Annotated in this window: 55 protein-coding genes, 4 tRNA genes and 2 pseudogenes (2 of these 61 only partly in view); 47 read left to right on the top strand and 14 right to left on the bottom strand. The window is 60.3% G+C overall.

What is annotated here, in order from left to right; translation table 11 throughout:
- The 4 genes from fabA to ACXX83_RS17930 all read right to left on the bottom strand — a co-directional run.
- Positions 1-132, bottom strand: the start of a protein-coding gene (gene fabA, locus ACXX83_RS17945; protein ID WP_003227150.1) for a 3-hydroxyacyl-[acyl-carrier-protein] dehydratase FabA. The gene continues 384 nt to the left of window position 1, outside the view; only the first 132 of its 516 coding nucleotides appear in the window; the start codon lies at positions 130-132; its stop codon lies off the left edge, out of view.
- Positions 133-379: 247 nt separating this feature from the next.
- Positions 380-2,281 carry an ATP-binding protein gene (locus ACXX83_RS17940; protein WP_458549212.1) on the bottom strand — a complete coding sequence of 634 codons (1,902 nt, stop codon included), beginning with the start codon at positions 2,279-2,281 and terminating at the stop codon, positions 380-382.
- Positions 2,278-3,210, bottom strand: a complete 933-nt coding sequence (locus ACXX83_RS17935) for an ABC transporter substrate-binding protein (RefSeq protein WP_458549211.1) — start codon at positions 3,208-3,210, stop codon at positions 2,278-2,280. The genes ACXX83_RS17940 and ACXX83_RS17935 overlap by 4 nt, the downstream gene beginning before the upstream one ends.
- Position 3,211: 1 nt before the next feature.
- Positions 3,212-5,335, bottom strand: a complete 2,124-nt coding sequence (locus ACXX83_RS17930) for a TonB-dependent receptor plug domain-containing protein (RefSeq protein ID WP_458549210.1) — start codon at positions 5,333-5,335, stop codon at positions 3,212-3,214.
- Between the two features lie 195 nt (positions 5,336-5,530).
- On the opposite strand from ACXX83_RS17930, the gene ACXX83_RS17925 reads away from it, so the two are divergent.
- The 11 genes from ACXX83_RS17925 to pyrF all read left to right on the top strand — a co-directional run bounded on the left by ACXX83_RS17925 (position 5,531) and on the right by pyrF (position 15,154).
- Positions 5,531-6,556: an NAD(P)H-dependent glycerol-3-phosphate dehydrogenase gene (locus tag ACXX83_RS17925; protein WP_033047849.1), complete on the top strand. Its 1,026-nt coding sequence runs from the start codon at positions 5,531-5,533 to the stop codon at positions 6,554-6,556.
- 31 nt (positions 6,557-6,587) lie between these two features.
- A complete protein-coding gene (locus tag ACXX83_RS17920; protein ID WP_007974561.1) occupies positions 6,588-6,935 on the top strand; it encodes a DUF4389 domain-containing protein in 348 nt (115 codons plus the stop codon).
- A complete protein-coding gene (gene sixA / locus ACXX83_RS17915; protein WP_458549209.1) occupies positions 6,932-7,387 on the top strand; it encodes a phosphohistidine phosphatase SixA in 456 nt (151 codons plus the stop codon). Before ACXX83_RS17920 ends, sixA begins: the two co-directional genes overlap by 4 nt.
- Positions 7,388-7,585: 198 nt before the next feature.
- Positions 7,586-9,253, top strand: coding sequence for an AMP-binding protein (locus tag ACXX83_RS17910; RefSeq protein WP_217836120.1), 1,668 nt, complete (start codon positions 7,586-7,588; stop codon positions 9,251-9,253).
- A gap of 32 nt (positions 9,254-9,285) precedes the next feature.
- Positions 9,286-9,729 carry a hotdog fold thioesterase gene (locus ACXX83_RS17905; RefSeq protein ID WP_015096431.1) on the top strand — a complete coding sequence of 148 codons (444 nt, stop codon included), beginning with the start codon at positions 9,286-9,288 and terminating at the stop codon, positions 9,727-9,729.
- A gap of 126 nt (positions 9,730-9,855) precedes the next feature.
- Positions 9,856-10,662: an alpha/beta fold hydrolase gene (locus ACXX83_RS17900; protein WP_158248441.1), complete on the top strand. Its 807-nt coding sequence runs from the start codon at positions 9,856-9,858 to the stop codon at positions 10,660-10,662.
- Positions 10,659-11,513, top strand: a complete 855-nt coding sequence (locus ACXX83_RS17895; protein WP_015096429.1) for an alpha/beta hydrolase — start codon at positions 10,659-10,661, stop codon at positions 11,511-11,513. Before ACXX83_RS17900 ends, ACXX83_RS17895 begins: the two co-directional genes overlap by 4 nt.
- 50 nt (positions 11,514-11,563) lie before the next feature.
- Positions 11,564-12,223, top strand: coding sequence for a glutathione S-transferase family protein (locus tag ACXX83_RS17890; RefSeq protein ID WP_217836117.1), 660 nt, complete (start codon positions 11,564-11,566; stop codon positions 12,221-12,223).
- 8 nt (positions 12,224-12,231) lie between these two features.
- A complete protein-coding gene (locus tag ACXX83_RS17885) occupies positions 12,232-13,038 on the top strand; it encodes a DUF4892 domain-containing protein (RefSeq protein ID WP_458549208.1) in 807 nt (268 codons plus the stop codon).
- A gap of 69 nt (positions 13,039-13,107) precedes the next feature.
- Positions 13,108-14,163 carry an AI-2E family transporter gene (locus tag ACXX83_RS17880; protein WP_126047040.1) on the top strand — a complete coding sequence of 352 codons (1,056 nt, stop codon included), beginning with the start codon at positions 13,108-13,110 and terminating at the stop codon, positions 14,161-14,163.
- Positions 14,164-14,455: 292 nt separating this feature from the next.
- Entirely contained in the window at positions 14,456-15,154 is a 699-nt protein-coding gene (gene pyrF / locus ACXX83_RS17875) for an orotidine-5'-phosphate decarboxylase (protein WP_217836115.1), read from the top strand.
- Between the two features lie 86 nt (positions 15,155-15,240).
- On the opposite strand, the gene ACXX83_RS17870 is transcribed toward pyrF, so the two are convergent.
- Entirely contained in the window at positions 15,241-16,245 is a 1,005-nt protein-coding gene (locus ACXX83_RS17870) for an NADP-dependent oxidoreductase (protein ID WP_217836114.1), read from the bottom strand.
- Positions 16,246-16,481: 236 nt separating this feature from the next.
- Here ACXX83_RS17870 and ACXX83_RS17865 point away from each other — a divergent pair, with 236 nt between their 5' ends.
- From ACXX83_RS17865 to ACXX83_RS17850, 4 genes and pseudogenes are all read left to right on the top strand, one after another.
- Complete coding sequence (locus ACXX83_RS17865) at positions 16,482-17,243, top strand: SDR family oxidoreductase (RefSeq protein ID WP_015096425.1); 762 nt, start codon at positions 16,482-16,484, stop codon at positions 17,241-17,243.
- A 263-nt stretch (positions 17,244-17,506) separates the two neighbouring features.
- Complete coding sequence (locus ACXX83_RS17860) at positions 17,507-18,892, top strand: aminotransferase-like domain-containing protein (protein ID WP_458549207.1); 1,386 nt, start codon at positions 17,507-17,509, stop codon at positions 18,890-18,892.
- A 108-nt stretch (positions 18,893-19,000) separates the two neighbouring features.
- Positions 19,001-20,104: pseudogene (locus tag ACXX83_RS17855) on the top strand (HAMP domain-containing protein); the annotation flags it as partial.
- Complete coding sequence (locus tag ACXX83_RS17850; RefSeq protein ID WP_437179763.1) at positions 20,084-20,965, top strand: methyl-accepting chemotaxis protein; 882 nt, start codon at positions 20,084-20,086, stop codon at positions 20,963-20,965. The pseudogene ACXX83_RS17855 and the gene ACXX83_RS17850, both read left to right, overlap by 21 nt.
- 154 nt (positions 20,966-21,119) lie before the next feature.
- Here ACXX83_RS17850 and ACXX83_RS17845 read toward each other — a convergent pair whose 3' ends face one another.
- A complete protein-coding gene (locus tag ACXX83_RS17845) occupies positions 21,120-21,878 on the bottom strand; it encodes a hypothetical protein (RefSeq protein ID WP_217836111.1) in 759 nt (252 codons plus the stop codon).
- A 383-nt stretch (positions 21,879-22,261) separates the two neighbouring features.
- On the opposite strand from ACXX83_RS17845, the gene ACXX83_RS17840 reads away from it, so the two are divergent.
- From ACXX83_RS17840 to ACXX83_RS17825, 4 genes are all read left to right on the top strand, one after another.
- Positions 22,262-22,337 (top strand) — tRNA-Glu (locus ACXX83_RS17840).
- 2 nt (positions 22,338-22,339) lie between these two features.
- Positions 22,340-22,415: transfer RNA gene (locus ACXX83_RS17835), tRNA-Gly, on the top strand.
- A gap of 104 nt (positions 22,416-22,519) precedes the next feature.
- Positions 22,520-22,595: transfer RNA gene (locus ACXX83_RS17830), tRNA-Glu, on the top strand.
- A gap of 3 nt (positions 22,596-22,598) precedes the next feature.
- Positions 22,599-22,674 (top strand) — tRNA-Gly (locus ACXX83_RS17825).
- A 58-nt stretch (positions 22,675-22,732) separates the two neighbouring features.
- Here ACXX83_RS17825 and ACXX83_RS17820 read toward each other — a convergent pair.
- Positions 22,733-23,602: an AraC family transcriptional regulator gene (locus ACXX83_RS17820; RefSeq protein WP_458549206.1), complete on the bottom strand. Its 870-nt coding sequence runs from the start codon at positions 23,600-23,602 to the stop codon at positions 22,733-22,735.
- 405 nt (positions 23,603-24,007) lie between these two features.
- Here ACXX83_RS17820 and ACXX83_RS17815 point away from each other — a divergent pair, with 405 nt between their 5' ends.
- The 13 genes and pseudogenes from ACXX83_RS17815 to ACXX83_RS17755 all read left to right on the top strand — a co-directional run.
- Positions 24,008-24,199, top strand: a complete 192-nt coding sequence (locus ACXX83_RS17815; protein ID WP_217836109.1) for a Flp family type IVb pilin — start codon at positions 24,008-24,010, stop codon at positions 24,197-24,199.
- 156 nt (positions 24,200-24,355) lie between these two features.
- Positions 24,356-24,547, top strand: a complete 192-nt coding sequence (locus ACXX83_RS17810; RefSeq protein WP_225923709.1) for a Flp family type IVb pilin — start codon at positions 24,356-24,358, stop codon at positions 24,545-24,547.
- A gap of 30 nt (positions 24,548-24,577) precedes the next feature.
- Positions 24,578-25,108, top strand: coding sequence for an A24 family peptidase (locus tag ACXX83_RS17805; protein WP_458549205.1), 531 nt, complete (start codon positions 24,578-24,580; stop codon positions 25,106-25,108).
- 2 nt (positions 25,109-25,110) lie between these two features.
- Complete coding sequence (locus ACXX83_RS17800) at positions 25,111-26,439, top strand: DUF8689 domain-containing protein (RefSeq protein WP_458549204.1); 1,329 nt, start codon at positions 25,111-25,113, stop codon at positions 26,437-26,439.
- A 15-nt stretch (positions 26,440-26,454) separates the two neighbouring features.
- On the top strand, positions 26,455-27,270 hold the full coding sequence (cpaB, locus tag ACXX83_RS17795) for a Flp pilus assembly protein CpaB (protein ID WP_217836106.1): 816 nt from the start codon (positions 26,455-26,457) through the stop codon (positions 27,268-27,270).
- A 75-nt stretch (positions 27,271-27,345) separates the two neighbouring features.
- The gene (locus ACXX83_RS17790) at positions 27,346-28,689 is read left to right on the top strand and encodes a TadE/TadG family type IV pilus assembly protein (protein WP_458549203.1); all 1,344 of its coding nucleotides are present in this window, start codon (positions 27,346-27,348) and stop codon (positions 28,687-28,689) included.
- An 8-nt stretch (positions 28,690-28,697) separates the two neighbouring features.
- Positions 28,698-29,177, top strand: a complete 480-nt coding sequence (locus tag ACXX83_RS17785; protein ID WP_217836104.1) for a TadE/TadG family type IV pilus assembly protein — start codon at positions 28,698-28,700, stop codon at positions 29,175-29,177.
- Entirely contained in the window at positions 29,177-29,671 is a 495-nt protein-coding gene (locus ACXX83_RS17780) for a TadE/TadG family type IV pilus assembly protein (RefSeq protein ID WP_217836103.1), read from the top strand. Before ACXX83_RS17785 ends, ACXX83_RS17780 begins: the two co-directional genes overlap by 1 nt.
- On the top strand, positions 29,665-30,885 hold the full coding sequence (locus ACXX83_RS17775) for an AAA family ATPase (protein ID WP_458549202.1): 1,221 nt from the start codon (positions 29,665-29,667) through the stop codon (positions 30,883-30,885). Before ACXX83_RS17780 ends, ACXX83_RS17775 begins: the two co-directional genes overlap by 7 nt.
- A 3-nt stretch (positions 30,886-30,888) precedes the next feature.
- Entirely contained in the window at positions 30,889-32,331 is a 1,443-nt protein-coding gene (locus ACXX83_RS17770; RefSeq protein WP_458549201.1) for a TadA family conjugal transfer-associated ATPase, read from the top strand.
- Positions 32,328-33,314: a type II secretion system F family protein gene (locus ACXX83_RS17765; protein ID WP_217836100.1), complete on the top strand. Its 987-nt coding sequence runs from the start codon at positions 32,328-32,330 to the stop codon at positions 33,312-33,314. Before ACXX83_RS17770 ends, ACXX83_RS17765 begins: the two co-directional genes overlap by 4 nt.
- 29 nt (positions 33,315-33,343) lie before the next feature.
- Entirely contained in the window at positions 33,344-34,309 is a 966-nt protein-coding gene (locus ACXX83_RS17760) for a type II secretion system F family protein (protein WP_217836099.1), read from the top strand.
- Between the two features lie 3 nt (positions 34,310-34,312).
- A pseudogene (locus ACXX83_RS17755) lies at positions 34,313-34,540 on the top strand (type II secretion system F family protein); the annotation flags it as partial.
- Positions 34,541-34,843: 303 nt separating this feature from the next.
- Here the strand turns inward: ACXX83_RS17755 and ACXX83_RS17750 are convergent.
- The 4 genes from ACXX83_RS17750 to ACXX83_RS17735 form a co-directional block, all read right to left on the bottom strand.
- Entirely contained in the window at positions 34,844-35,119 is a 276-nt protein-coding gene (locus ACXX83_RS17750) for a DUF3613 domain-containing protein (protein WP_217836098.1), read from the bottom strand.
- Between the two features lie 18 nt (positions 35,120-35,137).
- Positions 35,138-35,851 (bottom strand): tetratricopeptide repeat protein, encoded by a 714-nt coding sequence (locus tag ACXX83_RS17745; RefSeq protein ID WP_217836097.1) that lies wholly within the window; start codon positions 35,849-35,851, stop codon positions 35,138-35,140.
- Between the two features lie 119 nt (positions 35,852-35,970).
- Positions 35,971-37,194, bottom strand: a complete 1,224-nt coding sequence (locus tag ACXX83_RS17740; protein WP_217836096.1) for a type II and III secretion system protein family protein — start codon at positions 37,192-37,194, stop codon at positions 35,971-35,973.
- 657 nt (positions 37,195-37,851) lie between these two features.
- Positions 37,852-38,478, bottom strand: a complete 627-nt coding sequence (locus ACXX83_RS17735; protein ID WP_458549200.1) for an alanyl-tRNA editing protein — start codon at positions 38,476-38,478, stop codon at positions 37,852-37,854.
- 89 nt (positions 38,479-38,567) lie between these two features.
- Here ACXX83_RS17735 and ACXX83_RS17730 point away from each other — a divergent pair, with 89 nt between their 5' ends.
- Positions 38,568-39,566 carry a LysR family transcriptional regulator gene (locus tag ACXX83_RS17730; RefSeq protein ID WP_458549199.1) on the top strand — a complete coding sequence of 333 codons (999 nt, stop codon included), beginning with the start codon at positions 38,568-38,570 and terminating at the stop codon, positions 39,564-39,566.
- Positions 39,567-39,655: 89 nt separating this feature from the next.
- Here the strand turns inward: ACXX83_RS17730 and ACXX83_RS17725 are convergent, their stop codons facing one another.
- The gene (locus ACXX83_RS17725) at positions 39,656-40,063 is read right to left on the bottom strand and encodes a PA2817 family protein (RefSeq protein WP_217836094.1); all 408 of its coding nucleotides are present in this window, start codon (positions 40,061-40,063) and stop codon (positions 39,656-39,658) included.
- A 74-nt stretch (positions 40,064-40,137) separates the two neighbouring features.
- Positions 40,138-42,585: an acyl-CoA dehydrogenase gene (locus tag ACXX83_RS17720; RefSeq protein WP_458549198.1), complete on the bottom strand. Its 2,448-nt coding sequence runs from the start codon at positions 42,583-42,585 to the stop codon at positions 40,138-40,140.
- Between the two features lie 225 nt (positions 42,586-42,810).
- Between ACXX83_RS17720 and ACXX83_RS17715 the strand changes: the two genes are divergently transcribed.
- The 4 genes from ACXX83_RS17715 (at position 42,811) to ACXX83_RS17700 (ending at position 45,978) form a co-directional block, all read left to right on the top strand.
- Positions 42,811-43,470, top strand: a complete 660-nt coding sequence (locus ACXX83_RS17715) for a transglutaminase-like domain-containing protein (protein ID WP_458549197.1) — start codon at positions 42,811-42,813, stop codon at positions 43,468-43,470.
- 43 nt (positions 43,471-43,513) lie between these two features.
- On the top strand, positions 43,514-44,137 hold the full coding sequence (locus ACXX83_RS17710; protein WP_458549196.1) for a glutathione S-transferase family protein: 624 nt from the start codon (positions 43,514-43,516) through the stop codon (positions 44,135-44,137).
- A 132-nt stretch (positions 44,138-44,269) separates the two neighbouring features.
- Positions 44,270-45,202, top strand: coding sequence for an ABC transporter ATP-binding protein (locus tag ACXX83_RS17705; RefSeq protein ID WP_015096400.1), 933 nt, complete (start codon positions 44,270-44,272; stop codon positions 45,200-45,202).
- Positions 45,199-45,978: an ABC transporter permease gene (locus ACXX83_RS17700; RefSeq protein WP_217836089.1), complete on the top strand. Its 780-nt coding sequence runs from the start codon at positions 45,199-45,201 to the stop codon at positions 45,976-45,978. Before ACXX83_RS17705 ends, ACXX83_RS17700 begins: the two co-directional genes overlap by 4 nt.
- A 146-nt stretch (positions 45,979-46,124) precedes the next feature.
- Here ACXX83_RS17700 and ACXX83_RS17695 read toward each other — a convergent pair whose 3' ends face one another.
- Complete coding sequence (locus ACXX83_RS17695) at positions 46,125-46,640, bottom strand: DUF2062 domain-containing protein (RefSeq protein ID WP_015096398.1); 516 nt, start codon at positions 46,638-46,640, stop codon at positions 46,125-46,127.
- Positions 46,641-46,775: 135 nt separating this feature from the next.
- Between ACXX83_RS17695 and ACXX83_RS17690 the strand changes: the two genes are divergently transcribed.
- From ACXX83_RS17690 to ACXX83_RS17645, 10 genes are all read left to right on the top strand, one after another.
- Entirely contained in the window at positions 46,776-49,010 is a 2,235-nt protein-coding gene (locus ACXX83_RS17690; RefSeq protein ID WP_458549195.1) for a DNA internalization-related competence protein ComEC/Rec2, read from the top strand.
- A gap of 98 nt (positions 49,011-49,108) precedes the next feature.
- Positions 49,109-49,744, top strand: a complete 636-nt coding sequence (gene pocA, locus ACXX83_RS17685) for a flagellar polar localization protein PocA (protein WP_033047600.1) — start codon at positions 49,109-49,111, stop codon at positions 49,742-49,744.
- On the top strand, positions 49,741-50,169 hold the full coding sequence (gene pocB / locus ACXX83_RS17680) for a flagellar polar localization protein PocB (protein ID WP_007972252.1): 429 nt from the start codon (positions 49,741-49,743) through the stop codon (positions 50,167-50,169). The genes pocA and pocB overlap by 4 nt, the downstream gene beginning before the upstream one ends.
- Positions 50,169-51,179 carry a tetraacyldisaccharide 4'-kinase gene (lpxK, locus tag ACXX83_RS17675; protein WP_458549194.1) on the top strand — a complete coding sequence of 337 codons (1,011 nt, stop codon included), beginning with the start codon at positions 50,169-50,171 and terminating at the stop codon, positions 51,177-51,179. Before pocB ends, lpxK begins: the two co-directional genes overlap by 1 nt.
- Positions 51,180-51,203: 24 nt before the next feature.
- Complete coding sequence (locus tag ACXX83_RS17670) at positions 51,204-51,389, top strand: Trm112 family protein (protein WP_003179363.1); 186 nt, start codon at positions 51,204-51,206, stop codon at positions 51,387-51,389.
- Positions 51,386-52,150, top strand: coding sequence for a 3-deoxy-manno-octulosonate cytidylyltransferase (kdsB, locus tag ACXX83_RS17665; protein WP_015096394.1), 765 nt, complete (start codon positions 51,386-51,388; stop codon positions 52,148-52,150). Before ACXX83_RS17670 ends, kdsB begins: the two co-directional genes overlap by 4 nt.
- Positions 52,150-52,614 (top strand): low molecular weight protein-tyrosine-phosphatase, encoded by a 465-nt coding sequence (locus tag ACXX83_RS17660; protein ID WP_015096393.1) that lies wholly within the window; start codon positions 52,150-52,152, stop codon positions 52,612-52,614. Before kdsB ends, ACXX83_RS17660 begins: the two co-directional genes overlap by 1 nt.
- Positions 52,611-53,630 (top strand): UDP-N-acetylmuramate dehydrogenase, encoded by a 1,020-nt coding sequence (gene murB, locus ACXX83_RS17655; RefSeq protein ID WP_458374101.1) that lies wholly within the window; start codon positions 52,611-52,613, stop codon positions 53,628-53,630. The genes ACXX83_RS17660 and murB overlap by 4 nt, the downstream gene beginning before the upstream one ends.
- Positions 53,631-53,871: 241 nt before the next feature.
- The gene (locus ACXX83_RS17650; RefSeq protein ID WP_015096391.1) at positions 53,872-54,342 is read left to right on the top strand and encodes a (2Fe-2S)-binding protein; all 471 of its coding nucleotides are present in this window, start codon (positions 53,872-53,874) and stop codon (positions 54,340-54,342) included.
- A protein-coding gene (locus tag ACXX83_RS17645; RefSeq protein WP_458549193.1) for a xanthine dehydrogenase family protein molybdopterin-binding subunit crosses the window boundary here: on the top strand, positions 54,339-55,771 show its 5' portion. It continues 898 nt past the right edge of the window; only the first 1,433 of its 2,331 coding nucleotides appear in the window; the start codon lies at positions 54,339-54,341; its stop codon lies beyond the right edge, outside the window. Before ACXX83_RS17650 ends, ACXX83_RS17645 begins: the two co-directional genes overlap by 4 nt.

Genomic DNA, 55,771 nt, shown 5'->3' with positions numbered 1-55,771 from the left:
TTCGCTGATCAGGGTGATGCGATCAACCATCAGCATGTTCGGGGCGGGCAGTTGCGCGTTACCAGGGCCGAACAGCTCACCGCGACTGCAGCGCAGCAGGTCTTCCCGGGTAAAGGCGTTTTGTTTGGTCATGCGAGCTCCTCAATAGTCCCATGCGGCAGGTGGGGCAAATCTTCCCGGCCGATCGAAGCGTTCATGCCTCGAACCGGCAGCCTACTCATAGACTATTGCGTTGTGGTGAAAGTCACAGCACCAAGGACATGAATGTACACTTGTGCACTGAAATTATTATTCAAGCCCCTTTTCGGGCCTGTCGAGGTGCCTAAGACTGCCGCACTTTCGCCTTTCACGCCAGTCGCAGATGGTCGAAAGACCGGTACTACTGCACCCACCGTTGCAGAATTTGCTGCAGATCAGTCCGTTTGAATGGCTTGGCCAGGTAATCGTTCATCCCTGCCGACAGACAGGCCTCGCGATCGCCCTGCAAGGCGTTGGCGGTCAGGGCGATGATCGGCAGGTCGGTGCATCCGGGTAACTGGCGAATTTGCCGGGTGGCTTCATAGCCATCGATGATCGGCAAGCGGCAGTCCATCAGGATCGCTTCGAAAATCAGGCTCTCGGCACTGCGTACCGCCTGCGCGCCGTCGGCGGCGACACTGACCTTGAAGCCCAGGCTGCGCAACATGGCTTCGATGACCGTCTGGTTGACCGGGTTGTCTTCGACCAGCAGCACATTGCGCCCTTCGCCGTCGCTGTTGCCGGTTTGCGCGCGGGGGAGCAACAGTGGCTGCGTCTGCTGGTGCAGGGCCAGGGGAATTTCCAGGGTGAACACCGAACCGCGGCCTTCCTCGCTCTGCGCGCGCAAGGTGCCGCCCATGCGCTCGGCGAGGGTGCGGGCAATCGGCAGGCCCAGTCCGGTGCCGCCGTAGCGCCTTGAAATGGAGCTGTCGGCCTGCTGGAAAGCGTTGAACATCAATTCCAGGCTTTCGGCCGGGATGCCAATGCCGCTGTCGCGCACGGTGCAGGTGAACCACAGCAGTTCGTGATCCAGCGACTGCCATTGCGCCTCCAGGGTGACGCGGCCCTGCTCGGTGAACTTCAGCGCGTTGCCGACCAGGTTGACCAGTATTTGCCGGATACGCGTCGGGTCGCCCTTGACCTGCAGGCCGCGCATGTCGTCGGGGATCATCAGTTGCAGGTCGAGACCGCGTTGCGCGGCGCTGTGCTGGAACGACTGGGCGCAACTGCCTATCAGGTCGGCGAGGTTGAAGGGGATGTGCTCCAGTTCCAGCTCCGAACGTTCGATCCGCGAGAAATCCAGGATGTCGTTGATGACCTTGAGCAAGTGCTCGGTGGACTCCGAGGCCAGCGCTGCGTACTCCACCTGTTCCTCGGTCATGTCGGTGGTTTCCAGCAATTGCAGCATGCCCAGTACGCCATTCATCGGCGTACGCAGTTCATGGCTCATCATGGCGAGGAAGTCGGATTTGGCGTTGTTGGCTTTTTCCGCCTCTTCGCGGGTCTGGATCAACTGCGCCATGGCCTGATGCTGTTCGCGGCTGGCCTGTTCGAGGCCGCTGGCGAGGTTGTTGATGTGTTGCGAGAGCGCCCCCAGCTCGGTGTCATCGACAATCGGCAGCGGTTTTTTGTAATCGCCGGCCTGGATCGCCTTGACGGCATTGCCGATATCCCGGATCGGTTGCGACAGGCTACTCGCCAGGCGTCGGGCCACGAGGAAGGTAAACAGCAGGGCAAACAGCGCCAGAATGGCAGCCTTGAGCACGATTTCCTGCTGGCGCCGGCTGAAGGCATCGTTGGACAGCCCGACGATCACCCGGCCGAGGTAGTCCTCGGTGGGGGCGGCAGTGGCGGTTTTGCTGCTCTGGAAAAAGTCATTGTGCAAAGCGATTCGCTGAAGCCGTATGGGGGCCTGGAACACTTCGAGCTGTTGCGCGCGATTGTGGTGTTCGTTCGGTTGTTCGACATACACCAGAACCCGGTTGGCGCTGTCCTGGATTTCCAGAAAGCTCACATTGGGCGTGGCCAGCGTCGCCTTGAGCAAGCTTTCAAGCACTTCGCTGTTGCCCGAAATCACCCCGTACTCGGTGGCGGGGGCCAGTTGGTTGGCGATCAGCTGTCCGGTATGGGAGATTTCCTGACGCAGATCCTGGATACGCACGAAGGTGAAGAAGCTGATCAGCAACAAGGTCAGCAGCAGGGCAGGGCCGAGGCTGATGAGTTGGGTGCGGGTGTTGATGTCCCAGCGACGGCGCAGGTTCATGGACGGCGTTCTCCTTCAGCCAGCAATGTGGCGACAGACGCTTCGTTTATCTCTTCGATCCCCAGGGAGCGCGCCACCTGGGGATTGCTCGCGACCTTGAATCGATGGGGATAGTGCGAGCGTGGCCAGGTGGCCGGTGGCCGGTCGAGCAATTCGTCGAGGACCGCCAGCCAGTCACTCTGGTCGCTGTAGGTGCTGGCCAGGCTCCCGGCCTTGACGAAGCTCGCGTTGGGGCCGATCAGTGCCATTTGCCGCGAGTAGCTGCTCAGCAGCAGGTTCTTTGCGGTTTGCGGGTTGTACAGGTCGGCGTCGTCCAGTCCCAGCAACACGTCGCTGTTCTTGAGCAAGGTCTGTAACGGGCGGCTGTCGTGAATGTTGTCCCAGCGCTGGGTGACCACCTCAAGGTCCAGGGGGAGGGCGGCCTGACGCAGCTCATCCAGCAGGAATTCACTGTGGTTGTCGTAGAGCACGCCGATGCGTTTGGCTTGGGGCAACAGGGTGCGGGTCAGGCGTAACTGGCGGTCCGGCCGTGGATCGCTCCACAGCAGGCAAAGGCGCGCCGGCAGCGAGCTGTTCAAACGTTGCCGGGCTTGCAGGCGGCTGATACGCAGCACCAGTGTCGCCGGGCCCTGGACGTCCTGCAGGCGCCAGTCGAGGCTGGGCAGGTCGAGGAGAATCAAGCGGATATTTTCCGGCAGTTGTTCCGGTACCGGCAAACTGGCCAGCGCCTGGAATCGCACGTTGTCGTTCGGTCGCAACTCGCTCAGGGCCTGGGTAAATGCCCGCACGCCGGGGCTGTCCTCGGTCCCTGTGAGCAAAATCTCGGCCGCGTTGCTCGCCAGGCTGCCCAGCATGCCGGTGAACAACAGGCAAAGCACCGCCAGTAACCGGCCCAAGGTCGGTGTTCTCCAGGCCGGGCGATACGGCATCTTAAAGTTCCAGCTCAGCACTGAAGTACATCACATGGCGCTGGTCATAATGGTTATCGCTGAAGGTGGTCGGCTGATTGTCCAGGCGTTGCTGGAGCACCCCGGCCAGCTCCAGGCTGGCCTTGCCCAAGGCGATACGTTTGGCGATGCGCGCATCGACCCGTTCGAAGCGGTAGCCGTTGAGGGCGTCGTCGCCATAATAGAAAAGCGCACTGTTCCAGCCCTGGCCCCAATCGCGCAGCCATCCGGCCGAACCACTGTTGCTTGCAGTCTGCCTGGCATCCAGCGGATTGCTGGCGTCGGCATCGACGTAGGCAAAGGTCAGTCGCAGCCGATCGAAGCTGCCGACACGCCAGTCGAGCTGGGTTTCGGCTCCCGAAAAACGCTCCTTGTTGGCGTTGCTGGCGATGTACTGATTGTTGCGCAGCGGTTCACTGATCATGCCGGTGATTTCGTCGTGGAACAGCTTCACGTCGAGTGCCAGCCCCGCTTCAGGGAAGTAGCCGTTGTAGCCCAGCTCCCGGGAGCGCATGTGCTCTTGATCGAGGTCGCCGGGGCCACGGGTCTTGACGAAGTAACGGGCGCTGGACTGGCCAAAGGCACCGGGCCTGAGGTTGGTGACCTGATAACTCCAGTTGACGTTGTTCTCGAACATGTCCGGCGAACGGATGGCCTCGGAGTACACCGCACGCAAGCCGTGGCGCGGGTTGATCAGGTAGTTGACCGCCACGCGGGGTGTCAGTGAGCTGCCGATCAATCGGGCATCTTCGAACATGGCACCGCCTTGCAGCAGCCAGTGTTCGCTGGCACGCCACTCGATCTGGCCAAACACCCGCCAGGTCCTGTCATCGAGTGTGCCATTGAAGTAAGTCTCGGAATCCGCCCGGTCGTAACGATAGTTCATCCCGCTGACCAGCCGCAGGTTATCGGCAAGGCTCAGGGTGTCCTGCAGTTCAAGGTCGTAGCGCGTTTCCCGGGTGCTCTGGTCGATGTCACCGCAAACGGTCTGGTTCGCACCGTTGCGCCATTGATCGAGTACCTGGTTGGCCAGCGCCTGCTCGGCGGGTGTGCCAGCCGGGGCACCACGGTCGGTGAAGCGTGTGATGTTGCGGGCCAGGCGTTCGGTGTAGTTCGGGTTCAGTTGCCAGAGTTCGGTCAGTTGCGGGCTGAACGAGATTTCTGCGTCGCAGGCGCGCCAGGTTTGCTGGCGATCCCAGTGTTGGGCCGAGCCCTGGATATAAAGGCTGTGATCGGGATTGATGTCCAGGTTCCAGCGCAATGACCCGGCGTAGTCCTTGGCGGTGACGTCGGAGTCGTTGCCGGCGCGGGTAATTCCCGGAAACACCGGCCGGTAGGTATAGGGCCGCTGGTTGGTGCCGTCCTTGGCATTCAATTGCCAATCGAGGCTTTGCCGTTCGTCGAGGCTCTGGCTGACGGCGAGGTTGAAGCGATCGAGGCGACGACTGTCATGGTAATCAGCGCCGGTTCGGTCGGTGTCGAAGCCGTCGTCTTGCTGACCGGACAGGGACAGACGCATGTCTCCATCCTCCCAGCCCAGGCCTTGGCTGGCGTAAAAGTCGTTGATGCCGCGTTGGCCCCGGGTGACCTTCATGCGCGTACCGTGACTGTCGGCCGGCCGCCGGGTAATGATGTTCACCACCGCCATCAGCGCGTTGGCACCGTAGCTGACGGTATTGGGCCCGCGAAAGACTTCGATGCGCTCGATGTCTTCCATGGCCACCGGAATGTCGCTCCAGTCGACGGTGGAAAGGCCGGCGCGATACACCGAGCGCCCGTCGATCAGTACTTGCATGCGTCGCGCTTCAGTTGCATTGGTGCCGTGGTAGTTCACCGCGGCCTGGTTGCCGCTGATGTTGCCGACCATCATCCCCGGCACCAGGCGCAGTAGTTCGCTGATGTCGCGGGCACCGGTGGCGTGGATCAGGGCGCTGTCGATCACCGTCATGCTGCCCGGCACGGCAGCGGGCGACTGCTTCAGGCGCGTGGCCGTGAGCACTTGCGGCAGCGGTTCGCTGTCCAGAAACAGGTCGTCGGCCAGCACCGGCGAGCTGAAAATCAGCGCCAGTACCAGAGGCGAACGCGGTGAAGGAGCACCCGGAGACACAACACATCCCTGTCAGTGATTGATGGCGCGCATGTTAACCGAGCCGAATGACTTTTCCATTCACGATGTCTGCATTTTCCTCGGCTTTATTGGTCTTCTTCCTACGGGTGCAGGTATTTGATGTCGGGGCTGGCCGCCGATGGGCTGCCCCGTATAATGCCGACATCGCCACTGGTATGGATTAACGGATTGCATATGACTGAACAGCGCCCGATTGCGGTCCTGGGAGGCGGAAGTTTTGGAACCGCCGTGGCTAATCTGCTGGCCGAGAACGGGCATCAGGTCCTTCAGTGGATGCGTGACCCCGAACAGGCCGAGGCCATTCGGGTCAATCGCGAAAACCCGCGTTACCTCAAAGGCATCAAGATTCTGCCCGGTGTTACCCCGGTCACCGACTTGCAGGCCACCCTGGATGCCTGCGACCTGTGTTTCGTCGCATTGCCCTCCAGCGCGCTACGCTCGGTGCTGGTGCCGCACGCCGAACGCTTGAGCGGCAAAATGCTGGTGAGCCTGACCAAAGGCATCGAAGCCCACACGTTCAAGTTGATGAGCGAGATCCTTGAAGAGATCGCCCCGCAGGCACGCATCGGCGTTCTGTCCGGCCCCAACCTGGCCCGCGAAATCGCCGAACATGCGCTGACGGCCACGGTGGTCGCCAGTGAAGACGAAGAACTGTGCCAACAGGTCCAGGCCGCGCTGCACGGCCGCACCTTTCGGGTTTATGCCAGCGCCGACCGTTTCGGCGTGGAACTGGGCGGTGCGTTGAAAAACGTCTACGCAATCATCGCCGGCATGGCGGTGGCGCTGGGCATGGGGGAAAACACCAAGAGCATGCTGATCACCCGGGCACTGGCGGAAATGACCCGCTTCGCGGTGAATCAGGGCGCCAACCCGATGACCTTCCTGGGCCTGGCCGGCGTGGGCGACTTGATCGTGACCTGTTCTTCGCCAAAGAGCCGCAACTATCAGGTCGGCTTTGCCCTCGGCCAGGGCCTGAGCCTGGACGAGGCTGTCACGCGCCTGGGCGAAGTCGCCGAAGGGGTCAACACCCTTAAAGTACTCAAGGCCAAGTCCCAGGAGGTTGGCGTGTACATGCCGCTGGTCGCCGGGCTGCACGCGATCCTGTTCGAAGGCCGCACGCTGGAGCAGGTCATCGGTCTGTTAATGCGTGGCGAGCCGAAAACCGACGTCGACTTTATTTCCACCAGTGGTTTCAATTAATCACGCTTGCCAGAAAGGCGGGGAGTTGCGCATGAACGATCCAAAAGTAGAAGCCAAATATGAATCCATCCTGTTACGCGTGTTGTGGATGATCGTCTTCGTGCTGGTGTGGCAAGTCGCGCAGTTCATCCTCGGCGCCGTCGTGCTGGTGCAGTTGATCTATCGTTTGTTCTATGGCGCCCCAAGCGCCAGCCTGATGAACTTCGGCGACAGCCTGAGCCAGTTTCTGGCGCAGATCGGTCGTTTCGGCAGCTTTCACAGCGACCAGAAGCCTTGGCCGTTCGCCGACTGGCCGACGCCGCGTACACCGGAAGGTGAGGCGCCGCATGTCGTGGCACCGGCACCGCATCCGGCTCGAGATGAGGAACCCAAGCTATGAAACTCTGGGTATTGCGTCATGGTGAAGCTGTACCGCACGGCTCCCGCCTCCACGATTCGGAGCGGGAACTGACGGACCACGGTCGTGAGGAGGTGCTGCGCAGCGCCGCGCTACTGATCGGGCAACCGCTGACGGCGATTTACGCAAGTCCCTACCTGCGAGCGCAGCAGACGGCGCAACTGGTGCGCGAAACACTGGGGTTCGAGCCGGAAATCCGCACTGTCGAGTGGTTGACACCGGACACCGAGCCGGACAAGGTCGCCGAGCAAATGGTGGCGGTGAGCGATGTCCTGTTGGTCAGTCACAATCCGCTGGTGGGGAATTTGTTGAGCTATCTGCAACATGGCGCGGGACATCCACCGGAGCGGGTTAGCACCGCGGGCCTGGCCGAACTCGAGAGCAATGAGTTGCTGGTCGGGTCGATGAGGCTCAACAGCATCAAGCATCCTTAGCTCCGCTTTTCTGTGGGAGCGTGGCTTGCCCGCGAAGGCATCGACTCGGTTATGCCTGATAAACCGCGGAGCCTGCATCGCGGGCAAGCCACGTTCCCACAGGTACGTCATAACCCGAAAAGTTTTGTATGAAATAGTCAACCAAGCACTTGCTTGGTTGACTACGCTTGCTCCAGAACAAAAACACAGGAGCGAGTCATGTCTGCTGCTTTTCGTTTGCCGCTGGACGTTTTCTACGAGCGTGAGGCCCGTCATCCTCGCCAGCGCTTCCTGGTCCAGCCTGTCGGCGGCGGCCAGGTCGAGACCCTGACCTGGGCCGATGTCGGTCATCAGGCACGCTGTGCCGCCCACTGGCTGCGAGCGCGGGAACTGCCACAGGGCAGCCATATCGCCCTGATATCGAAGAACTGTGCGCACTGGATCATTGCCGACCTGGCGATCTGGATGGCCGGGCATGTTTCGGTGCCGTTGTACCCCAACCTCACCGCCGAGTCGGTTGCCCAGGTGCTCGAACACTCGGAGGCGGCGCTGGCGTTCATCGGCAAGCTCGACGACTGGCCAGGCATGTCCCGAGGCGTCAGCCCCGACCTGCCGACCATCAGCCTGCCCCTGCATCCGCCAGGTACGTTCGACTTCAGTTGGGCCGACCTGCAAGGCAGCTCGCCGATCCAGGACGATCCAAAACCTGCCGCCGATCAACTGGCGACCATCATTTACACCTCCGGCACCACGGGCATGCCCAAAGGCGTGATGCACAGCTTCGGCACTCTGGGGTTCGCCACCACACGCGGCACTGCGTTGTTTGGCCTCAACGAGTCGGACCGGTTGTTGTCCTACCTGCCGCTGTGCCACGTTGCCGAACGGATGTTCGTCGAACTGGCGTCGATTTATACCGGCCAAACGGTATTTTTCGCCGAGAGCCTCGATACCTTCCTCACCGACCTGCAGCGTGCACGCCCGACCGCCCTGTTTGGCGTGCCGCGTATCTGGACCAAATTCCAGATGGGCGTGTACAGCAAGATCCCGGCAAAACGCCTCGACTTCCTGCTTGGCCTGCCGATCATCGGCAAACGGGTCGGGCATAAAGTCCTCGCCGGCCTGGGGCTGGATGCGTTGCGCATCGCATTGTCCGGTGCGGCTCCGGTGCCGCAGACCTTGTTGCAGTGGTACCGCAAACTGGGACTGGACGTGCTGGAGGTCTACGGCATGACCGAGAGTTGCGGTTACTCCCACATCGGCATGCCGGGTCAGAACAAACCGGGCTGGATCGGCAAGCCGTGCCCTGAAGTTGAAGTGCGGATCGCCGAGACGGGGGAGGTCATGGTGCGCAGTGGCGCGACCATGCTCGGCTATTTCAAGGAACCGGAAAAAACCGCTGACACCATTACCGAGGATGGCTTCCTGCGCACCGGCGACAAGGGCGAGGAAGACGCCGAAGGCAATCTGCGCCTGACCGGGCGCCTGAAGGAAATCTTCAAGACCAGCAAAGGCAAATACGTGGCGCCGGCACCGATTGAAAATCGCCTGGCCGTGCATTCGCGTATCGAACAGGTGTGCGTGGTGGGCGATGGCTTGAGTGCACCGCTGGGTTTGTGCGTGCTGTCGGCGGTCGGCCAACAGGATGCAGGCGGGGCCGCACGCGCCGGCCTGCATTCGAGCCTGGAAAAACTGCTGGAGGAGGTCAACGGCGCGCTCGACAAGCATGAACAACTGCGGCGCCTGGTGGTGGTCAAGGACAGTTGGGCGGTGGAAAACGGCTTTCTCACCCCGACGCTGAAGATCAAGCGCAATGTGATCGAGGCGGCGTACGGTGAGCGTTTTGTAGAATGGAGCGAGCGCAGCGAAGCGGTGCTGTGGCAGGATTGATTCACGAATAAAACCAACAAGGAAACCCTGCGATGAGCCTGTGGCGCACCACTCCTAACATCGAGCAGCTGAACGCAATCCAGAAAAACACCATCGGCGAACTGCTGGACATCCGTTTCGAAGCTTTTGACGATGAGTCCCTGACCGCCAGCATGGTCGTCGATCACCGCACCCATCAGCCTTACGGCTTGCTGCATGGCGGCGCCTCGGTGGTGCTGGCCGAATCGGTCGGCTCGATGGCCAGCTACCTGTGCATCGATGCCAGCAAGTTCTATTGCGTGGGCCTGGAAATCAACGCCAACCATTTGCGCGGCCTGCGCAGTGGTCGGGTGACGGCGGTGGCCAAGCCGATCCACATCGGCCGCACGACCCATGTCTGGGACATTCGGCTGACCAGCGATGAGGGCAAGGCCAGTTGTGTGTCGCGGTTGACCATGGCGGTGGTGCCGCTGGGTGAGAATCCGCCGTTACGTTGACGGTTTGAAATCAAAAGATCGCAGCCTGCGGTAACTCCTACCACCATTCCTGGTAGTTATGGTCATTGCTGCTGGACGCGGTCTTGCGGACAATCAACGCCTGTTCTCGCTTATGGATTTGCAGGTATGTCGCAACAGATCTTTTTCGCCCACGCCAATGGTTTTCCTTCGGGAACCTACGGCAAGTTGTTTGCGGCGCTGGCACCGGAGTTTCAGGTGACGCATCTGGAGCAGCACGCCCACGACCCGCGTTACCCGGCGGACGACAACTGGTACAACCTGGTGGACGAGCTGATCCATCACCTGCAACAACAGGCTGAACCCGTGTGGGGCGTCGGTCACTCCTTCGGTGGGGTGTTGCACCTGCATGCGGCCTTGCGCTGCCCTGAGCTGTACCGCGGGGTGGTGATGCTCGACTCGCCAGTGCTGACCCGAGCCGATCAATGGGTCATACGTGCGGCCAAACGCTTCGGTTTCATCGACCGTCTGACGCCGGCCGGCCGTACCCTGGGTCGCCGTGAAGAGTTCGCTGACCTGGAAAGCGCCCGGAAATACTTTGCCGGTAAAACCCTGTTTCGCGGTTTCGACCCCGAATGCTTCGATGCCTACCTGCAACATGGCTTGCACCAGGTCGGCGACAAGCTGCGCCTGCGGTTCGACCCGGCCACGGAAATCAGCATCTATCGCGGCGTGCCGCACACCAGCCCGGGCAGCACCCGCAAGTTGCAAGTGCCGCTGGCGGTGGTTCGCGGGCACAACAGCCGCGTGGTGATGCGCCATCACGCCAGTTCGGTCGACCGCCTGCCGTTGGGTGAGTCGTTGACCATGCCCGGCGGCCACATGTTTCCGCTCGAGCGTCCCCTTGATACCGCGCAAATGCTCAAAGGCCTGTTCCATCGCTGGGACGGCCGTCGACAACAGGATTGCGCATGAGCCACGCCGTCGAAGAAGTTCGCCTGAGCCTGCCGCACATCGAGTTGGCGGCACACCTGTTCGGTCCTGAAGACGGTTTGCCGGTCATTGCCCTGCATGGCTGGCTGGACAACGCCAACAGCTTTGCCCGTCTGGCCCCCAAGCTCAAAGGCCTGCGCATCATCGCGCTGGACATGGCCGGTCACGGTCATTCCGGGCATCGCCCGCCGGGAGCCGGTTACGCCATGTGGGACTATGCCCACGATGTGCTGCAAGTCGCCGAACAGCTTGGACTGAAGAAGTTTGCGCTGATGGGGCATTCTATGGGCGCCATCGCTTCGCTGATCATCGCCGGGTCGATGCCGGATCGGGTCACCCACCTGGCGTTGATCGACGGCATCATTCCTCCTACAGACAAAGGTGAAAACGCTGCCGAGCGCATGGGCATGGCCCTGCAGGCGCAACTGGATCTGCGGGAGAAACGCAAACCGGTCTACGACACCCTCGACCGTGCCATTGAAGCGCGCATGAAGGGCCTGGTGGCGGTCAGCCGCGAGGCCGCGGAGCTGCTGGCGCAGCGTGGTCTGATGCCGGTATCGGGTGGTTATACCTGGCGCACCGACAATCGCCTCACGCTGCCATCGCCACTGCGCCTGACCACCGAGCAGGCCATGGCCTTCGTCCAGCGGGTCAAATGTCCTGCAACGCTGGTGGTCGCTGCCGACGGCATGCTCGCCAAACACCCCGAGTTGCTGGAGCGTCTACCCTTTAGCCGGGAACAACTGCCAGGCGGCCACCATTTGCACCTGAATGACGAGTCCGGTGCCGATCTTGTCGCAGACTGTTTCAATCGGTTCTTCGCCATTCCTTGACTTGCGTCGGGCAACTGTCGAGGCTTGGCGGGTTGAAAAGGGAGACAACCATGATAGATCTCTACACCGCTGCGACCCCGAATGGCCACAAGGTCTCTATCGTGCTCGAGGAACTCGGCCTGCCCTACAGGGTGCATGCCTTGAGTTTCGACAAGAAGGAGCAGAAGTCCGCGGACTTCCTCAAGATCAACCCCAATGGCCGGATTCCGGCGATTGTCGACCGCGCCAACGGCGATTTCGCTGTGTTCGAGTCCGGCGCCATCCTGATTTACCTCGCAGAACAGACCGGCAAACTGATGCCGAGCGACCCGAAGGGACGTTCGCTGGTGTTGCAGTGGCTGATGTTCCAGATGGGGGGGATCGGCCCGATGCAGGGCCAGGCGAATGTGTTCTTCCGCTACTTTCCGGAAAAACTCCAGGGCGCCATCGACCGCTATCAGCATGAAACCCGTCGCCTCTACGAAGTGCTCGACACGCGTTTGCAAAGCGTGGAGTTCCTGGCCGGCGAGTACAGCATTGCCGACATCGCTACCTTTCCCTGGGTGCGCGGCTACGAGTGGTCGGGCGTCTCGGTGGAGGGCTTGACGGCGTTGCAACGCTGGATGGCAACCCTGGAGGCCCGGCCGGCAGTACAGCGTGGTCTGCAGGTACCGCAACGCGCCGATGAAGCCAGTGTCATCAAGGGCGCCCAGGCCATGCTGATCCGATGAGTATATCCATGCGTTCATTCAGTTTGCTGGTGCTGTGCAGTTTCAGTCCCTTGTTATTCGCCGCCGATGTTCCGGGCAGTCAGGACCTGCCGATAGTGCCGCGCATGGTCGACGCCCAGATCGTCGACTATCGCCCTGCCGCCGAACTGGAGCGGATCTACCCCTTGGGCTCGATCCGCAAGATCAGTGGCCAGTTACGTTTCGACGGTCAGGTCAGTTCTCGCGGCAACGTCACTTCGGTGACCTACGAGTTGCCAGCGGAGCACTCATCCATCGAGGCGTTCACCGCTGCACGCGAGGCATTGCAACAGCAGGACGCCGGGTTGCTCTTTTGGTGCCAGGCGCGCGATTGCGGCGAAAGCAGCCTCTGGGCCAATGAAGTCTTCGGCAACGCCAAGCTGTACGGAGCCGACGATCAACAAGCCTATTTGCTGCTGCGACTTGCCGCGCCACGGGATAACACGCTCGTCGCGCTGTACAGCATCACCCGCGGTAATCGCAAGGCCTACCTGCATGTCGAGCAGTTCGACGCTACGGCACCGCTGGGTGAGTTGCTGCCGACCTCCGCGACTTTGCTGCGTGAACTCAAGAGCACCGGCGAACTGGATTTTTCCACGTTGAGCGGCGCACCTGACGAGACCTGGCTACGCCTGATTTCCCGCGGACTGAATCTGGACACCACCTTGCGGGTCAGCATTTCCGGAGCGAACGCCGAAGCCTGGCGTCAGGCCCTGATTACCCAGGGCGTGCGTGCCGCGCGGATGGAAGCCGGCAGTGCCGAAGGCTCTGGCCTGCACATCGAGCTATTGCGGTAGGCTGTACCGGGCGAGCGTGCACGCTGCGTTCGTCTACTCTTTTGCTGACTGATATTTTCGGGATTTTCGATGATCAATAACGATCGCCTGTTGGTGCAGATCCTGCTCGTCGTGCTGTTCGGCGCGAGCTTCTGGGTGATGGCACCGTTCTGGTCGGCGATGTTCTGGGCCGCAGTCCTGGCATTTGCCAGTTGGCCGCTGATGCGCTTGCTGACCCGTTGGCTCAATGGCCGCGAATCTCTGGCGGCGGCATTGCTGACACTGGGCTGGATGTTGCTGGTCGCGGCACCGCTGGTGTGGCTGGGTTTCAACCTCGCCGATCATGTGCGTGATGCCACCGCATTCATCAAGGATGCGCAGGTCGAGGGGTTGCCCGAAGCACCGGTCTGGCTGGGTTCGATTCCCTTGGTGGGCGAGCGGTTGGTCGGGATCTGGAACAGCATCGATGAGCAGGGCGCGGCGATGATGGTGGCGCTCAAGCCTTATCTGGGGCAGGTGGGTAACTGGTTGCTGGCGCGCAGCGCGCAGATCGGCGGCGGTATTCTCGAACTGACCCTGAGCATGGTCTTCGTGTTCTTTTTCTATCGTGACGGACCGCGTCTGGCGGCGTTTGTGCACACATTGCTGGAACGGCTGATCGGTCAACCGGCCGGCTACTACATTGAACTGGTGGCAGGCACGGTGCAGCGGGTGGTGAACGGTGTGATTGGCACAGCGGCGGCCCAAGCGATCCTGGCGCTGATCGGGTTCCTGATTGCTGGCGTACCGGGTGCGCTGGTACTCGGCATTGTCACCTTCATGCTCAGCCTGATCCCGATGGGGCCGCCGCTGGTGTGGATTCCGGCGACCGCGTGGCTGGCCTGGAAAGGCGAGTACGGGATGGCCATATTTCTCGGCATCTGGGGCACATTCGTCATCAGCGGTGTCGACAACGTGCTCAAGCCGTACCTGATCAGCCGTGGCGGTAACCTGCCGCTGGTCATTGTGCTGCTTGGGGTGTTTGGCGGGTTGATTGCCTTTGGCTTTATCGGCCTGTTCATCGGCCCGACATTGCTGGCGGTGGCCTATAGCCTGTTGATCGACTGGAGCAAGACTCAGGCACGGGTTGAGGATCGCCTGCCCTGAAGGTCCAGGATCCGTAGCCCACTGAGCCGCTGAGGGGCAGTGGGCTTTTTGTTGCGGTACAGGGCCTCATCGCGAGCAGGCTCGCTCCCACAAAGGGTAGGTGTGGCTTACAAATACGTGGTAGACGGATAACTGCAGTCACGGGGGTTCTTCCAGTGTCAACTGCCCGCCCTATGGCCTCGGGGGCTAGTCTTGCCTGAGCCATTTCGACGATTTACCGATCATCGGGTCCCGCAGCGGCGCTGGTTCCGCTACAATGCGCGCCGATTTCGACTTGCCTGAGAGCCCACTCATGTCCGCCTGCCAGACTCCTATCATCGTCGCCCTGGATTTCCCTACCCGTGACGCCGCACTGAAGCTGGCCGATCAGTTGGACCCGAAGCTGTGCCGGGTCAAAGTCGGTAAGGAACTTTTCACCAGCTGCGCTTCGGAAATCGTCGGCACCCTGCGCGACAAGGGTTTCGAAGTGTTCCTGGACCTCAAGTTCCACGACATCCCGAACACCACCGCGATGGCCGTCAAGGCCGCTGCGGAAATGGGCGTGTGGATGGTCAACGTGCATTGCTCCGGCGGCCTGCGCATGATGGCCGCGTGCCGTGAAGTGCTGGACCAGCGCAGAGGTCCCAAACCACTGCTGATCGGCGTGACCGTGTTGACCAGTATGGAGCGTGAAGATCTGGCAGGTATCGGTCTGGACATCGAGCCGCAAGAGCAGGTTCTGCGCCTGGCCGCCCTGGCGGAAAAAGCCGGGATGGACGGCCTCGTGTGCTCGGCCCTGGAAGCCCAGGCGCTGAAATCGGCACATCCGTCGCTGCAACTGGTGACCCCGGGGATTCGTCCGGCGGGCAGTGCCCAGGACGATCAGCGTCGCATCCTGACGCCACGTCAGGCACTGGATGCCGGTTCCGACTATCTGGTGATCGGCCGTCCAATCAGCCAGGCGGCTGATCCGGCGAAGGCGTTGGCCGACGTAGTGGCCGAACTCGCTTAAAAGATCGCAGCCTTCGGCAGCTCCTACATGGGATCGCGTTTTCCTGTAGGAGCTGGCGCAGCCTGCGATCTTTTGATCTATCGCTTTTAAACCTTCAGCACCAGCTTCCCGAAATTCTCGCCGTTGAACAATTTCATCAGCGTCTCCGGGAACGTCTCCAGTCCTTCGACGATGTCTTCCTTGCTCTTGAGTTGCCCCTTGGCCATCCAGCCGGCCATTTCCTGGGCGGCGCTGGCGTATTGGGCGGCGTAGTCCATCACCACAAAACCTTCCATGCGCGCGCGATTGACCAGCAGCGACAGATAATTGGCCGGCCCCTTGACCGCTTCCTTGTTGTTGTACTGGCTGATGGCACCGCAGATCACCACCCGCGCCTTCATGTTCAGGCGGCTCAACACCGCGTCGAGAATGTCGCCCCCCACATTATCGAAATACACGTCGACACCTTTCGGGCACTCGCGCTTGAGGCCGGCGAGGACGTCTTCGCTCTTGTAGTCGATAGCACCGTCGAAACCCAGTTCATCGATCAGGAACTTGCACTTGTCCGCGCCGCCAGCGATGCCAACCACCCGGCAGCCCTTGATCTTGGCAATCTGCCCGGCAATGCTGCCCACGGCGCCGGCCGCCCCCGACAGCACTACGGTGTCACCGGCCTTCGGCGCGCCCACGTCGAGCAGGGCGAAGTAGGCCGTCATCCCGGTCATGCCCAGTGCTGACAGGTAACGTGGCAGCGGTGCCAGTTTCGGATCGACCTTGTAGAAACCTCGCGGCTCGCCGAGGAAAAAATCCTGAACCCCGAGGGCGCCGTTAACGTAGTCCCCGACCGCGAAGCCCGGATTGTTCGACGCGATGACTTTACCCACCCCCAAGGCGCGCATGACCTCGCCGAGTCCGACCGGCGGGATGTAGGACTTGCCCTCGTTCATCCAGCCGCGCATGGCCGGATCCAGGGACAGGTATTGGTTTTCGACCAGGATCTGGCCCTCTGCCGGCTCACCGACCGGTACTTCCTGGTAGGTGAATGTCTCACGGGTCGCCGCGCCAACCGGACGTTTGGCGAGCAGGAATTGGCGATTGGTCTGGGAGGTCATGACAGGCACTCAAGATGAATGAAGCTTTGTTGATAGCCGGTCAGCGCCGATGCCGCAAGTTCGGCTGATGCGGCGAATGCAGGTTGATCCAGTGCAGTGATAGTTGGTACGGCAGTTCCATCACTGCAACTCATGGGCGCCCAACCGGAGTCCTGATAGTGCTGCCGCGCTCAGCACCTCCATGGCTAGACTGGCCCTGCGCGATTCCCCGCCTACTTCTCTTCGAGGACATAACAATGAGCATGACGTTTTCCGGCCAGGTGGTTGTGGTGACAGGCGGGGCGGCCGGTATTGGCCGCGCGACCGCCCAGGCATTTGCCGCCGAGGGCCTTAAGGTCGTAGTGGCCGATATGGACACGGCGGGCGGCGAGGGCACGGTGGCGCTGATTCGTACGGCCGGTGGCGAGGCGACCTTCGTGCGCTGCAACGTTACCCTGGAAAGCGATGTTAAAAATCTGATGGAGGAGGTGATCAATACTTACGGTCGCCTTGACTATGCCTTCAACAATGCCGGCATCGAAATCGAGAAAGGCAAGCTGGCCGACGGTTCGCTCGACGAGTTCGACGCAATCATGGGCGTCAACGTCAAAGGCGTCTGGCTGTGCATGAAGTACCAGTTGCCGCTGCTGCTGGCGCAAGGGGGCGGCGCGATCGTCAATACGGCTTCGGTGGCGGGCCTGGGGGCAGCGCCGAAAATGAGCATCTACGCAGCCTCCAAGCATGCGGTGATCGGCCTGACCAAGTCGGCGGCCATTGAGTACGCCAAGAAAAAAATCCGGGTCAACGCCGTGTGCCCGGCGGTGATCGACACCGACATGTTCCGTCGCGCTTATGAAGCCGACCCGAAAAAAGCCGAGTTCGCCAACGCCATGCATCCGGTCGGTCGCATCGGCAAGGTCGAAGAAATCGCCAGCGCGGTGCTGTATCTGTGCAGCGATGGCGCGGCGTTCACCACAGGGCACTCATTGGCCGTGGACGGTGGCGTGACAGCGTTCTGAAACTGCACTCCACAATGCAGAAAACACGGAACCTGTGGGAGCGGGCTTGCTCGCGAAGAGGGCGTGTCAGCCGACATATTTGTTGATTGATCCACCGCATTCGCGAGCAAGCCCGCTCCCACAGTTTTTTTGGTTCCTCGAAGGGGCCGGGCAATGTGTTTCAAATAAATAGATCGAATGGTTTTGGCGGCGTTGTCGCACATGCCTTCGAACTCTCCTGTGATTAACTGCTTCCCGCAAAATCAACAGGAGTTTGCTTGCTCATGGAGTTGAGAATCGACCGACAGGCGCTGGTGCCCGTCGTACAGCAAATTGTTGACGCGCTAACCTGCTGGCTCCATTCCAGCGGGGTATCGCCCGGTACGCGCCTGCCTTCGGTGCGACAGATCGCGCGGATCAATTTGCTCAGTCAGTCAAGCGTCACTCAGGCCTGTGAACGCCTGGTGACGCAGGGGATGCTGGTGGCAGGTCATGGGGCCGGCTATACAGTTGCCGACCCGGCATTGGTCGCGAACGCAAGGCACGAGCCCGCGTGGTTTGAGGGGGTCGAACCCGAGTATGGGCCGTGGTCGGTTGAGTTGAGGCTGGGCTGTGGCGGGCTGCCTGAAAGCTGGCGCGAGACCGACGATCTGATTTACGCGATCCGGCAAGTCAGTCGTACCGATACGGCCAGTCTGTTCAACTACAGCACCCCGCTGGGTTTGCCAGCCTTGCGGCAACAGATACTCAAGCGCCTCAGGCAACTGGACATCCAGGTACAGGACAACCGGATCATGACCACGGCGGGTGCCAGTCAGGGACTCGACCTGATTGTGCGGGCACTGTTCAAGGCCGGTGATTGCGTGGTTGTGGAAAGTCCCGGTTATCCGTTGCTGTTCGATCTGCTCAGGCTGCAAGGCATCCACGTGGTCGAGGTGCCGCGAACACCGCGCGGGCCGGACGTGGACGTGCTCGAATCGGTGCTGGCCAAGCACCGGCCTCAAGGGCTGCTCATCAATAGCTTCTTTCACAACCCGACCGGCAGCAACCTTTCGCCCGGGGTGGCGCGTCGTGTGCTGCAACTGGCCAGGGCCTTTGGCGTGCAGGTGATCGAGGACGACGTTTATGCGGATTTGCGCAGCGGTTGCGGTACGCGACTGGCTGCGCTGGACGACAGCGTGGTCTACGTTGGCAGCTATTCCAAGACCCTCAGCAGTTCTTTGCGGGTCGGTTTCGTGGTGGCCGATTGCACAGTCATTACGCGTCTGGCCGAGGTCAAGATGATCTCTGGCATGGGCGCCTCGCGATTTTGCGAGTCCGTGCTGGCGTGCCTGTTGGCTAACGGTGCCTACGGCAAACTGGTGCAACGTCAGCGCCAACGCTTGAACAACGACCGGCTGGCGGTGTTGCAAATGCTCGAGGATGCCGAATGGGAAGTCTTCGGCAAGCCGGCGGGAGGCCTGTTCATCTGGGCGCGATCACGAATGTCCGACTACGATCAGGTGCTGGCTCAGGCACGGCGTCTGGGTGTGGTGTTGTCATCGAAGACCGCCTTCAACGCCTCGGGTGGGGCCAGTGACTGGCAGCGTATCAATGTGGCTTATGCCTGCGACCCGCGTGCCCGTGCGTTCTTTCAGGCCACTGCTCGGGATCGACCTCAAGCGTTCTGAAAGCGACGTTGGCGTAGCTTTTTGCCATTATTCCGGCGCCAGAGCCTTGTGTTGCCACTGGCCCGTTGCGAATCTGCGTCTACAGACATTGGCAGGGGACTAAGTGCAATGAATTCGGCCGTGCAAGGACGTTTTGCCAACCTCGGTATGGCGAAAAAACTGGGTGTCGGGTTTGTCCTGGTGCTGTTATTGACTGCGCTGGTGGCGGGCATTGGCGTGTGGTCCCTGCAAACCATCAGCCAGCGCTTCGACGGACTCAAGCAAATGTCATCGCTCAACAGCGGTTTGCTCAAGGTCCGGTTGCTGGAGCAGGAATACGCCTTGCACGGCAATCCGAAAACCGTCGATGCCCTGCACGAGGGCGTCGATGGCTTGATCGCACTGGCCGGTCAGCTCAAGGCCGCGTCGGCGGCCAATGTGCCGGTGATGAATGATGTCGAACAGTCACTGGGCGCCTATCGCAAGGCCTTCGACGAGTTTGTCTCGCTCACCCAGGCCAAGGACCTGGCGCTGGAAATGGCCAGTTGGTCGGTGTCCAGCGTGGCCAATAATCTTGATGTATTGCAATCCGGGCTCGCCGATGACGGCGCTTATACGCTGAAAGATTCCGAAGGCAAGGACGGCGCGCAATTCATCGAGCAGGCCGGTCAGGTCAGCCAGGTTTCGCGCTTGATGCTGCAAGCCATGAATGAAGCGCGCGTGCGCCTGGATCAAAGCCGCAAAGGCGACGACAGCGCCGGGCAGGGCAAGATCGAACAGGCCAGCCAGGCATTGGCCCAGGCCGAGCAGCTCAAGACCACGGTCAAGGACGAGGGTTACCAGACCGTCCTCAATGAGGTGACGGGTCATATCGCCGGTTTCAGTGACAAGCTCGCCGAGTACACCGGCCTGCTGGAACAGGAAAAAACCGTTTATCAACAGTTGCACCAACGCGCAGCCCAAGTGGTTGAGCGGGTGGATCAGGCTTATGTCGCTGAAGATCAGGCGATGCAGGCCGAACTGAAAAAGAACTCGATGCTGATCCTTGGCTCTTCCGCTCTGGCGTTGCTGGTCGGGCTGGTTGCTGCGTGGTTCATCACCCGGTTGATCGTGGCCCCGCTGCGCAGAGTGATTCATGTGGCGCAGCAGATTGCCTCAGGGGATTTGAGTGCGACCATTGACGTGACCCGGCGTGACGAAATTGGCCAGTTGATGCAGGCCATGCAACAGATGGGCGCGGGGCTCAGCCATATCGTCAGCGGCTTGCAGTCGGGAATCGAACAGCTGGCCACTTCCGCCCAATCGCTGTCGACAGTGACGGAACAGACCAATCTCGAAGTCAGCACGCAGAAAGAGGAAACCGAACAGGTCGCCACCGCGATGAATCAGATGACGGCCACGGTGCATGATGTCGCGCGCAACGCAGAGGAAGCAGCCCTGGCGGCGCAAACGGCTGACGGCAAGGTTGAAAGTGGTCAGCAGGTGGTGCGCCAGAGCATGGCGCGGATCGAGCAATTGGCGGACTCGGCCAACTCGGCCAGTTCGAGCATTGAAAGCCTGAGTGCGGAAATCCAGAACATCGGCACGGTCTTGAGTGTGATCAAAAGCGTGGCGGAGCAGACCAACCTGCTGGCATTGAACGCGGCGATCGAGGCGGCCCGGGCGGGGGAGCAGGGCAGGGGCTTTGCGGTGGTGGCCGATGAAGTGCGTGCACTGGCCAGGCGAACCCAGCAATCGACCGAGGAAATCGAACGCCTGGTCAGCGCTTTGCGCTCGGCGGCGCAGTCGTCGGTGCAGCAGATCCAGAGCAGCGGAGAGTTGGTGAAGCTGGCGGTCAGCGATGCCTTGCAGACCGAAAGCGCACTGGGAAGTATTGCGGCGGCGGTATCGTTGATCCAGCAGATGAACCAGCAGATCGCCGCGGCGGCCGAGGAACAGAGCTCGGTGGCCGAAGAGATCAACCGCAGTGTCACCAGTATTCGTGCCAGTGCCGATCAATCATCGCTGGCGATGCAGGGCAATGCCGCCTCCAGCATCGAGTTGGCGCAACTGGGGGTTGAGCTGAAGGGGATGGTGGGGCATTTCAGGCTGTAGGAGCGAGCTTGCTCGCGATGGCCGCAAAGACAACGCGCGTTGACTGGGTGAGCGCGGTGTTCTGGAGTCCATCGCGAGCAATCGAGCGTCGACCGGCTGCTCCTACAGAAGAACAAAAAAAGCCACCTTGCGGTGGCTTTTCTGTTTTCGCTGATCAGTCGTAGATCACTTTCTTTTTCCAGTCCGCGTCAGCTTCGACGTCTTTGAGGCCTTCGGTCAATTGGTTGACCTCGCCTTCGACCGGCGCAATGCGATCCATGACCTGGTCATTGGCGCGGGCCAGGAGTTTTTCCAGGTACTCCAGTTGCTCGGCGTAGACCTGTGGTTCCTGTTGCTTGCGCAGATATTGCACGCCGCGCTCGAATGCCAGGCGAGCCTGCCCGGGCTGGTTCTGTTGCAGAGAGTGCTGACCGAGGTTATTGAAGAACTCAATGTGCAGCAGCACCAGGATGTGGCGCACTTCACGAATCCAGCGCTTGGCTTCGTTGGGGGGCAGGAAGCCGTCCTGTGCCGCGCGGGTGATTTGCCCGTGCAGGGCTTCAAGCAGGAAACGTACATCCTTGGCCTTGGCTTCGGTCTGGATCGGTGCTGGCGGATTGTTGACCGGGATCGATTCACCCTGGCCGACAAGGGCCTCCAGTTCGGCGATCCGTGCCTTGAGGTTGGCACTGGATTTTTCCAGGTTGAGCAGGCGCTGGCAGACATTGAGTTCCAGGCGGGTCAACAGCAGTTTGAGTGCCGGGGTCATCAACTGGCCGGGGAAAGTCTCGGTGATTTCGCCGCAGCGTCGCAGGCGATCGTTGAGCTCAATCTTGGTACGGGCCTTTTCCAGCTTGTTGTTTTCCACCACATGGTTCATGTAGCCAATGGCGATCAACAGTGCGATCCCGGCTACAACTAGCAGGGTGATCATGAGTGGCGTCACCGGTAAGACCTCTTTTTAGGGTACGCATGCGAGTCTAGTGGCTTGGCATTTGAGCGCCTAGGCCCGTATGACGGGATGGATCGGACATGCCTGCGCTTATATCGGCCGCAGCCTCGCTTCTATAAATGGTGGCACGCGATATACAGATTGCCATCACTGGAGGACTATAACGTCTTGGCGAGTGCCAGAATATAGGCGTCAAACACCGGGCAGCGGAAAAACCGCAAAGGCGTCCAAAACCAGGGCGAAGTCATTGATTTAAATAAATTTATATCAGGGGGTTGACGACCTCTCAATCCATCCATAGAATGCGCGCCACTTGCAGCGTAAAGCACACAGCGAAACGAAGCAGGGAGTGAATGTTGTAGTGTGTCCCCTTCGTCTAGTGGCCTAGGACACCGCCCTTTCACGGCGGTAACAGGGGTTCGAGTCCCCTAGGGGACGCCAATGCGGGAATAGCTCAGTTGGTAGAGCACGACCTTGCCAAGGTCGGGGTCGCGAGTTCGAGTCTCGTTTCCCGCTCCAATTTTAAACAGCGTTGCTTTCGGGCAGGGCTGAGTGAAACCAGAACCAAGTCTTCGGATGCGGATCTGGGCACCGAAACACACACCATGTGTTCCGGGCAGCGTGTCCCCTTCGTCTAGTGGCCTAGGACACCGCCCTTTCACGGCGGTAACAGGGGTTCGAGTCCCCTAGGGGACGCCATTTGCGGGAATAGCTCAGTTGGTAGAGCACGACCTTGCCAAGGTCGGGGTCGCGAGTTCGAGTCTCGTTTCCCGCTCCATATTTAACGAAAACGCCGCTCATTGAGCGGCGTTTTTGTTTGCGCGTAAAAAACCGGATCAACCGCTGAGGCTCTGTACCAGGCTTTCAAGCGTGTCAGTGGTTGCTTCATCCTGCTCCAGTTGCACAGCCGCCGCCGCTCTGAGTTGGCGTGCCAGGCGGTATTCACTGGGCGTGCAGTTTGCGAACTGCTTGAAGGCACGAGCGAAGTAGGACGGATCCTTGAAGCCGGCTTCATAGCCGATGCTGGTAATCGGCATCTGGCTGTTGTCGAGCAGTTCTTTGGCGAAGTTCATGCGCTTGTCCAGGATGTAATCCGTGAAGCCAAGTCCATTGGCCTCCTTGAACAGGCGGCTGAAGCGAAATGTTGTCATGCCGCAGCGCTGCGCCAATTCCCTCTGATCGATGCTGTCTCGAAAGTGCTGTTCGATGTACAGCATGACGCTGTTCAGTGCCTGGTGTTTTTGGTGTCCTGAGGTCAGCCGGATACTGTCCGGCAGGGTCGGGGAGTGGTCGATCTGCGATGACTTGCCCAGGCCGTTGGCATTTCGGCGCAGCTCGCAGAGCTGCAGTACTGCCGCCAGGTAACGCTTCCTCTCGCTGGTCGAGAGCGGGAGCACCATGTATTCCCAGACGCTGGAGCGCATGGCCCATACCGCCAGTTCCTCCGAGTGCTGCACGGTGAACATGGTGATCGGGATGGTAGGAGTGGTGCGTTTGATCTCCAGCAATAGCTTCAAGCCTGGAGTGTCGGGGCGATCAAAATGGATGCAGATCATGTCTGCCTGTTCCCTGACGGGCAACACGGAGTTTTTTGCCAGTTTGCAGTCGCAGGCGTCCTCGAACTGCGTGACGAGTTCTTTCGTGGACCGATCATGAGTCAGATCGAACCACAGGAGCGATGGCCTTTTGGTCAAATTGGACGTCATGTCTCTACTCTGGTGGTTCTAGTGACTCTCTCCGCCAGTATTGCCAATGTGCCATCAATTTGCAGATTAAATCCTGATAGAAAAGACGATTTTTAGTTCCATTCGCTCTATGGGTTATCTGGAAGGCAGCTCCGGGCGATTATTTGCTCGGGTGTCTTCGAAAAACCGGGCTTAACCGCCTGTCGCTTGTGAATCAATGGCAATTGCCTTTGCGTTTCAATGCCTTGTTTACCCCTCCGTTACTTCTGCAAAGGCCAAAGCTGCGTATTTGGCCGCCCCGCAAAAAAGTCCTAGCGATGCGCAAAATCCTCCTAACACCCATGCCTTGCTCCTGACTAGGGTTGCACTCAGGCAGCGCAGAAAGCACTGCCTCAGAAAAAACAACATTCGAGTGAGGTGGGCAAAATGATCATGCAAACAATCAAGGCTTCGGTAGTGAAGTTCGTCAAAGACGAAGATGGCCTGACCATTGTGGAGTATGCGGTGGCCGGTGGGTTGATTACGGCAGTTGTTGTCGCGGCGTTCACTCTTCTTGGCGGCGCGGTGAATACCAGGGTCCGGGGGCTGTGTACCGCCATTGGTGGTGCTGGTTGCTGATAACGATAACTCACCACGGTAGAGAGAGGCAGCGACGTTCCGGGAGCAGCGGGCTGGTACTGCTTTGCTGCTAGGGCGCCCCGCCATCTTGGTCGGTTTCGCGCTGTTTCTACCGATGCTCATTCTGGACGGCGTCGTCAAAGTGAGGTGATCAAAATGCTTAGTCAAACAATCAAGGCTTCGGTGCTGAAGTTCGTCAAAGACGAGGATGGCCTGACCATTGTGGAGTACGCGGTAGCGGGAGGGTTGATTACGGCAGTTGTTGTCGCGGCGTTCACTCTTCTTGGAGGCGCCGTGGATACAAGGATCAGGGGACTGTGCAACTCCATTATTCCTGGTACGTGCTGATAAAGATAACTCTTGGTAGGGAGATGCATGATGTCCATGGAACAGCTGGTAGCGACTGTTGTGCTGATAGGACTGCTGGGCGTGGCGGTGGTGAGCGACCTGCGTCGCCACCGCATTCCCAACCTGCTGATCCTGGTAGGTCTGACCTTGGGGTTAGCCAGCCAGACCTATTCAGGTGGAATCAGTGGGATGGGGGATGGTCTGTTGGGCCTCCTGATCGGCTTTGCGCTGTTCCTGCCCATGTATGCCCTGGGTGGCATGGCGGCCGGTGACGTCAAGCTGATGGCCATGGTCGGCAGTTTTCTACCCCCCCATTACGCCTTGTGGGCTGTGTTCTTCAGTCTGATATGGGGAGGGCTGTGCGGTTTCCTGATCGTTCTGGTGCGCGGTCAATTGTTGCAAACCCTGGGGCGCTTTCGGTTGATGTTTTTGGCGCGGGCCTACATGGCGCCGAACCCGGGCGAGGTAGCTGGCAAACCCTTTCCTTATACGGTAGCGATCCTGCTGGGGACGTTGAACAGCATCTACTGGCAACTTAATGCCGGTGGATTCGGAGGTTAGACATGCACGTCATCGTCGATAGTGATGCCTACCCCAGCGATCGGGGAGCGGTGCAACGGCTGGCTCCTCAGCCCTGCACTATCCGCGAAACTGGCCTGACCGACAGTTTTCTCGGTGAGTTGGTGTGCAAGCATTTGTTTGATGCCGGGGTGCTGGACATGACGCGGCTGGTGGACCGCCTGGCGCTGACCGGTGCGGTACTTGAAGAGGTCCTGGCGTTTCTGCGCAAGGATGGCCGTGTCGAAGTGCTGGGCCAGGTGAGTCAAACCGGCGGGCAGATGTTGCGTTATGGCCTGACCGAGCGTGGTCGCAGTGCCGCCCGGGATGCCCTGTCGCGTAGCGGTTACATAGGAGCGGCACCGTTCCCGGTGAGTACCTACCGCTCCTTGATCAAGCTACAGACCATTCACCATGGTCGCATCAACGCCAACGATATGCGCAATGCCCTTGCTGGCGTAGTGCTTACGGAGGAGATGCTTGATCAGTTGGGTGTGGCGATGAACTCTGGGCGCGCAATCATGATTTATGGCCCCGCCGGTACTGGCAAGACTTATGTCAGCAGTCGGCTGATCCGTCTGTTTGCCGAGGCCATCTGGATCCCCCATGCCATCGTCATCAACGAGTCGGTGATCGAGATCTATGACCCGCAGGTGCATCAGCGGCTCGATGACAACGCTCAGCAGAACAGTCTGATGCTCAACGAAGGGATCGACCGTCGACTGCTGTGCTGCAAACGCCCGATCGTCATCACGGGCGGTGAGTTGAGCATGGAACAGCTGGACGTTCGCTATGACCCTTTCACCCGTCAGTACCAGGCCGCCTTGCAGCTCAAGGCCAGCAATGGCCTGTTCATCATTGACGACATGGGGCGCCAGCGCATGGCACCCGCCGAACTGTTGAATCGCTGGATCGTCCCGATGGAGGAAAAGCGCGACTTTCTCAACCTGGGTGGCGGTCGGCATTGCGAGCTGCCGTTCGATCTGATTCTGGTGTTTTCCACCAACCTCAATCCCCTGGAATTGGCCGATGAGGCCTTCCTTCGCCGGATTGGCTACAAGCTGCAATTCGGTTACCTGAAGCCCGAGCAGTACGAAAAGATCTGGCGTCAGGAAAGCGAGCGTCTGGGCATTTCCTATGACCCGCTGCTGGTGCGTTATGTACTGCAAAGGCTTTATGCAAGTGAAGGCATGCCTCTGGTGCCTTGCCATCCCCGTGATCTCCTGAACATGGCACTCGATCGCCAGCGTTATATGGGCGGTTCCGGACCACTGTCACCGAAAGAGTTGGAATGGGCCTGGCACAACTACTTCGTCCAGCTCGACTTTCTTTGATGCGGAGATACTGACATGAGCTCTCGTACTCTTACCTTGATAGGCGTTTCCCTGGTCATGGGCCTTGGGGCTGCATGGATGGCCGACTCCTGGCTGAGCGCGCGGCTCAATGCCAGCCCGGATGACCACCTTCGAAACGTGGTGGTCGCCACGGTGGAGATTCCATTCGGGCAGATGGTCGAGGCCCAGCAGGTCACGACCGTACGCATGCCCATGGATACGATCCCGGACGATGCCTTCGATGCCAGCGAAAAAGCCGTGGGCAAGATCGCAACCTTCGACATTCTGCGGGGCGACATCGTGCGCGGTGCACGTCTGAGCGAGCACCTGGGGGGCAGTACCCTGGCCTCTTTGATTGCGCCTGACAAACGCGCGATATCGGTACGGGTGGACGATGTGGTCGGCGTGGGTGGATTCCTGTTGCCGGGTAACCGGGTCGATGTACTGGCGACCAAAACCACCAATGCCGGCAGTAACAGCGCCACGTCCAGGACCATCCTCGAGAACTTGCGGGTGTTGGCGGTGGATCAGACCGCGGGCACCGACAAGACCCAACCGGTAGTGGTGCGGGCAGTGACCCTGGAGATGTCGGCCGCTGAAGCGGAAGCCCTGGTCACGGCGCAGACGGAAGGCAAGTTGCAATTGGCGCTGCGTAACCCGCTGAACCTCGAGAAGAAAGCGGTGGCCGTTGCGCCGGCCACGCCTGTTGCCCCGGCCATGGCAGTGGCCACCGCCGAGGCGCCAAAACGTGCGGTACAGCGCAGCAATGGCGGGGGTGGGGGTATCACCGTCATTCGCGGGACCGAAGCCAAAGTAGTCAACATCCGCTGACAGGGCACAACAGGTATCCGGGCACCAAGGTATTGGCGGAGCCGATCCGGATCAGAATCGGCAATCGAGGGCTTGATGATGAATCTTCGTATTCAGCGGCCGTTCACTTCGACGCCAAGGCGCCAGGAAGGATCGGTGAGTGTATTGATGGTGATCGCGTTGGCGGCGATGGGCATGATGGCAGCGTTGGCTCTGGATGGCGGGCATATGCTGCTGAACAAAACGCGCCTGCAGAATGCGGTGGACGCCGCCGCCCTCAGTGGCGCCAAAACCCTGAGTCAGGTGGAGGGTGGCGCCAACAGTGCCAGCACGACGCGTACCGCCGCCCTCAATACGCTGGTACAAAATGCCAATGCCACGGGCAACAACGAGTTGGCCACGGCTGTCGGTGGCAATCCAGGTGCATTTGCGGTAGTGGAATTGGCAAGCAGCGTCTATGGCCCGTTCTCCTATCCCGGGCCGACGGATGCCAAGTACGTTCGGGTATCGGTACCGAGCTATAGCCTGACCGGGTTTTTCTGGAACTTCGCCCAGGTATTTGGCACTGGTGGCCTGGGAGCCAAAGCGGTGGCGGCGATCGCCACCGCGGGACCCAGCCCTACCAGTCCTTGTGATCTTGCACCTTTGATGGTCTGCGGCAACCCGACGCAATACAACCCGGGCGCCGGCATGTTCTGGGGCTTTCAGTTTGGTGATTTGCAGGTATTGAAGACGGCGGCCGGTAATTCGTCGCCCATTGGTCCAGGCAACTTTCAGTTGCTCGATTTTGGCTCGGGCGGCAGTACGGTCAGGGAGGATCTGGCCGGAGGTGGCAAGGTCTGCCGCAATGTGGGAGATAACGTCACGACCGCCCCTGGCAACAAGGTCGGCCCTACCTCTCAAGGCCTGAATACGCGCTTCGGCATCTACAACGGCCCGGTCAGCGCCTCGGACTATCCGCCGGACCTGGTGACCACGTCCAGCAACCCCGCAATCACTTACGACGACTCAGTCAACCCACCACAAATGAAGTACCAAGGGCAAACCGTCACCTCGAACAACGGCAATCTCACAGCCGGTAGCAACTCGATACTGGACTACAACGACTGGCGTGCAAGCGTTGCCGCATGTGTGGCGGGGGGCAGTGGCTGTCAGGGCAATGGGGTGTTCGAGCGCCGGATGCTGAAAATCGTGGTGGGCGACTGCACCGGGAAAAATAATGGTGCAACCTCGATCCCCGTCCTCGGTTTTGGCTGCTATTTCGTGGTGCAGCCAATGGATGGCGGTGGCGGGGACGCGCAGATCTTCGGCCAGTTCGTGAAGGAGTGCGAAGGCGACAACGTAGCGGGTCCCTCGCCGTCCACCGACTCCGGCCCGCAGATCATTCAGCTGTACAAAACCTATCTCACCGGCAGCGGTACTCCGAGCACTGACTCGTAGGGGGCGTCATGAGACTTCACGGATTTAAAAGTCGGCAGCGCCAGCAAGGCCTGGCCATGGTGGAGTTCACCCTGGTCTTGCCGGTGTTGCTGTTGCTGATGCTGGCCTTCGGTGAGTTCGGCCGCATGCTCTATCAGTACAACGTGCTGCTACAGGCTAGCCGCGATGCCGGCCGTTTCGTCGCCAGCAATGCCTGGGACTCGACGCTGGGTGCGGTATCTCTTGGCAGTACGCTTCTGACCCAGACGAAAAACGTTGCGGTGTATGGCGTGCCGGCCAATACCGGCACCGCAGTGGTATCAGGGCTGACGACTGGCAACGTGGTCGTGGCCGCAGTGGGCACCGACCATGTGCGGGTCACCATCACTTACACGTTCTGTCCGGTGATTGGCGCTGGCAATTGCACCGGATCGCTTCCCGGTTTCTTTGGTAATCAGATTGCACTGAGCATTCCGCTGGTAGCCACTACCGTGATGAGGGCCCTGTGATGAACAGAAAACACATGCGCGGCATCTATTCGGTGGAGTTCGCCATTGTTGGTCTGCTGGTGTTCACGCTGTTGTTCAGCGTGGTGGAAATGGGTCGCCTGTACTTTACGGTCAATGCGCTGGATGAAGCCGTACGGCGTGGTACGCGCCTGGCTGCGGTGTGCAATATTAGCGATCCGGTGGTTCTGCGGCGGGCGATCTTCAATGCCGCAGGCGATGCTGGTACGAGCCAGTTGATCGGCAATCTGTCCACCACCCACCTGACCCTGAGTTATCTGGACGTAAACGGTGCTGTGGTGGCCAACCCTGCCGATACGAGCGGAGTCAATGGATTTCGTGCCATCCGCTATGTCCGGTTGAGTCTGCAAAACTTCGTTTTCAACCTGTTCATTCCCGGGTTCGGCGTGCCCATCACCTTGCCTGCATTCAGGGCAACGTTGCCACGTGAAAGCCTCGGGCGTCATTCCGATTCCGGGGAGATCACGCCATGCTGAATACCAAGGAAACTCCAGCCTCTACCTCGACCGGCAAAGCCGGGCTACGGTTGCTGATCAGCAGCCGTGATGCCACGTCGTTGCGCGACCTGCAAGGCGTCTGCCAGCGCATGCCCAGCCTGGAGGTGAGTACTCGGCTGGTGAGCAACGGGCATGTCGACCCACTCTACGGTCTGGACCGGATGCCCGATCTGTTGCTGTTGCGCGTCAGCCATCTGTGGCGCGAGGAGCTGGCGGCACTGTTGCAGCGCCCGGCCCATGAGCGTCCGCCGATGCTGGTGTGCGGGCTGCTGAGTGAACAGGAAGGCATGCGCCTGGCGATGCAGGCCGGCGCCCGTGACGTGCTGCCGGAGCCCGTCGCCGAGACGGAACTGGTCGCCGCCTTGAATCGGCTGGTCATGGAAGTTCGGACCGGCAGCGGGACAGAAGGGAAATTGATCGCCGTGACCAGCTCCAAAGGCGGATCCGGCGGCACCATGCTGGCCTGCAACCTGGCTCAGCAGCTCAGCATGAAAGGTGGCACTGCCCTGTTGTTGGATATGGACCTGCAGTTTGGCAGCGTGACGCATTACCTGGATGTGGCGCAAACCCACAGCCATCTTGAGGTGTTGCATCAGATCGATGGCATGGACAGTGTTGCGCTGCGGGGTTTTTGCAGCCACTTCAGCCCCACCTTGCATGTGCTGGGTGGCCGGGCCGGTGAGCTGTGTCTGCCGCAGGATGCCCAACCCGAGCAACTTGACACCTTGTTGCAGTTGGCTCGCGCCAGCTATGACTGGGTAGTGATCGATCTGCCACGGCAGATCGACCACCTTACCGGCTCCGTGCTGGAACAGGCTGACCGGGTGTACGTGGTGGTGCAGCAGAGCGTCAGCCATCTGCGCGATGCCAGCTCCCTGGTGCGGATCCTTCGCGAAGACCTGGGCGTGCGCGGGGATCAATTGCAGATAGTGGTCAACCGCTTTGACAAGTCGGCAGCGGTCAGCCTCAAGGATATCGGCGAGACGCTGCGCTGCACGAACCTGTCGAAATTACCCAACGACTTCAACCTGGTCAGCCAGAGTCAGAACACTGGCGTACCGTTGGGTCTGCATGCGCCGAAGGCGGCGATTACCGTTGCCCTGCGCAACGTGGCCGATGACCTGCTGGGCAACCAGATGGCTGGAAAAAAAGGCGTGTTCAAACGCGCCTTCAACCGTTTTTTCGGGGGGTGACCCATGATCAGCGACTTTCGTAACCGCTTGCGCAAACAGTCCGGTAAACCCGCCTCGTCACCGGCCAACCAGCCGGGTGACGACCTGCCGGATCCGGCAGAGGAAATAATGGCGTGGGAGCGTGCAACGCCGGACGTTCTTTACGAAACCAAAAGTCAGGTCACCCCGGTGGAAGCCGAGTGGCGAGAAAAGATCTACCAACAGTTGCTCAAGGTCATGGATCTGTCCTTGCTGGATTCCCTTGAGCAGGCTGAGGCCACGCGGCAGATTCGCGATATTTGCCAGCGCCTGCTCGACGAGCATTCGGCACCGGTGAGTACTTCCAGCCGCCAGTTGATCATCAAGCAGATCACCGACGAGGTGCTCGGACTTGGCCCTCTGGAGCCGTTGCTGGCCGATCACAGCGTGTCCGATATTCTGGTCAACGGCTTTGCCTCGGTCTATGTCGAGCGCTTCGGCAAGCTGCAACGCACCGATGTGCGCTTTCGCGATGATCAGCATTTGCTGAATATCATCGACCGCATCGTTTCCAGCCTGGGCCGGCGTATCGACGAGTCCTCGCCCTTGGTGGACGCCCGGCTCAAGGACGGTTCGCGGGTCAACGCGATTATCCCGCCGCTGGCCATCGACGGCCCCAGCATGTCGATCCGGCGCTTTGCGGTGGACCTGCTCAATACCGACAGCCTGATCCAGGTGGGTACGTTGACTCCGGCCATTGCCCTGCTGCTCAAGGCGATAGTGCGTGGGCGCTTGAACGTGCTGATTTCCGGCGGTACCGGCAGCGGCAAGACCACCATGCTCAATGTCCTGTCCAGTTTCATTCCGCACAACGAGCGGATCGTCACCATCGAGGACTCGGCCGAACTGCAACTGCAGCAGCCCCACGTGGTGCGCCTGGAAACCCGGCCTTCGAACATCGAAGGGCGCGGCGAGGTGAGTCAGCGGGAGTTGGTGCGCAACAGCCTGCGGATGCGTCCGGACCGCATTGTCATCGGCGAAGTGCGCGGCGTCGAGGCGCTGGACATGCTGACGGCGATGAACACCGGCCACGACGGCTCGTTGACCACGATCCACGCCAACACCGCGCGCGATGCGTTGGGCCGGGTCGAGAACATGGTGTCGATGACCGGGGCGACCTTCCCGATCAAGGCCATGCGTCAGCAGATCGCTTCGGCGATCGATGTGGTGATCCAGCTGGAACGCCAGGAGGACGGCAAGCGTCGTCTGGTCAGTGTGCAGGAAATCAACGGCATGGAAGGCGAGATCATCACCATGACCGAAATCTTCTCCTTCGCGCGCCATGGCATGGGCGAAAACGGCGAAGTGCTGGGTGATTATCGACCCAGCGGCATGATCCCCGCCTTCCGCGATGTGCTGGCCAAGCGCGGCATCGAGTTGCCGCTGACGATGTTCAGACCTGAGTGGATGGAGGCACGGCAGTCATGAACCAGATTCCCGGTGAATTCATTCTGATGTTTCTCGGCATGGTGTTTATCGCCGTCTTCCTCTTGTCCCAAAGCGTGGCGGTGCCGGTGTTTGGCGAGGCTGGCAAGATGCGCAAGCGCATCCGTGGCCGCCTGCACGTACTGGAGAAAGCCAATAATTTGCCCAACATGCAGACGGTGTTGCGGCAGAAATACCTGACGCGTTTGTCGCCCCTGGAGGCCAGGCTTGAACAGATGCCCTTGATGGAGGCATTGACGCAAATGATTGAGCAGTCCGGGCACGAATACCGGGCCTATCGGGTATTGCTGCTCGGGCTGGCGCTGGGTGTCTGGGCGGGCATCTTGATCTGGATGGTCTCGTCAGTCTGGTGGATGGCCTTGATCGCGGGTTTCGCGGTTTTCTGGTTACCCATACTGAAAATCTCTCGTGACCGTGGCAAGCGTTTCGCTGAGTTTGAGGAAGGCTTGCCGGATGCACTTGATGCCATGTGCCGCGCTCTGCGCGCCGGGCACCCATTCAACGAAACCCTGCGCCTGGTGGCCGAGGAGCACAAGGGACCGGTCGCTCACGAGTTTGGCCTGACCTTTTCCGATATCAACTATGGCAACGATGTACGCCGGGCCATGCTCGGCCTGCTGGAAAGGATGCCAAGCATGACGGTGATGATGCTGGTGACCTCGATCCTGATCCATCGCGAGACCGGCGGTAATCTGACGGAAGTTCTGGAGCGCCTGAGTCGCCTGATCCGCGGACGCTTTCGCTTCCAGCGCAAGGTCAAGACCTTGTCGGCGGAAGGGAGGATGTCGGCCTGGATACTGGTGGCCATTCCTTTCGTTCTGGCGGGGGTGATCGTGTTCACCACTCCTAAATACATGCCGTTGCTGCTCAATGATCCGGTGGGTCATAAGCTGATAATCGGGGCTTTTTTCTCCATGTTGATCGGGATTTTCTGGATCCGCAAAATCATCCGGATTCAGGTTTAAGCGGTATTCGCTACCGGGAGGTACAGGTCATGGATTTTTTGCTCGGGTTGTTCAGTCGGGTCACGGGAAGCGAAGAGATGGCGCGCCTGTTGTTCCTTGGCGCGATCGGTTTGAGTACGGTGCTTGCGGTTCTCGCCGTGATCTTGCTGATGCTGGGTCTTCAGGACCCGGTGCAGCGTCGTCTGGCGCTGATCAAGCGTGGTCATTTAGGCAACACGACCGGGCAGGAAGCTCCAGGTAATTTGCAACTGTTGCTGGAGCGGGTCGGCCAGCGCTTTGCCTCGACTGAATCGGCTCAGACGTCCGTCACCCAGACGCTGTTGATGCATGCGGGATACCGTTCCTCATCGGCGGTGCAAATATACTGGGCGGTACGCTTGATGTTACCGCTGTTGTTGATCGGTATTGCGTTGCTGCTGTTGCCGATGATTCCCAAGATTTCCCTGATCATGGGGTTGCTGTTGGTGTTCGTGGTGGCCGCTATCGGATGGTTGGTGCCGGCGCTGTATGTCGCCAAGCGCAAGCAGTTGCGACAAGGCCGGCTGCGTGCCGCGTTTCCGGATGCGCTGGACCTGATGGTGGTGTGCGTGGAGTCGGGCCTGGCCCTGCCCACGACCATAGAGCGGGTGGCCGAGGAGATGTCGGTCAGTCAGGTCGAACTGGCTGAAGAGCTGGCCACAGTCAATGCACAAATCCGCGCGGGCATTTCCAGTACCGAGGCGCTCAAGCAACTGGCTGTGCGCACGGGCCTGGATGACGTTCAAGGGCTGGTCAACCTGTTGGCGCAGAGTATTCGCTTTGGTACCAGCGTGGCCGACACCTTGCGCATCTATGCCGATGAGTTCCGTGACCGGCGTACGCAGGCGGCCGAAGAGATGGGGGCGAAAATTGGCACCAAGATGATATTCCCGCTTATTTTCTGCCTGTGGCCGAGCTTCTTCCTGATAGCCATTGGCCCCGCCATGATCGGGGTATTCAAGGCATTCGGTAAGTGAGCAGGATTGGTCAGCCTTTTGGCGCAGAGCATCCGCTTTGGTACCAGCGTGGCCGACACCCTGCGCATTTATGCCGATGAATTCCGTGACCGGCGCACCCAGGCCGCCGAAGAGGAGGGGGCGAAAATTGGCACCAAGATGATATTTCCGCTGACTTTCTGTCTGTGGCCGAGCTTCTTTCTGGTTGCCATCGGCCCAGCCCTGATCGGGGTGTTGAGAGCATTCGGGTGAGGTCAAACGGCTTGAGGCTGTCGAGTGCGACGGCCTTGCCACCCGAGTTTGATCTGTACTTTCCTGCCATAGGTTTACACATCCCCTGTAGGAGCTGCCGAAGGCTGCGATCTTTTGACTTCAAGCGATCGTGAAATCGCAGGAAGATCAAAAGATCGCAGCCTTCGGCAGCTCCTACGGTGTAATCCGTCCAGGGATGGATAATGCGTAGATGTCACTGCTTTCCTGCGCACGACATCAAGCCCGGCTTTGCAGCCAGGCCACTCTGGACTACGCCAGAGGCTGATCACCCATCGATATCCCTCAGTTGTCGCCGCCGATGGTCATTTCTCCCGCTGCATCCTGGTCATAGAATTCCGGAATCGGGTAGTTAAAGCTGTTCAGCCAGCGCTGCATGGCCAGGTCACGTTCGGTGGCCGAAGCGGTTTGCAGGTGAGGGGAGGCAACCACACCGCGAATCTGCAGTTGCAACCACTGCTCGGTGCCTTGTTGATACGGCGAGGAGGGCCCCGGTTCAATGGCCCAGGCAGTGGTGGACAGGCAAGCCGTGCACACGATCAACAGCCGTTTGGTATTCATCTCGACTCCTCGTACGTTCTACTTGTTCGCACTGGTAGAGGCATCGGCTACCTCAGTCTTGCGATTGCCATCGGTAGCGACCACTTTTTTGGCAGAGGCCTTGAGTTTTTCCGCGCGGGATTGAGCCTCTATGACTTGCTTGGGATTCAAGTCGGCGCGGGTCACGAGTTCGGCGGCCGCCTTCCAGTTATCCTGATAGATCAACAACGTCACCATATTGAGTGCCGCCAGTGTGTTCGCCTGCTTGAGCTCCATGGCGGTCATGAACTCAAAGCGTGCTTCAGGGATCCGTCGCTGATTGAGGTAGACGACCCCCAGGTCATTGCGCATTCTGTCGTCGGTGGGGGCCATCTTCACCGCACGTTCAAGGTGAGTGGCTGCGCTGGCGTTGTCATTTCTGGCAGCGGCCAACTGGCCCAGGCCATGTTCCCCTTCAGCCGCCAGACAGGTGCCGAGCAAGCTTTCGTACAACGGCTGCGCGTCGCCGCTACGCCCCATCAGGCGCAGCACCCGAGCCTTGCGCAGGCGAACCTGGACCAGGTTGTCGGGCAATCCTTCCAGATTCGCCAGGCTGGCATATAAACGGCCTTCTTCGGCCATGTTGTCGGCCAGGTTCAGGGACAGTTCTTGCTCCGAACCGGGCTTGGCACAGCTGGCCGGTCGCGAAGACAGGCCATTGCTGGCACAACCTGCGAGCATTAATGTCGCCGTTATTGCAATGACTGCTTTCATCGAAGGTCCTCTGGCGACAACCCGTTGAACGCCAGGCCAATGGCAGTACAGCCGGCCCGGCAAGCGTTCAAAGTCACCGTTAGGAGTGAGTACGAGGTCAGTCCGGTTCAGGCTTCGGTTCATTGCGAGAGCCCGCTGAGACTGTCGAAGTCGCCATTTTCCAGAAAGAACATGCGATAGAAGTTCGGGTCGTAATTGCGCAGCTGCTCGCCAGGCAATGACGGCAGTTGTGCATTGGCAGCCAGTGGCTGGACCAGATGCGGAGTGACGATCATCAGCAGCTCGCGCTCCTCACGGTTGATGGTGTTGTCGCGGAAAAACGCGCCCAGAACCGGGATATCGCCCAGCCCCGGAAACTTGTTCACCTGGGAATCGTTGTGGGAGCTGATCAGGCCGCTGATGACGAAGCTTTCGCCGTCGGCCAGGGAGATGCTGGTATCGGTACGGCGCACGGTCAGGGCCGGGACTATCGTGCCGGCGATGCTCACGGCGTTGGTGAAGTCCAGCTCACTGACTTCCGGCGCCACCTTCAGCGCGATACGGTTCTTCCCGACGATGGTCGGCGTCAGGGTCAGGCGGATACCGAACTCCTTGTACTCGATGAAAATATTGTCGCTGCCTGAACTGGGCACCGGAATCGGTATTTCACCGCCGGCCAGGAAGCTCGCACTCTGCCCGCTGAGCGCTACCAGGCTTGGCCGCGCCAGGGTATAGGCGAAACCGCTTCCCTCCAGCGCGTTGAGCGCCACCAGAGTACTGCCGGTAGCAAACGTGAGGTTGAACTGGTCGTTTCTCACCGGTATCCCCGGCGTGACTATGCCATCGATGGTGGGCAAGGTTCTCGGCGAGCCGAACAGCCAGTTGCCCCGGACGCCGAAAATCGAGGCGGAGGCTTCCTTGAGTTTGGTTCGGCTGACTTCAACGAAGCGGATATCGGTCTGCACCTGGCTTGGCAGCAGCGGGTCGTCGGAAGGCACCGACGGCACGCTGGTCAGCGCCGACGTGGCCCTGCCCTTGACGAACACCATGCTTTGACGCGGCGTTTTCGAACAGGCAGTCCAGACCATCAGGCTGGTGGTCCCCGGCGCAATGCCCGTGAGTATGAACGCGTTGCTGCCGCTGGGTTGCACGTCGGCAATTTTCGGGTCACCCACCGCCAGCTGCGTTACCGGAACGGGGCTGCGCAGTTCATTCTGCAGCCCCTGACCGACCTCGTACGTTGTCGGCCAATTGTCCAGTTGCGGACAGTTGGCCGGCGCGGCCTGGGCCGCATCCACGCTGAGGCCCATCCAGAACAGGCCATGGATAATTCGCTTGAAAGCGGGCACGGGACGAAGGCTCATCAAGTACATCCTCACTGAATAGGCCAATCTTGGACAGACTGCGCTGTCTCGGATCACTTCATGGGGATCGGGCTATCCCCCCCAATGCGCCAGGCCACTTATCCATGGCCTTGGCGCTATTCCTTGCGTGCTACACACGAGCGGGTGCGATTCGCTGATCTGGCTGGATAGCGAGCGACCTTTGCTGAAACGGTTTTCAATGATCCGGTGACCCGGACTGCCAAGAGCGATACTCGCGACCATGGACGGCGCTGTCCGCTGTCCTGGTTTCCCCTGAAAGTATTCGGCAATGCAGGTACAGAGCCGGAAAACGCCTGTCAGGATCATGGTGAGGTAACTCCTTTTGCCAATCCGCTATCTGATCACTGAAGCTAACGTGGAAATTCGAGCCGTTATGACTTCTTGTTGTTTGACGTTAGTTCAATCAAGCCAAAGTGCCATGAGTTAAAGGAAAACTATTGGTGCAAAGACTGGAGACAGGCGGGCGGGCAGGGGGCGTAGCGCAGTGCGGTTGCCGGATGTTGACGAGGTGTACTGAAGCAAAAAAAGGCCCGCCAGTCTGACTGGGCGGGCCTTTTGCGTTACGGGCAATGCTTGCATCGATAAAATCAGGCGTCTTTCACGGACGCCACGAACACCCCCACGAACACTCAGTGCTCAGTCCACGTGATAGTGGACCGACAGCGTGCCTTTTTTCTGCGAAAGGGAGGCGATGGTGACCGCACCCAAATCCTTCAAGCTGCGTACATGGGTACCGCCACAACCGTAGGCGGGCAGTTCACCGAAGCCGATTTCCCGGGCGCCTTCGCGCAGTGAGGTCAGGCGCGGCAGGTCGTGGTCGATCCACTGCCCGATGCCGTGTTCAACGACCTGGGCCTCGACGTCCTGCGCGCAATTGCCCGGCTTGAATTGCACACGGCCTTCACCGGGCCAGTGATGCGCCTTGATCGGCATCCAGCCCATGGCTTGTACAAAGTGGCCGATCAAATGGCCAGCCGAATGCATGCGCGTGTTGAACCGCCGGCGTTGTTCGTCGACGCGGATTGGCGTCATCCCGGTTTTTACCGGCTGGTCGACAAAATGAATGATCCGCTCGGGATCCTGAACCACGCGCAGCACCTGGCTTTCGCCGATCCAGCCAGTGTCGCAAGGCTGTCCACCGCCCTGGGGGTGGAACAGGGTCGCGCGCAAGACCACGGCAAACTCGTTTTTGTGAGGGGTGCATTCCAGGACTTCCACGTTGGCCTTGAGCTCATCACTATGGAAAAAAAGGCGCAGCGTCATATTCCAGGCTCGTATTGGTAATCAGTTTCTATTATAGAAAGCCTGTAAATACGTGATAATCCGGGCAAACATCAAAGGACTGTTGCGTTGTGAGCATAAATCTTCCACTGCCGCTGCTCGGTGAAATGGCGATTTTCGTCAAGGTTGTCGAGACGGGCAGTTTCTCCGAGGCAGCTCGTCAGTTGGGCTCTTCGCCCTCGGCGGTCAGTCGGAGCATTTCGCGCCTGGAGAAGGCGCTTGCCACCCGGTTGCTGCAACGAACCACGCGCAAGTTGCGACTGAGCGACGGTGGCGAGGAGGTGTTCAAGCGGTGCCAGGAAATGGTCAATGCCGCGCGATCAGTGATGGAAATCAGTGGTCAGTTCACGGATGAACCCGAGGGGCGGGTGCGTATCAGCGTGCCGAAAGCGGTGGGCCGAATCGTGATTCATCCGCACATGCCGGAGTTCTTGCGGCGTTATCCCAAGGTGGATGTGGAACTGTTGCTCGAGGACCGCCAGGTCGATTTGATCGACGATCACGTCGACCTGGCGATTCGCATCACCGATCGGCCGCCTGCGGGGCTGGTGGGGCGGCAGTTGCTGACCATCGATCATATGCTCTGCGCCACTCCACAGTATCTGGCCGAGCACGGGACGCCGACTCATCCCCATGACTTGCTCAATCACAGTTGCATTTACCTGGGCGAAACACCCAGCGACGCACGCTGGAAATTCAAGAAAGGCGGCAAGACGGTAACCGTCGGTGTGCGCGGGCGATATGCCGCCAATCACACCGGCGTGCGTTATGGCGCGGTGTTGCAGCACATCGGCATTGGCAGCCTGCCGTATTTCACGGCACGCCATGCCCTGGAGAAGGGGGTGATGGTGCAAGTGCTGCCGGACTGGACCTTTCTGGCGTCCTATCACGGCGGCGCCTGGTTGCTGCATTCGCCAACCCGATACCTGCCGCCCAAGCTACGGGTGTTGATCGATTACCTGGTGGATTGTCTGGCGAAGGAGCCGACGCTGGGCAAGCCGGGTCGGTCGAATGGTCCGGGCTGGTCGCCATCGGAGTATGAACTGCCGGAGAGTGACGGCTTGTTTTGACGGTAAAAAAAAAGATCGCAGCCTTCGGTGCTCTTACATGGACCGTATATTTTCTGTAGGAGCTGCCGAAGGCTGCGATCTTTTGCAGATCAGTGCTTGCTGTCCTGGCTGGACAACGCCAGCAGCTGCTTTTCCTGGTTCCAGTCGAAAGGTTCGTCGTTCTGTTCGGCTTCGAAGCGACGCTCTTCCAGGGCCTGGTACAGGTCGATTTCATCATCGGGCATGTAATGCAGGCAGTCACCGGCGAAATACCACAGCAGGTCGCGCGGCACCAGGTGTGCGATTTGCGGATAGCGAGTGATGACCTGGCACAGAATGTCCTGGCCCAGGTACTGGCTTTCGATCGGGTCGACAGGCAGTAACGCCAGCAGCTCGTCGAAGCGCTCAAGGAACAAGGCATGGCTTTCGTCGGGAACCTGCTCGGCCTCACCTACGGCGACCAGGATGCTGCGCAGGTGGTCGAGTAAAACGAGATGATCGGCAACGATGTTGGACACGAGATAAGTCCTCAAGAGCAAAACGGGCGCGGGAGTATAAAGCGCCCGCGCCCGTTTTTACATGCTTGAAGGGATCAGCGGACTTTTCCCCCGGCCAGTGCCAATTCCTCTTGGTCAAAGTCATCGACATCGATCACCTTGCGCCGGGCCGCTTCGGCTTCACGCAGGGTTTGCGCTTCCACCGGCTGCAACACACCAGCCTCGAGCGCGGCATCGATCAGCGACTCGCCAGCCAGCGGTTTGACCTGGCCGGTCTTGAGTGCCAAATGCAGTTTTTTCTGCAGCGGCTGAGCGGCACTCAACAGGTTACAGGCGTGTTGCAAGGCGCCGACCGGATCGTCGCTCGCCTGTGGGCGATAGCAACCCAGGAGCAATTCCTCCAGGGCGGGGTCGCCCTTGGCGCGGCCAATCAAGGCAGCGACTTCGGCAGCGAGTTTGTCCGATGGCCCTTTGTGCCGGCGACCGAACGGGAACACGATCACCCGCAACAGGCAGCCCACGACTTTGTTCGGGAAGTTGCTCAGCAGTTCATCCATGGCGCGCTCGGCCTGCCCCAGACTTTCTTCCATGGCCCAGCTCACCAGCGGCGTCATGTACTGCGGTGTGTCGAGATCGTGATAGCGCTTGAGTGCGGCAGAAGCCAGGTAAAGGTTGCTCAGTACGTCACCCAGTCGTGCGGACAGGCGTTCCCGGCGTTTGAGTGCACCGCCCAGCAACATCATGCTGAGGTCGGCGAGCAGGGCGAAAGCAGCGGCCTGACGATTGAGGGCGCGGAAGTAACCCTGGCTGAGTTTGTCACCCTGGGTGTGTTCCAGGTGCCCAAAACCGAGATTCAGCACCAGTGTACTGGCGGCGTTGCCCACGGCAAAACCGATGTGCTTGAGCAGCAGACCATCGAATTCCCTGAGCGCCTGATCCTTGTCTTCACGGCTGGCGAGGGCCATTTCCTTGAGCACGAAAGGATGGCAGCGGATCGCGCCCTGGCCAAAGATCATCAGGTTGCGCGAGAGAATGTTCGCGCCTTCCACCGTGATAAAAATCGGCGCGCCGTTCCATTTGCGGCCCAGGTAATTGTTCGGCCCCATGATGATTGCCTTGCCGCCGTGCACATCCATGGCATCGCTGATGCAGTCGCGGCCGCGCTCGGTCAGGTGGTACTTGAGAATCGCCGACAGCACCGACGGTTTCTCGCCCAGGTCGACCGCATTGGCGGTCAGCATGCGGGCGGCGTCCATCATCCAGGCATTGCCGCCAATGCGGGCCATGGCTTCCTGGATGCCTTCGAACGAAGCAATCGGTACATTGAACTGCTCGCGAACCTGCGCGTATTGGCCCGTCACCAGGCTGGTGAACTTGGCCATGCCGGTGCCCACTGCCGGCAGGGAAATCGAACGCCCCACCGACAGGCAATTCATCAGCATCATCCAGCCCTTGCCGAGCATCTCCTGGCCGCCAATGAGGAACTCCAGCGGGACGAACACGTCCTTGCCCGAGTTCGGGCCATTCATGAACGCGGCGCCCAACGGCAGATGCCGGCGGCCGATCTCGACACCTTCGGTGTCGGTCGGAATCAGCGCCAGGCTGATGCCCAGGTCTTCCTTGTCGCCCAGCAGGTGATCCGGGTCATAGGCCTTGAAGGCCAGGCCGAGGAGGGTAGCCACCGGGCCGAGGGTGATGTAACGCTTCTCCCAGTTCAGGCGCAGGCCGAGAACCTCCTGGCCTTCCCATTCACCTTTGCAGATCACCCCGGAGTCCGGCATGCCGCCCGCGTCGGAGCCGGCCAGCGGACCGGTAAGGGCAAAGCACGGGATATCGTCGCCGCGAGCCAGGCGTGGCAGGTAATGATTGCGTTGTTCGTCGGTGCCGTAGTGCAGCAACAATTCAGCCGGGCCGAGGGAGTTGGGGACCATTACGGTGGAGGCGAGGTCGCCGCTGTGGCTAGCCAGTTTCATCGCCACTTGCGAGTGGGCATAGGCAGAGAAGCCTTTGCCGCCAAACTCCTTGGGGATGATCAGGGCGAAAAAACCGTTGTCCTTGATGAACGCCCAGGCTTCGGGCGGCAGATCCATGGTTTGACCGAGTTGCCATTCATTGACCATGGTGCAGAGTGTTTCGGTCGGCCCGTCGATGAATGCCTGTTCTTCTTCGTTCAATTGCGCTTTGGGATAGGACAGCAGTTTGCTCCAGTCCGGACGGCCACTGAACAGCTCTCCGTCCCACCACACCGTACCGGCGTCGATGGCATCGCGTTCGGTTTGCGACATCGGCGGCAGGGTTTTCTGGAACCAGTTGAACATCGGCGCGCTGAACCATTTGCGACGCAGGTCGGGCAGCAGCAAGGGCGCGGCGACGGCAGCGATCAATACCCAGAAAACCAGCAGCAACCAGCCCGGCGCGCGGCTGAAAGCGCCCATGGCCACGACATAGGCGGCCACGATGACCAGGGCGGGTAGCGGGGCGATGCGGCGGTGGGCCAGATAAGCAATACCGACCAGCAGAACCAGTATCCACAACAGCAGCATATTTATTCCTCCGTGAAACCAGGGCGAACCAGCCCTCAGAGCTTAGACGGCATCCGCAAAACAGGCAGGTGGTGACCCAGGATGATTTTCGTGCGCCAGATGGGCCGCACACGTGGGAAAAACTCTCATTGAACGAGCGGCAAAGCGCCCATGTTTGGCCGAAACGTCGTTATCTCTGTGCTGAAGCTCTCGCTAGACTCGGGGCTTCCCCTGGAGATTATTCTCATGCACGAGTACCTGAGTCCCGGCCGCTTCATCGATAGTGACCATCCGTCCGTGGTGGAGTTCGCCGAAAAACACCGTGGTGCCAGTCGCGATCCACTTGAGCAGGCGATCAATCTCTATTACGCCGTGCGCGAAGCGGTGCGCTACAACCCGTACACCTTCAGTCGCGATCCGCAGACCCTGCGCGGCAGTCATGCATTGGCGACCGGGGAAAGTTACTGCGTGCCCAAGGCCACGTTGCTGGCAGGTTGCGCACGGCATTGCGCGATTCCCGCGCGGATCGGCCTGGCAGATGTGCGCAATCATTTGTCGACGCCTCGGCTGCTTGAATTGCTCAAGAGCGACATGTTCGCCATGCACGGCTACACCGAGTTTTATTTGCAGGGTCGCTGGATCAAGGCGACGCCGGCGTTCAACCGCAAACTCTGCGACCTGTTCAATGTGGCGCCGCTGGAATTCGACGGGATCAACGACAGCGTTTTTCATCCCTTCAACCGCGATGGCGCGAAGTTGATGGAGTACCTCGTCGATCACGGCCAGTTCGCTGACGTCCCCGAAAGGTTCTTTTTCGAACACCTGGAAAAATGCTATCCGCACCTGTTCGGTGAACAGCAGCCACCGCTGTTGGGTGACATGCAGAGTGATTTGAGTCGCCCCTGATCCGGCGTATGCTGCCTGCCCACTTACCAAAAAAGAGGCGGTCATGCTGAAGATCTGGGGTCGGAAAAACTCGTCGAATGTCAGAAAGCCATTGTGGGCCGCCGAAGAACTGGGCCTGACCTATGAGGCTATCGATGCCGGTGGCACCTTTGGTGTCGTCGATACGCCCGAGTACCGCGCGATGAACCCCAACGGTCGGGTGCCGGTGATCGAGGACGATGGTTTCGTGTTGTGGGAGTCCAATGCCATCGTGCGTTACCTGATGGCCCGCCACGCCGCCGACACGGCCTGGTACCCCGCGGATCTGCAAGCCCGTGCCAGCGCCGACAAATGGATGGACTGGACCACCTCAAGCTTTGCCGGCCCGTTCCGTACCGTATTCTGGGGTGTGCTGCGTACCCCGGCAGACCAGCAGGACTGGCCCGCCATCAAGGCGGCGGTCAAGGAATGCGACACACTGCTGGCGATGGCCGACCAGGCGTTGGCGAACAAGCCCTACCTGTCCGGAGACGAGATCGGCATGGGTGATATTCCCCTGGGCAGTTTCATTTATGCCTGGTTCGAGATGCCGATCGAGCGTGCGCCACTACCGCATCTGCAGGCCTGGTACGCGCGGTTGAAACAGCGTCCGGCGTATCAAAAGGCGGTCATGACCGCGTTGACTTAATACTCACTATCGACACGCTTGACTGTACTTGTGAGGCGGCGACAAGCACCATTGTGCCAAGTTGTTGCGGTTGTATTGTTCGCCGCCGCCCATACTTATCCCTTTCTTCCCTTCTTGGTGCGTAAATCAGATATGAGTTCCGCTCTGTCCATCCGGCAGCTAACCAAAACCTACGGCAACGGTTTCCAGGCCCTGAGTGGTATCGATCTGGACGTCGCCGAAGGTGACTTTTTCGCCTTGCTCGGCCCCAACGGCGCCGGCAAATCCACGACCATCGGCATTCTCTCGACCCTGGTGAACAAGACCAGCGGCACGGTGAATATCTTCGGTCACGACCTGGACAAAAATCCTGCACAGCTCAAGCGCTGCATCGGCGTGGTGCCTCAGGAATTCAACTTCAACCAGTTCGAAAAGACTTTCGACATCGTCGTGACCCAGGCCGGCTACTACGGCATCCCGGCGAAAATCGCCAAGGAACGCGCCGAACAGTACCTGACCCAGTTAGGCCTCTGGGACAAGAAGGACGTGCCGTCGCGTTCACTGTCCGGCGGCATGAAGCGTCGCCTGATGATCGCTCGCGCGCTGGTTCATGAACCGCGCCTGCTGATCCTCGACGAACCGACTGCCGGGGTGGACATCGAGCTGCGTCGCTCGATGTGGAGCTTCCTCACTGAGCTGAACGAGAAAGGCATCACCATCATCCTCACCACCCATTATCTGGAAGAGGCTGAGCAGTTGTGCCGCAACATCGGCATCATCGACCACGGCACCATCGTCGAGAACACCAGCATGCGTCAGTTGCTCAGCCAACTGCATGTCGAAACCTTTCTGCTGGACCTCAAGGGCGACCTGCCCGCCGCGCCTCAGTTGCTCGGCTACCCGTCCCGGCTGGTCGACAGCCACACCCTGGAAGTCCAGGTGGAAAAGTCCATGGGCATCACCGCGCTGTTCACCCAGCTGGCGCAGCAGAACATCGAAGTGCTGAGCCTGCGTAACAAAACCAATCGCCTCGAGGAGTTGTTCGTGTCCCTGGTGGAGAAAAATCTGTCGAAGGTGGCGGTATGAGTTCCGAGTTGCGCCCCAACCTCATTGCCCTCAACACCATCGTTTACCGTGAAGTCCGGCGTTTCACCCGGATCTGGCCGCAGACCCTGCTGCCGCCAGCCATCACCATGGTCCTGTACTTCGTGATCTTCGGTAACCTGATCGGTCGGCAAATCGGCGACATGGGTGGCTTCACCTACATGGAGTACATCGTGCCGGGGCTGATCATGATGTCGGTGATCACCAACTCCTACGGCAACGTGGTGTCGAGTTTCTTCGGCAGCAAGTTCCAGCGTTCCATCGAAGAACTGATGGTCTCGCCACTGTCGCCGCACACCATCCTGATCGGCTACACCCTGGGCGGCGTGCTGCGCGGCTTGATGGTGGGGATCATCGTGACCCTGCTGTCGTTGTTCTTCACCCATTTGCAGGTGCATCACCTGGGCGTGACCGTTCTGGTGGTGGTGCTAACGGCGACCATCTTCTCGCTGCTGGGCTTCATCAACGCCGTGTTTGCACGCAACTTCGATGATATTTCGATCATTCCGACTTTCGTGCTGACGCCACTGACCTACCTGGGCGGGGTCTTCTACTCGATCACCTTGCTGCCGCCGTTCTGGCAGACCGTTTCCCTGGCCAACCCGGTGCTGCACATGGTCAACGCATTCCGTTACGGCATCCTCGGGGTGTCGGATATCCGCATCAGTGTGGCCATCGCTTTCATGCTGGTCGCGACCGTAGTGCTGTATCTCGGCTGTGCACGGTTGCTGGTCAGCGGGCGCGGGATGCGTACCTGACCTTCCTTGTAGGAGCTGCCGAAGGCTGCGATCTTTTGATCTTGATTTGGGCCCGTTAAAAGCCAAAAGATCGCAGCCTGCGGCAGCTCCTACAGGGGGTATATGGCAGTTGTAAAAAACGGCGCCCTGGGCGCCGTTTTGCATTTTCACATCCGGCTCTTCTTGCGCCGCTTCCATTGCCTGGCCACCCACCAGCGCCAATACGCCATCACCAGGAAGTAGGACAGCGCACCGAGGGCCAGCCCCGTCACCACCGAACCCAACAGAAACGGTTGCCACAAGGTCGAGATTTCGCCCCTGATCCATTCCCAGGTCAGTGCGTCCGGCAACTGTCGGGCGGGGACATCCATCAGCCAGGCGCCGGTCTGGTAGGTGCAAAAGAATACGGCAGGCATGGTGATCGGGTTGGTCAGCCAGACCAGGCTCACGGCGATCGGCATGTTGCCGCGCACGATGATGGCGAGAGTTGCCGCCAGCAGCATCTGCAACGGGATTGGCAGGAACGCCGCGAACAAACCCACCGCCATGGCGCGGGCCACGGAGTGGCGGTTGAGGTGCCACAGGTTCGGGTCATGCAGCAGCGTGCCGAGAAAGCGTAAGGATTTGTGTTCCCTGATGCTCATCGGGTCTGGCATGTAACGTTTGAATAAGCGCCGGGGCATAAGGCTTCTCGGTCGGTCAGGGTGGCAAGTATGTCTGGATTCTATGAACTGCCCATTCAGACTTTGTGACAATTAATAACGGCGCCCACGCGACCGGCGGGCTAAGCCTTGGAGGGGACTCTCAAGGACGGGCTTATGCGCACAGGGATGATGGCGTTGGCGCTGGGTCTGCTGACTTTGCGTTTTTTGCCGGCTTTACCGCCGGTCTGGTTGTGGCTGGCGATGCCGGTGGCGGGTTTGATGTTGTTGCCATTCAGGACGTATCCGGTGGCGTTTTACCTGTTCGGTTTGAGTTGGGCCTGCGCGAATGCGCAGTGGGCGCTGGATGACCGGTTGCCGCCGGCGCTGGACGGAGAAACCCGCTGGGTCGAAGGACGGGTCACTGGCTTGCCCCGGCATGACGACGGTGTCGTGCGTTTCGAATTGACCGACATCCAGTCCCGGCGCACCCGCCTGCCGCGGCAAATGCGCCTGGCCTGGTACGGCGGGCCGCCGGTGAACAGTGGTGAGCGCTGGCGTCTGGCAGTCAAATTGAAGCGCCCGGTCGGGCTCCTCAATCCGCAGGCGTTCGACTACCAGGCCTGGTTGCTGGCACAACACATCGGGGCGACCGGGACGGTCAAGCAGGGCGAACGCCTTGCGCCAGCCCAATGGGCCTGGCGCGATGGCATCCGCCAGCGTTTGCAAGCGGTGGATGCCCAGGGCCGAGGCGGCGCGTTGACCGCGTTGGTGCTCGGGGACGGTGCCGGGCTGAGTCGCGAAGACTGGCAGGTATTGCAGGACACCGGCACGGTGCATCTGTTGGTGATTTCCGGGCAGCACATCGGCTTGCTGGCGGGCGTCGTGTATCTGTTGATTGCCGGCCTGGCCCGCCTTGGGTTATGGCCAAATCGTCTGCCATGGCTGCCTTGGGCGTGTGGCCTGGCATTCGCCGCGGCACTCGGTTACGGGATGCTGGCGGGATTCGGGGTGCCGGTGCGACGAGCCTGCCTGATGCTTGGCCTGGTGTTGTTGTGGCGTCTGCGGTTCCGTCATCTCGGTGCATGGTGGCCGCTTTTACTGGCCCTCTGCGGCATTTTTCTGGTGGAACCGCTGGCGAGTCTCCAGCCTGGTTTCTGGCTGTCTTTCGCGGCAGTGGCCGTCTTGATATTGACCTTCGGCGGTCGGTTGGGCCCCTGGCGATGGTGGCAAACCTGGACCCGCGCCCAGTGGCTGATTGCGATCGGACTGTGCCCGTTACTGTTGATATTGGGACTGCCGATCAGCCTTAGCGGTCCGGCAGCCAATTTGCTGGCGGTGCCGTGGATCAGTCTGCTGGTGTTGCCACCGGCCTTGCTCGGGACATTGCTGTTGCCGGTGCCCTACGTGGGCGAGGGCCTGTTGTGGCTGGCGGGCGGTTTGATCGGTGAGTTGTTCAGGGTCCTGGCGTTGTTGGCCGAGGTGCTACCCGCGTGGGTACCGAAGGCGATTCCTTTGGGGGTATGGAGCCTCGGCGCGCTGGGCGCTTTTCTACTGCTGTTGCCGCGTGGCGTTCCGCTGCGTCCGTTGGGTTGGCCGCTGCTGCTGTTGCTGGTATTCCCACCCCGGTCAATGCTGCCGGAAGGCATCGCTGAAGTCTGGCAGTTGGATGTGGGGCAGGGGCTGGCTATTCTGGTGCGCACCCGGCATTACACTTTGTTGTATGACGCCGGACCGCGATTCGGTGAGCTTGACCAGGGGGAGCGGGTGGTGCTGCCGGCGTTGCACAAACTGGGGGTGAAGGGCCTCGACCTGATGCTGATCAGCCACGCCCATGCCGATCATGCCGGTGGTGCCCCGGCGATTGCCAAGGGCTTGCCGGTAATAGAGGTGGTCAGTGGTGAACCCTCTGACTTGCCTGTGGAACTGCAGGCCGGGCGTTGTGAGAGCGGCCGGCAATGGACCTGGGATGAAGTCAACTTCCAGCTTTGGCACTGGCCATTGGCCGGCGACAGCAACCAGAACTCCTGTGTCTTGTTGATCGAGGCCAATGGCGAACGGTTGCTGTTGAGTGGCGACATCGATGCCGCCGCCGAAAGAGCCCTGCTGGACAGTCCGTTGGCCCTGCCTACCGATTGGCTGCAGGCACCACACCACGGCAGTCGCAGTTCGTCGTCAAATGCCCTGCTGGATGTCCTGCAACCTAAAGGGGCGCTGATCTCCCGCGGCCAGGGCAATTCATTTGGCCATCCGCATCCCACGGTGATCGCGCGTTATCAAAAACGCGGGATGGCGATCTACGACAGCGTCGAACAGGGTGCCATTCGTCTGCAACTGGGGCGCTTCGAGCCACCGTGGTCGATGCGCCAGGAACGGCGTTTCTGGCGCGATCCGCCGCCTTCGAAGCCATGACCGGGCGTTATCAAGGCCCGACCGGATGCGACATCACGGTCTTCGGTGCGCCCACCCCCTATGTTAGAGTGGCGCACTTTTTCGAGGGGACTGTCACTGTGTGGGAATTGGTCAAATCCGGCGGCTGGATGATGCTGCCGATCATTCTGAGCTCCATCGTGGCCATGGCCATCGTCGCCGAACGTCTCTGGACTCTGCGCGCCAGCCGCGTGACCCCGGAGCACTTGCTCGGGCAGGTCTGGGTCTGGATCAAGGACAAACAGCTCAACAAGGAAAAACTCAAGGAACTGCGCGCCAACTCCCCGTTGGGCGAGATCCTGGCGGCCGGCCTGGCCAACTCAAAACATGGTCGCGAGATCATGAAGGAGTGTATCGAAGAGGCCGCACAACGGGTCATCCATGAGCTCGAGCGCTACGTCGCCGCCCTCGGCACCATCGCCGCCATGGCGCCGTTGCTGGGCCTGCTGGGTACGGTGCTGGGCATGATCGATATTTTCAGTGCGTTCACAGGCTCAGGCATGACCACCAACGCTTCGGTACTGGCCGGTGGTATTTCCAAGGCCCTGATCACCACGGCCGCGGGCCTGATGGTGGGTATCCCCGCAGTGTTTTTCCACCGTTTCCTGCAACGCCGGATCGATGAGCTGGTGGTGGGCATGGAGCAGGAAGCGATCAAGCTGGTCGAAGTGGTGCAGGGCGATCGCGACGTGGACCTGACCGGGAGCAAAGCGTGAAATTCCGCCGCAAACCACGGGAAACGGTGGACATCAACCTCGCATCGCTGATCGACGTGGTGTTCATCCTGTTGCTGTTTTTCGTCGTGACTACCACCTTTACCCGTGAGACCCAGCTGCGCGTCGATCTGCCGGAAGCGGTCAGCGGCACGCCGGCCGATGATCAGAGCAAGCCACTGGACATCGCCATCAGCGCCGACGGCGTGTTCTCGGTGAACAACCAGATCCTGCCGAAAAGCGACCTCGCCTCGCTGATGGACGCGCTGCAAAAGGAAGCCAACGGCGACACCAACCGGCCGCTGTCCATCAGTGCTGACGGCAAGACTGCGCATCAGTCCGTGGTGACAGCTATGGATGCCGCCGGCAAACTCGGCTTCAGTCACTTGCGCATGACCACCATCGAGGCGGCGCCTCCCGCGCCCTGATGGCCATGTCCGATCGATTGCTCGCCGCGTGGTACGCAGGACATCCGGCCCTGAAGCTGTTACAGCCACTGGAGTGGCTGTACCGGCGCGTGGTCATGAACAAACGCAAGCGCTTTCTGGCGGGTGAGGGCGAGATCTACCAGCCACCGGTGCCGCTGATCGTGGTCGGCAACATCACCGTGGGAGGCACCGGCAAGACGCCGCTGATTCTATGGATGATCGAGCACTGCCAGCGCAGCGGCCTGCGGGTCGGTGTGGTCAGCCGCGGCTATGGCGCCAAACCGCCGCAGTTGCCGTGGCGGGTCGAGGCCGGGCAGAGCGCCGAGGTTGCCGGTGACGAGCCGTTGCTGATTGTCCAGCGCACGGGCGTGCCGCTGATGATCGACCCCAATCGCAGCAGCGCCGTCAAAGCCTTGCTGGCCAGTGAGCCGCTGGACCTGATCCTGTCCGACGACGGCATGCAGCACTATCGCATGGCCCGTGACCTCGAACTGGTGCTGATCGACGCCGCCCGTGGTCTGGGCAACCGCCGTTGCCTGCCCGCCGGGCCATTGCGTGAGCCGGTCGAGCGCCTGCAAAGCGTCGACGCGGTGCTTTACAACGGTGCCGCGGCTGACCGCGACGATGGCTTTGCCTTTCAATTGCAGCCCACCGCATTGGTCAATCTGCACAGCGGCGAACGCCGTTCCCTCGATCTTTTTCCCGCCGGCCAGGCCCTGCACGCGGTGGCCGGTATCGGCAATCCGCAACGTTTCTTCAAGACCCTCGAAACGCTACACTGGCAGCCTGTTCCACATGCGTTTGCCGACCACGCCGAATACAGCGTGCAGGCGTTGAATTTCACGCCGTCATTGCCGTTGGTAATGACGGAAAAAGACGCGGTGAAATGCCGTGCCTTTGCCGCCGCCGATTGGTGGTACCTGGCGGTCGATGCCGTGCCGTCGCCGGCCTTCGTGGCCTGGTTCGACACACAGTTGATGCGCCTGCTGCCGGATCGTTTGTTGCCTTAACTCCGTTTTTTCCAGGGAATGCTCATGGACACCAAATTGCTCGACATCCTCGCTTGCCCGGTCTGCAAAGGCCCGCTCAAGCTCAGCGCCGACAAGACCGAGCTGATCAGCAAGGGCGCCGGCCTGGCCTACCCGATTCGCGACGGCATCCCGGTGATGCTCGAGTCGGAAGCGCGCACCCTGACCACCGATGAGCGTCTGGATAAATGACCACAGCCTTTACCGTCGTCATTCCATCGCGTTATGCCTCCACCCGCCTGCCAGGCAAGCCGCTGCTGCTGATCGCCGGCAAGCCGATGATCCAGCACGTCTGGGAACAGGCGAGCAAAAGCAGCGCCGGGCGGGTGGTGGTTGCCACTGACGACGCGCGCATCGTCGAGGCCTGCAATGGCTTCGGTGCAGAAGTGGTGCTGACCCGTGAGGATCACAATTCCGGCACCGATCGCCTGGCTGAAGTTGCGATGAAGCTGGGCCTGGCGCCCGATGCCATCGTCGTCAACGTCCAGGGTGACGAGCCGCTGATCCCGCCGAGCGTGATCGATCAGGTCGCCGCCAACCTGGCGGCCCACGCTGAAGCGCGCATGGCCACCCTGGCCGAGCCGATCGAAGACGCGGACACCCTGTTCAATCCCAACGTGGTCAAGGTCGTCAGCGACCTCAATGGCCTGGCGCTCACGTTCAGTCGCTCCACCTTGCCATGGGCGCGGGATGCGTTTGCCGTGAACCCTGAGCAGTTGCCGGAAGGTGTGCCGTATCGCCGCCATATCGGCATCTATGCCTACCGTGCCGGTTTCCTGCAGGATTTCGTCAACTGGGGTCCATGCTGGCTGGAAAACACCGAGTGCCTGGAACAGCTGCGTGCCCTGTGGCACGGTGTGCGGATCCACGTGGCCGACGCATTGATCGCGCCGCCTGCCGGCGTCGATACCGCTGAAGACCTCGAGCGCGTTCGTCGCCTGCTGGAGGCGTGATGCGCGTTTTGTTCGTGTGCCTGGGCAACATCTGCCGTTCTCCCACGGCCGAAGGCGTGCTGCGGCACAAACTGCGCGAAGCGGGGCTGGCCGATCAGATTGAGGTCGCTTCCGCCGGCACCGGTGACTGGCATGTCGGCAAGGCGCCGGACAAGCGCAGCCAGGCCGCGGCGAAGCTGCGCGGTTACGACTTGTCGGCCCAGCGCGCCCGGCAAGTCAGCCGCGCCGATTTTGCCACCTACGACCTGATCCTCGCGATGGACAACAGCAACCTGCGCAACCTCAAGGCCTTGCAGCCCGCCAAGGGCAAGGCCGAGCTGGATCTGTTCCTGCGCCGTTACCAGTCGCCAATCGATGAAGTGCCGGACCCGTACTACGATGGCGAGCAAGGCTTCGAGCAGGTGTTGGACCTGATCGAGCGCGCCAGCGATTTGCTGGTGATCGAATTGAAGGGACGGTTATGAGTTTGCAGATTCAATCGCAGGTGTCGCTCAAGCCGTTCAACAGCTTTGGCGTGGATGTCCAGGCCCGGCTGTTTGCCGAGGCCCATAGCGACGCCGATGTGCGCGAAGCCCTGGCTTATGGGCTGGAGCACAAGGTCCCGGTACTGGTGATCGGCGGTGGCAGCAATCTGTTGCTGACGGCGGATATTGAATCACTGGTGCTGCGCATGGCCACTCGCGGGATTCGCGTGCTGAGCGATGACGACGGCAAAGTGGTGATCGAGGCCGAGGCGGGCGAGCCCTGGCATCCCTTTGTGCAACACACCCTGGCGCTTGGGTTGTCCGGCCTGGAAAACCTCAGCCTGATTCCCGGCACCGTGGGTGCGGCACCGATGCAGAACATCGGCGCCTATGGGGTCGAGATCAAGGACGTGTTCGCCGGCCTGACCGCCCTCGATCGCCAGACCGGCGAACTGCGCGATTTCAGCCTGGCGCAGTGCAACTTTGCTTACCGCGACAGCCTGTTCAAGCAGGAACCGGGGCGCTGGTTGATCCTGCGTGTGCGTTTCGCCCTCGACCGCGCCGCGCATTTGCACCTGGAGTACGGCCCGGTGCGTCAGCGCTTGACCGAACAAGGTATCGAGCATCCGACCGCCAGCGATGTCAGCCAGGCCATTTGCAGCATCCGCAACGAAAAACTCCCGGACCCGGCCGTGCTCGGCAATGCCGGCAGTTTCTTCAAGAATCCTTTGGTGTCGGCGGCGCTGGCTGCACGGCTAAAGGGCGAATACCCGGACCTGGTGGCCTATGCGCAACCCGACGGGCAGATGAAACTGGCCGCTGGCTGGTTGATCGAGCGGGCAGGCTGGAAAGGTTTTCGCGATGCCGACGCAGGTGTTCACAAGCTGCAGGCGCTGGTGCTGGTCAACTATGGCGGCGCAACGGGCCTGCAATTGCTGAACCTGGCGCAGCGCATCCAGAAAGACATTTCAGAACGTTTTCATGTCGATCTGGAAATGGAACCGAACCGGTATTGAGCTAAGCTTTCAGGACAGATCAAAAAGCCCTGCACGATGTTTATTGTGCAGGGCTTTTTTGTTAATGCTCGGTTAACTTAGTCAGCTAACGATGCACACTCTTGCTCCACCAAAGGCCCGGTGCAGACCGTTTGCGTCCGCACGAGAGAGCCTATTAGCCTGAGTCGATCTGCGTGCGACCCACCGAGATCCAGCGGCAGATTGCTCGACCCCATAACTCAAGAACTATGCGGGCGTGCCCATGATTACCCTGAAACTCAATGGTCAAGACCATCAACTCGATGTCACCGAGGACATGCCGCTGCTCTGGGCGATCCGTGACGTGGCCGGTTACAACGGCACCAAGTTCGGCTGCGGCATGGGCCTGTGCGGAGCCTGCACGATTCATATCGAAGGGGCTCCGGCACGCAGTTGCATCACGCCCATCGGTTCCGTCGTCGGTCAGAATGTCAGCACCATCGACAACCTGCACGCCGACCCGATAGGCAAAGTCGTCCAGCAAGCCTGGCTCGACACGGCGGTCGCCCAATGCGGTTTCTGCCAGGGTGGTCAAATCATGTCGGCGACAGCGCTGCTCAAGACCCACCCGAACCCCAGCGACGAGCAGATTGAAGAAGCAATGGTCGGCAACATCTGCCGCTGCGGCACCTACAACCGCATCAAGACCGCCATCCGCCAGGCCTCCACTCACCTGAAGGAGGCCAAGGCATGAGCCGCTTACCGAACGATTTCACCCTGAGCAATCTGAGCCAGCTCAGTCGCCGTGGCTTTCTCAAAGGCGTGGGCGCCACCAGTGCGCTGGTTTTGGCGGCGAGTTGGGGCTGGCAAGACGCTTTTGCCGAAGAGAAAGACAAGAAGTTCGGCGCCGATGGCATGCCCCACGGCTGGGTCGACGATCCGAAGGTCTATGTGAGCATCGCCGCCGATGGCACGGTGACCGTGATCTGCAACCGCTCGGAAATGGGGCAGGGCGTGCGCACCAGCCTGACCATGGTGGTGGCTGATGAACTGGAAGCCGATTGGGCGCGGGTCAAGGTACAGCAGGCCCCGGGCGATGAAGCACGTTTCGGCAACCAGGACACAGACGGTTCACGCAGCATGCGTCACTGGTACGAACCGATGCGTCGTTGCGGGGCTGCTGCGCGCGCCATGCTGGAGCAGGCCGCTGCTGACCAGTGGAAAGTGTCGGTGGGCGAGTGCCATGCGCAACTGCATAAAGTCATCCATAAACCCTCGGGCCGCGAACTGGATTATGGCGCGCTCGCCGCCGCTGCCAGTGCTTTGGCCGTACCGGCCCGTGACAGCCTTAGGCTCAAGCAGCCTTCGGAATTCCGTTACATCGGCAAGGAAGGCACCAAGGCCATCGACGGTGAGGACATCGTCAACGGCCGTGCCGTGTACGGTGCCGACGTGCATTTCGACGGCATGCTCTACGCGACCATTGCCCGACCCACGGTGTATGGCGGCAAAGTCAAAAGTTTCGATGGCAGCGCGGCGATGAAAGTCCCTGGCGTGGTCAAGGTGCTGCAGATCGAAAGTCGTCCGTTGCCTTCGGAGTTCCAGCCCCTGGGTGGCATCGCCGTGGTGGCGAGCAATACCTGGGCGGCGATCAAGGGCCGCGAGGCGCTGAAAATCGAGTGGGATGACGGCCCCAACGCCAGCTACGACTCGATCGCCTATCGCAAGGAGCTCGAAGCGGCCTCGCTCAAGCCTGGCAAGGTGGTGCGAAATACCGGCAACATCGACGAGGCCATGAGCAGCGCCGACAGTACGCTGGAAGCCTCTTACTACTTGCCGCATTTGTCACAGTCGCCGATGGAACCGATGGTCGCCATTGCGCGGTTCAAGGACGGTGCGTGCGAGGCCTGGGGGCCAAGCCAGGCGCCGCAGGTCACCCGGGAGCGGATCGGTGAACGCCTGGGGCTGCCATTCGAAAAGGTCACGTTCAACGTGACCTTGCTGGGCGGTGGATTCGGGCGCAAGTCCAAGCCTGACTTCATCATCGAAGCCGCGATCCTTGCCAAGGAATTCCCCGGCAAGGCGGTGCGGGTGCAATGGACCCGCGAAGACGACATCCACTGTTCCTACTTCCACACCGTATCGGCCGAATACCTCAAGGCCAGCCTGAACAAGGACGGTCT

The organism is Pseudomonas sp. GNP012 (genome assembly GCF_054343835.1).
The sequence above is the reverse complement of the archived record's forward strand: the minus strand, read 5'-3'. Positions and strand labels throughout refer to the sequence as shown.

Excerpts from the sequence above, each read along its gene's own strand:
- ACXX83_RS17940 (WP_458549212.1), bottom strand. The coding sequence starts at position 2,281 with ATGAACCTGCGCCGTCGCTGGGACATCAACACCCGCACCCAACTCATC.
- ACXX83_RS17935 (WP_458549211.1), bottom strand. The coding sequence starts at position 3,210 with ATGCCGTATCGCCCGGCCTGGAGAACACCGACCTTGGGCCGGTTACTG.
- ACXX83_RS17925 (WP_033047849.1), top strand. The coding sequence starts at position 5,531 with ATGACTGAACAGCGCCCGATTGCGGTCCTGGGAGGCGGAAGTTTTGGA.
- ACXX83_RS17920 (WP_007974561.1), top strand. The coding sequence starts at position 6,588 with ATGAACGATCCAAAAGTAGAAGCCAAATATGAATCCATCCTGTTACGC.
- sixA (WP_458549209.1), top strand. The coding sequence starts at position 6,932 with ATGAAACTCTGGGTATTGCGTCATGGTGAAGCTGTACCGCACGGCTCC.
- ACXX83_RS17910 (WP_217836120.1), top strand. The coding sequence starts at position 7,586 with ATGTCTGCTGCTTTTCGTTTGCCGCTGGACGTTTTCTACGAGCGTGAG.
- ACXX83_RS17905 (WP_015096431.1), top strand. The coding sequence starts at position 9,286 with ATGAGCCTGTGGCGCACCACTCCTAACATCGAGCAGCTGAACGCAATC.
- ACXX83_RS17900 (WP_158248441.1), top strand. The coding sequence starts at position 9,856 with ATGTCGCAACAGATCTTTTTCGCCCACGCCAATGGTTTTCCTTCGGGA.
- ACXX83_RS17895 (WP_015096429.1), top strand. The coding sequence starts at position 10,659 with ATGAGCCACGCCGTCGAAGAAGTTCGCCTGAGCCTGCCGCACATCGAG.
- ACXX83_RS17890 (WP_217836117.1), top strand. The coding sequence starts at position 11,564 with ATGATAGATCTCTACACCGCTGCGACCCCGAATGGCCACAAGGTCTCT.
- ACXX83_RS17885 (WP_458549208.1), top strand. The coding sequence starts at position 12,232 with ATGCGTTCATTCAGTTTGCTGGTGCTGTGCAGTTTCAGTCCCTTGTTA.
- ACXX83_RS17880 (WP_126047040.1), top strand. The coding sequence starts at position 13,108 with ATGATCAATAACGATCGCCTGTTGGTGCAGATCCTGCTCGTCGTGCTG.
- pyrF (WP_217836115.1), top strand. The coding sequence starts at position 14,456 with ATGTCCGCCTGCCAGACTCCTATCATCGTCGCCCTGGATTTCCCTACC.
- ACXX83_RS17870 (WP_217836114.1), bottom strand. The coding sequence starts at position 16,245 with ATGACCTCCCAGACCAATCGCCAATTCCTGCTCGCCAAACGTCCGGTT.
- ACXX83_RS17865 (WP_015096425.1), top strand. The coding sequence starts at position 16,482 with ATGAGCATGACGTTTTCCGGCCAGGTGGTTGTGGTGACAGGCGGGGCG.
- ACXX83_RS17860 (WP_458549207.1), top strand. The coding sequence starts at position 17,507 with ATGGAGTTGAGAATCGACCGACAGGCGCTGGTGCCCGTCGTACAGCAA.
- ACXX83_RS17850 (WP_437179763.1), top strand. The coding sequence starts at position 20,084 with ATGCAGGCCATGCAACAGATGGGCGCGGGGCTCAGCCATATCGTCAGC.
- ACXX83_RS17845 (WP_217836111.1), bottom strand. The coding sequence starts at position 21,878 with ATGATCACCCTGCTAGTTGTAGCCGGGATCGCACTGTTGATCGCCATT.
- ACXX83_RS17820 (WP_458549206.1), bottom strand. The coding sequence starts at position 23,602 with ATGACGTCCAATTTGACCAAAAGGCCATCGCTCCTGTGGTTCGATCTG.
- ACXX83_RS17815 (WP_217836109.1), top strand. The coding sequence starts at position 24,008 with ATGATCATGCAAACAATCAAGGCTTCGGTAGTGAAGTTCGTCAAAGAC.
- ACXX83_RS17810 (WP_225923709.1), top strand. The coding sequence starts at position 24,356 with ATGCTTAGTCAAACAATCAAGGCTTCGGTGCTGAAGTTCGTCAAAGAC.
- ACXX83_RS17805 (WP_458549205.1), top strand. The coding sequence starts at position 24,578 with ATGTCCATGGAACAGCTGGTAGCGACTGTTGTGCTGATAGGACTGCTG.
- ACXX83_RS17800 (WP_458549204.1), top strand. The coding sequence starts at position 25,111 with ATGCACGTCATCGTCGATAGTGATGCCTACCCCAGCGATCGGGGAGCG.
- cpaB (WP_217836106.1), top strand. The coding sequence starts at position 26,455 with ATGAGCTCTCGTACTCTTACCTTGATAGGCGTTTCCCTGGTCATGGGC.
- ACXX83_RS17790 (WP_458549203.1), top strand. The coding sequence starts at position 27,346 with ATGATGAATCTTCGTATTCAGCGGCCGTTCACTTCGACGCCAAGGCGC.
- ACXX83_RS17785 (WP_217836104.1), top strand. The coding sequence starts at position 28,698 with ATGAGACTTCACGGATTTAAAAGTCGGCAGCGCCAGCAAGGCCTGGCC.
- ACXX83_RS17780 (WP_217836103.1), top strand. The coding sequence starts at position 29,177 with ATGAACAGAAAACACATGCGCGGCATCTATTCGGTGGAGTTCGCCATT.
- ACXX83_RS17775 (WP_458549202.1), top strand. The coding sequence starts at position 29,665 with ATGCTGAATACCAAGGAAACTCCAGCCTCTACCTCGACCGGCAAAGCC.
- ACXX83_RS17770 (WP_458549201.1), top strand. The coding sequence starts at position 30,889 with ATGATCAGCGACTTTCGTAACCGCTTGCGCAAACAGTCCGGTAAACCC.
- ACXX83_RS17765 (WP_217836100.1), top strand. The coding sequence starts at position 32,328 with ATGAACCAGATTCCCGGTGAATTCATTCTGATGTTTCTCGGCATGGTG.
- ACXX83_RS17760 (WP_217836099.1), top strand. The coding sequence starts at position 33,344 with ATGGATTTTTTGCTCGGGTTGTTCAGTCGGGTCACGGGAAGCGAAGAG.
- ACXX83_RS17750 (WP_217836098.1), bottom strand. The coding sequence starts at position 35,119 with ATGAATACCAAACGGCTGTTGATCGTGTGCACGGCTTGCCTGTCCACC.
- ACXX83_RS17745 (WP_217836097.1), bottom strand. The coding sequence starts at position 35,851 with ATGAAAGCAGTCATTGCAATAACGGCGACATTAATGCTCGCAGGTTGT.
- ACXX83_RS17740 (WP_217836096.1), bottom strand. The coding sequence starts at position 37,194 with ATGAGCCTTCGTCCCGTGCCCGCTTTCAAGCGAATTATCCATGGCCTG.
- ACXX83_RS17735 (WP_458549200.1), bottom strand. The coding sequence starts at position 38,478 with ATGACGCTGCGCCTTTTTTTCCATAGTGATGAGCTCAAGGCCAACGTG.
- ACXX83_RS17720 (WP_458549198.1), bottom strand. The coding sequence starts at position 42,585 with ATGCTGCTGTTGTGGATACTGGTTCTGCTGGTCGGTATTGCTTATCTG.
- ACXX83_RS17715 (WP_458549197.1), top strand. The coding sequence starts at position 42,811 with ATGCACGAGTACCTGAGTCCCGGCCGCTTCATCGATAGTGACCATCCG.
- ACXX83_RS17710 (WP_458549196.1), top strand. The coding sequence starts at position 43,514 with ATGCTGAAGATCTGGGGTCGGAAAAACTCGTCGAATGTCAGAAAGCCA.
- ACXX83_RS17705 (WP_015096400.1), top strand. The coding sequence starts at position 44,270 with ATGAGTTCCGCTCTGTCCATCCGGCAGCTAACCAAAACCTACGGCAAC.
- ACXX83_RS17700 (WP_217836089.1), top strand. The coding sequence starts at position 45,199 with ATGAGTTCCGAGTTGCGCCCCAACCTCATTGCCCTCAACACCATCGTT.
- ACXX83_RS17695 (WP_015096398.1), bottom strand. The coding sequence starts at position 46,640 with ATGCCCCGGCGCTTATTCAAACGTTACATGCCAGACCCGATGAGCATC.
- ACXX83_RS17690 (WP_458549195.1), top strand. The coding sequence starts at position 46,776 with ATGCGCACAGGGATGATGGCGTTGGCGCTGGGTCTGCTGACTTTGCGT.
- lpxK (WP_458549194.1), top strand. The coding sequence starts at position 50,169 with ATGGCCATGTCCGATCGATTGCTCGCCGCGTGGTACGCAGGACATCCG.
- ACXX83_RS17670 (WP_003179363.1), top strand. The coding sequence starts at position 51,204 with ATGGACACCAAATTGCTCGACATCCTCGCTTGCCCGGTCTGCAAAGGC.
- kdsB (WP_015096394.1), top strand. The coding sequence starts at position 51,386 with ATGACCACAGCCTTTACCGTCGTCATTCCATCGCGTTATGCCTCCACC.
- ACXX83_RS17660 (WP_015096393.1), top strand. The coding sequence starts at position 52,150 with ATGCGCGTTTTGTTCGTGTGCCTGGGCAACATCTGCCGTTCTCCCACG.
- murB (WP_458374101.1), top strand. The coding sequence starts at position 52,611 with ATGAGTTTGCAGATTCAATCGCAGGTGTCGCTCAAGCCGTTCAACAGC.
- ACXX83_RS17650 (WP_015096391.1), top strand. The coding sequence starts at position 53,872 with ATGATTACCCTGAAACTCAATGGTCAAGACCATCAACTCGATGTCACC.